At 68.0% G+C, this 57671-nt stretch carries 40 protein-coding genes and 1 riboswitch (1 of these 41 running past the window's edge); of the genes, 20 read left to right on the top strand and 20 right to left on the bottom strand.

What is annotated here, in order from left to right; all coding sequences use genetic code 11:
* Positions 1-199 precede the first annotated feature (199 nt).
* The 3 genes from HUA75_RS40430 to HUA75_RS40440 all read left to right on the top strand — a co-directional run bounded on the left by HUA75_RS40430 (position 200) and on the right by HUA75_RS40440 (position 3587).
* Positions 200-1579 (top strand): class I adenylate-forming enzyme family protein, encoded by a 1380-nt coding sequence (locus HUA75_RS40430; RefSeq protein WP_174489470.1) that lies wholly within the window; start codon positions 200-202, stop codon positions 1577-1579.
* A 145-nt stretch (positions 1580-1724) separates the two neighbouring features.
* Entirely contained in the window at positions 1725-2075 is a 351-nt protein-coding gene (locus HUA75_RS40435) for a hypothetical protein (protein WP_174479033.1), read from the top strand.
* A 171-nt stretch (positions 2076-2246) separates the two neighbouring features.
* Positions 2247-3587, top strand: coding sequence for a hypothetical protein (locus HUA75_RS40440; RefSeq protein ID WP_174489471.1), 1341 nt, complete (start codon positions 2247-2249; stop codon positions 3585-3587).
* Positions 3588-3649: 62 nt separating this feature from the next.
* Here the strand turns inward: HUA75_RS40440 and HUA75_RS40445 are convergent, their stop codons facing one another.
* A complete protein-coding gene (locus HUA75_RS40445) occupies positions 3650-4189 on the bottom strand; it encodes a hypothetical protein (protein ID WP_141641543.1) in 540 nt (179 codons plus the stop codon).
* Positions 4190-4417: 228 nt separating this feature from the next.
* Positions 4418-4487, top strand: a riboswitch (S-adenosyl-L-homocysteine riboswitch).
* An 87-nt stretch (positions 4488-4574) separates the two neighbouring features.
* Here HUA75_RS40445 and ahcY point away from each other — a divergent pair.
* The 4 genes from ahcY to HUA75_RS40465 all read left to right on the top strand — a co-directional run bounded on the left by ahcY (position 4575) and on the right by HUA75_RS40465 (position 10216).
* Positions 4575-6005 (top strand): adenosylhomocysteinase, encoded by a 1431-nt coding sequence (gene ahcY / locus HUA75_RS40450; protein WP_141641542.1) that lies wholly within the window; start codon positions 4575-4577, stop codon positions 6003-6005.
* Positions 6006-6221: 216 nt separating this feature from the next.
* Positions 6222-8579, top strand: a complete 2358-nt coding sequence (locus tag HUA75_RS40455) for a patatin-like phospholipase family protein (RefSeq protein ID WP_254628023.1) — start codon at positions 6222-6224, stop codon at positions 8577-8579.
* A gap of 34 nt (positions 8580-8613) precedes the next feature.
* Entirely contained in the window at positions 8614-9822 is a 1209-nt protein-coding gene (locus HUA75_RS40460; RefSeq protein ID WP_174489473.1) for an extracellular solute-binding protein, read from the top strand.
* 79 nt (positions 9823-9901) lie between these two features.
* On the top strand, positions 9902-10216 hold the full coding sequence (locus HUA75_RS40465; protein WP_141641539.1) for a hypothetical protein: 315 nt from the start codon (positions 9902-9904) through the stop codon (positions 10214-10216).
* 82 nt (positions 10217-10298) lie between these two features.
* On the opposite strand, the gene HUA75_RS40470 is transcribed toward HUA75_RS40465, so the two are convergent.
* Entirely contained in the window at positions 10299-11924 is a 1626-nt protein-coding gene (locus HUA75_RS40470) for a M57 family metalloprotease (protein ID WP_174489474.1), read from the bottom strand.
* A 133-nt stretch (positions 11925-12057) separates the two neighbouring features.
* Positions 12058-13620, bottom strand: a complete 1563-nt coding sequence (locus tag HUA75_RS40475; RefSeq protein ID WP_174489475.1) for a hypothetical protein — start codon at positions 13618-13620, stop codon at positions 12058-12060.
* A 333-nt stretch (positions 13621-13953) separates the two neighbouring features.
* Here HUA75_RS40475 and HUA75_RS40480 point away from each other — a divergent pair, with 333 nt between their 5' ends.
* The 6 genes from HUA75_RS40480 (at position 13954) to HUA75_RS40505 (ending at position 23640) form a co-directional block, all read left to right on the top strand.
* Positions 13954-15336, top strand: coding sequence for a hypothetical protein (locus tag HUA75_RS40480; protein WP_174463351.1), 1383 nt, complete (start codon positions 13954-13956; stop codon positions 15334-15336).
* A gap of 87 nt (positions 15337-15423) precedes the next feature.
* Positions 15424-16368, top strand: coding sequence for a type 1 glutamine amidotransferase domain-containing protein (locus HUA75_RS40485; RefSeq protein WP_254624244.1), 945 nt, complete (start codon positions 15424-15426; stop codon positions 16366-16368).
* A gap of 34 nt (positions 16369-16402) precedes the next feature.
* Positions 16403-17335, top strand: a complete 933-nt coding sequence (locus HUA75_RS40490) for an AraC family transcriptional regulator (protein WP_254628024.1) — start codon at positions 16403-16405, stop codon at positions 17333-17335.
* 68 nt (positions 17336-17403) lie between these two features.
* Positions 17404-18027 (top strand): hypothetical protein, encoded by a 624-nt coding sequence (locus HUA75_RS40495; protein ID WP_174489477.1) that lies wholly within the window; start codon positions 17404-17406, stop codon positions 18025-18027.
* Positions 18028-18129: 102 nt separating this feature from the next.
* Positions 18130-21417 (top strand): RCC1 domain-containing protein, encoded by a 3288-nt coding sequence (locus HUA75_RS40500; protein WP_254628025.1) that lies wholly within the window; start codon positions 18130-18132, stop codon positions 21415-21417.
* 69 nt (positions 21418-21486) lie between these two features.
* Positions 21487-23640, top strand: coding sequence for a DUF4114 domain-containing protein (locus HUA75_RS40505; protein WP_217446511.1), 2154 nt, complete (start codon positions 21487-21489; stop codon positions 23638-23640).
* Between the two features lie 32 nt (positions 23641-23672).
* Here the strand turns inward: HUA75_RS40505 and HUA75_RS40510 are convergent, their stop codons facing one another.
* On the bottom strand, positions 23673-24986 hold the full coding sequence (locus HUA75_RS40510; RefSeq protein WP_254628026.1) for a M91 family zinc metallopeptidase: 1314 nt from the start codon (positions 24984-24986) through the stop codon (positions 23673-23675).
* 70 nt (positions 24987-25056) lie between these two features.
* Entirely contained in the window at positions 25057-25326 is a 270-nt protein-coding gene (locus tag HUA75_RS46305) for a hypothetical protein (RefSeq protein ID WP_217446512.1), read from the bottom strand.
* A 33-nt stretch (positions 25327-25359) separates the two neighbouring features.
* Here HUA75_RS46305 and HUA75_RS46310 point away from each other — a divergent pair, with 33 nt between their 5' ends.
* Positions 25360-25500: a hypothetical protein gene (locus HUA75_RS46310; RefSeq protein WP_181790444.1), complete on the top strand. Its 141-nt coding sequence runs from the start codon at positions 25360-25362 to the stop codon at positions 25498-25500.
* On the opposite strand, the gene HUA75_RS40520 is transcribed toward HUA75_RS46310, so the two are convergent.
* The 5 genes from HUA75_RS40520 to HUA75_RS40540 all read right to left on the bottom strand — a co-directional run bounded on the left by HUA75_RS40520 (position 25485) and on the right by HUA75_RS40540 (position 29591).
* Positions 25485-25766 carry a hypothetical protein gene (locus tag HUA75_RS40520; RefSeq protein ID WP_141641531.1) on the bottom strand — a complete coding sequence of 94 codons (282 nt, stop codon included), beginning with the start codon at positions 25764-25766 and terminating at the stop codon, positions 25485-25487. The genes HUA75_RS46310 and HUA75_RS40520 overlap by 16 nt on opposite strands.
* A 159-nt stretch (positions 25767-25925) precedes the next feature.
* Positions 25926-26372: a lipocalin-like domain-containing protein gene (locus HUA75_RS40525; RefSeq protein ID WP_174463358.1), complete on the bottom strand. Its 447-nt coding sequence runs from the start codon at positions 26370-26372 to the stop codon at positions 25926-25928.
* Positions 26373-26428: 56 nt separating this feature from the next.
* Positions 26429-27271, bottom strand: coding sequence for a hypothetical protein (locus HUA75_RS40530; protein WP_174489482.1), 843 nt, complete (start codon positions 27269-27271; stop codon positions 26429-26431).
* 193 nt (positions 27272-27464) lie between these two features.
* Complete coding sequence (locus HUA75_RS40535) at positions 27465-28724, bottom strand: PKD domain-containing protein (RefSeq protein ID WP_217446513.1); 1260 nt, start codon at positions 28722-28724, stop codon at positions 27465-27467.
* Positions 28725-28742: 18 nt separating this feature from the next.
* Entirely contained in the window at positions 28743-29591 is an 849-nt protein-coding gene (locus HUA75_RS40540) for a hypothetical protein (RefSeq protein ID WP_254624077.1), read from the bottom strand.
* 106 nt (positions 29592-29697) lie between these two features.
* Between HUA75_RS40540 and HUA75_RS40545 the strand changes: the two genes are divergently transcribed.
* From HUA75_RS40545 to HUA75_RS40560, 4 genes are all read left to right on the top strand, one after another.
* Complete coding sequence (locus HUA75_RS40545; RefSeq protein ID WP_254628027.1) at positions 29698-30768, top strand: hypothetical protein; 1071 nt, start codon at positions 29698-29700, stop codon at positions 30766-30768.
* Positions 30769-30850: 82 nt separating this feature from the next.
* A complete protein-coding gene (locus HUA75_RS40550; RefSeq protein ID WP_141641527.1) occupies positions 30851-31210 on the top strand; it encodes a hypothetical protein in 360 nt (119 codons plus the stop codon).
* A 135-nt stretch (positions 31211-31345) separates the two neighbouring features.
* A complete protein-coding gene (locus HUA75_RS40555; RefSeq protein ID WP_174489485.1) occupies positions 31346-32359 on the top strand; it encodes a family 16 glycosylhydrolase in 1014 nt (337 codons plus the stop codon).
* A gap of 227 nt (positions 32360-32586) precedes the next feature.
* A complete protein-coding gene (locus HUA75_RS40560; protein WP_174489486.1) occupies positions 32587-34200 on the top strand; it encodes a cell division protein FtsK in 1614 nt (537 codons plus the stop codon).
* Between the two features lie 46 nt (positions 34201-34246).
* Here HUA75_RS40560 and HUA75_RS40565 read toward each other — a convergent pair whose 3' ends face one another.
* The 10 genes from HUA75_RS40565 to HUA75_RS40610 form a co-directional block, all read right to left on the bottom strand.
* Positions 34247-35488, bottom strand: a complete 1242-nt coding sequence (locus HUA75_RS40565; protein WP_174489487.1) for a hypothetical protein — start codon at positions 35486-35488, stop codon at positions 34247-34249.
* A gap of 96 nt (positions 35489-35584) precedes the next feature.
* On the bottom strand, positions 35585-39055 hold the full coding sequence (locus tag HUA75_RS40570) for a PD40 domain-containing protein (RefSeq protein WP_174489488.1): 3471 nt from the start codon (positions 39053-39055) through the stop codon (positions 35585-35587).
* A complete protein-coding gene (locus HUA75_RS40575; protein WP_141641522.1) occupies positions 39049-39588 on the bottom strand; it encodes a DUF1318 domain-containing protein in 540 nt (179 codons plus the stop codon). Before HUA75_RS40575 ends, HUA75_RS40570 begins: the two co-directional genes overlap by 7 nt.
* Positions 39585-43274 carry a hypothetical protein gene (locus HUA75_RS40580; protein ID WP_174489489.1) on the bottom strand — a complete coding sequence of 1230 codons (3690 nt, stop codon included), beginning with the start codon at positions 43272-43274 and terminating at the stop codon, positions 39585-39587. Before HUA75_RS40580 ends, HUA75_RS40575 begins: the two co-directional genes overlap by 4 nt.
* A gap of 188 nt (positions 43275-43462) precedes the next feature.
* Positions 43463-44092 carry a hypothetical protein gene (locus HUA75_RS40585; RefSeq protein WP_141641520.1) on the bottom strand — a complete coding sequence of 210 codons (630 nt, stop codon included), beginning with the start codon at positions 44090-44092 and terminating at the stop codon, positions 43463-43465.
* Positions 44085-51179 (bottom strand): polymorphic toxin-type HINT domain-containing protein, encoded by a 7095-nt coding sequence (locus HUA75_RS40590; RefSeq protein WP_174489490.1) that lies wholly within the window; start codon positions 51177-51179, stop codon positions 44085-44087. Before HUA75_RS40590 ends, HUA75_RS40585 begins: the two co-directional genes overlap by 8 nt.
* A 107-nt stretch (positions 51180-51286) precedes the next feature.
* Positions 51287-52360 (bottom strand): hypothetical protein, encoded by a 1074-nt coding sequence (locus tag HUA75_RS40595; protein WP_174458032.1) that lies wholly within the window; start codon positions 52358-52360, stop codon positions 51287-51289.
* A 140-nt stretch (positions 52361-52500) separates the two neighbouring features.
* Positions 52501-53151 carry a hypothetical protein gene (locus HUA75_RS40600; protein WP_174489491.1) on the bottom strand — a complete coding sequence of 217 codons (651 nt, stop codon included), beginning with the start codon at positions 53149-53151 and terminating at the stop codon, positions 52501-52503.
* Between the two features lie 123 nt (positions 53152-53274).
* On the bottom strand, positions 53275-53958 hold the full coding sequence (locus HUA75_RS40605) for a hypothetical protein (RefSeq protein ID WP_254628028.1): 684 nt from the start codon (positions 53956-53958) through the stop codon (positions 53275-53277).
* A gap of 2 nt (positions 53959-53960) precedes the next feature.
* A complete protein-coding gene (locus HUA75_RS40610; RefSeq protein WP_174489492.1) occupies positions 53961-54485 on the bottom strand; it encodes an RNA polymerase sigma factor in 525 nt (174 codons plus the stop codon).
* A gap of 208 nt (positions 54486-54693) precedes the next feature.
* On the opposite strand from HUA75_RS40610, the gene HUA75_RS40615 reads away from it, so the two are divergent.
* Positions 54694-55956, top strand: a complete 1263-nt coding sequence (locus HUA75_RS40615) for a DEAD/DEAH box helicase (protein ID WP_174489493.1) — start codon at positions 54694-54696, stop codon at positions 55954-55956.
* Positions 55957-56027: 71 nt separating this feature from the next.
* Positions 56028-57671 carry the 5' portion of a hypothetical protein gene (locus tag HUA75_RS40620; protein WP_174489494.1) on the top strand. It continues 951 nt past the right edge of the window, so 1644 of the gene's 2595 nt are visible here — the first part of the coding sequence; the start codon lies at positions 56028-56030; its stop codon lies beyond the right edge, outside the window.

Genomic DNA, 57671 nt, shown 5'->3' on the forward strand with positions numbered 1-57671 from the left:
GCAGCGCCTGGCGCTGCTTCCTCTTCAACCACTGCCTACCTTTGCCCTCGGGCAGGGCCTTCTCGCTCTCAGGTCTTCTGCGCACACAGAGCCGAACGAGAGGTGCCCCTGCTCCCTCTTCCCGCCTTCTCCGCGCCCGCCTGCTCCCCAGCCTGATCGCGAATCACGAACTCTGGTTTAGCCACGGAGCGGACGCCTCATGAGCACCGCACACGCCTTCTCCCGCGCGGACGACGCCCCTGCCCTCATCCTCGGCGAGGAGACCTGCTCCTTCGCCGCACTCCGCCGAGAGGTCGAGACCCTCAAGGCGGACCTCGTCGACAGGCCGCGCGGTCTCGCCATCCTGCGGGCCCATCGGAGCCTCGGGTTCATCACCCGGTTCCTGGCCTTCTACGAGGCCGGCGTTCCACTGGCCGTGTTCGCGCCGGAGTGGACGGACTCGGAAGTCGAGGCGCGGAGAAGCGGCCTGGGGGACTGCTTCGAACTGGACGAGTCCCTGTCCGTCTCCTGGCGAAGCGGCCGAAGCGAGCCGCCCCATCACCCGGAGACAGCCGTCGTCCTGTTCACCTCCGGAAGCACGGGGGCGCCTCGGGCGGTACAGCTCTCCCGGAGGAACATCGAGGCGAACGTGGCCGCGGTCCTCGCGTCCCTCGACTTCGCGTCGGTGTCCCAGCAGACGCTGTTCCTTCCGCTCTCCTATTCCTTCGGACTGCTCGGACAACTGCTCCCCGCGCTGGCGGCGGGTGTCCCCACGTCCCTGCTCGGCAACCTGGTCGAACTCAAGCGGCTGCTCGACGAAGGTCGACTGCATGGGATGATCAGCGGAGTCCCCTCCCACCATGAGACGTTGCTGCGACTGCTCGGCGACGCACCCGCGCTCACGAAGGACGTCACCCACGTCGTCTCCGCCGGCGCGGCGCTGAACCTGGAACTGCGTCAACGTCTGATGCGGGCCTTTCCCTCCAGCCGCGTCTACACCTGCTACGGCCAGACGGAGCTGGCGCCCCGGGTGCTCTGCCTGCGCAGCGACCACCCCGCGTTTCTCTCCACCGCCACCGGCTTCCCGGTCGGCTCGCTCACCGTGAAGCTCACCCCGGAGGGCGAGCTGTGCGTGCGCGGCGAACAGGTGATGTTGGGGTATCTGGGAGCACCCGAGGCCACCCGCGAGAAGGTCCGCGAGGAGGGCTGGCTGCACACCGGCGACGTGGCGGAACGGAGTCCCGAGGGGCTGGTGACGCTCCTGGGGCGCAACGATGACCTGCTCAAGGTCGGCGGGGAACGACTGAGCCCGCTCGAAATCGAGGCGGCCCTGCGCGCCCTGCCAGGGGTGACGGACGCCGCCGTGTCGGGCCGCGAGGATGCCTTGTATGGAATGACACTGACGGCCTTCCTGCAATTCGAACCCGGCGCGCCCAGCCCTCTCAAGCGCGAGCTGCGGCAGGCCCTGCGTGAGCACCTGTCCCCGCACAAGGTCCCCACCGAGTTCTACCGGGTGGAAGAGCTCCCCCGGACGTCGAATGGCAAACTGCAACGGGGCCGACTGGCGGCGTGCCTGCAGCCCGAACAGCGCCTCGGCTGAGCACGCTTCCTCTCGGCCTCTCACAAACGCGCATCAACAACAAACACATCCAAATCCATCGAATTGACAGGACATTCGCGGAAACCTAGACAACTCACCGCCTCCTGGGACTTCACTTTCACCAGACAGGCGCGAAGGAGTTGTCATGAAGAGACATGTGATGTTGCTGGCCGTCCTCGGCATCCTGGGTTTCGGTGGCGCGGGCTGCGGGCCTGGGGAGGAGCCGCGGGAAACCCCCTCGGAGGAGACGACCGAGCAGGTGCCTGGGGAGGAGACCTCGTCCGAGGAGAACAACGTCGAGCAGTTCGCGCGCAACTGCAAGACGACCTGCTCGGGCATCACCGCCAGCGGTGGCACCTGTGGTGTCGTTGGCTTTGGCTCCACCACCTTCCTCGGCGGTTGCAAGAAGGCGTGTCGGTTCGCGCGACAGGACGCCGATGCGAAGGCGGCGAGCTATGGCTGTCAGCTCACCCAGTGCAGTGACGCCTGCGGGTAGTTCACCGATGAGCACCTGAGCCGGACCTCGGTCTGGGGACAGCAGGCCCCTGGCTTGCCGTCCCCTGCCCCTCCAGAAGCCAATCACGCACCGCGAGGAAACGCGCCTCGTGGGCAGCGGCGCCAGGCCGGACAGTGGGCGAGAACCTCGCCGCACCGTACAGTCCGGCGCGTGACGCATTCACCGAACGACCTGGCGGCGCTCGCAGCCGATGCGACGGACACCTTTCGCCTGCGACTCGCCGAGGCGCTACGACACCAGGGCGACCCACGGGGCGAGTTCATCCAGGTGCAGTGCGCGCTCGCCAAGGCCGGGACGAAGGCCGCCGCGCCGACGCTTCGGGAGCGCGAGGCCTCGTTGCTCGCGGCACATGAGGCGACGTGGCTCGCGGAGCTCGGACTCCTGCCGGGGGACGCCGTGTTCGTGCGCGGGTTCGTGGACCGCGTCACCGTGGACGCAAGCCGCGCCCGTGGCGTCTACGCACGGCTCATCCGGATGGAGCCCGTTCGCGCCTTGAGTCTGCGCGTGGACCTTGGAGGCTCTGAAGCAGAGCTCTCCCTCGTCCTCGAGGAAATCCGTCGAGCCGGCCTCCCTCCGTCGCTGGAGCAGCTCACCATCGACCGGAAGAACTCCTGGGAGGACATCCATGACGATGCGCTCGAGCGTCGACGCCAGGACACGCGGACGCTCGGGCTCTCGTTGGACCTCCACGACTTCGCCCGCCCCGACGCGGGGCTCGCGCTGCTGAGCATCGCGCTCACCTCCCCTGACACAGCGTCGCTCGAGTCACTCGGCATCAAGCTCACGGGCCTCGGGGCGAATCCGCTGGAAGAGCTCCTCGATGCCTTGGAGCGCGCGGGCCCTCGACCGTCGCTGCGTGAGTGGTCCCTGGAGTTCTCCAGTCCCAACGGGAAGGAGCGCATTCGCTGGGTCCAGCTGCACTCGCTCGCGCGCCTGCTGGCCCTGTACCCGAGGCTCCAGGCCCTCGTGCTGCCCATGACGGAGCTTCACGCCGAGCACGTCGAGCATCCCGAGCTGCGTGAGCTCTCACTTCACTGGCTGGGGCACACACCCTGTGGCCCCTCGGACCTGTCGCAGTGGAAGCACGCGCCCGTTCCCAAGGGCACCGGGCTTCAGTTCCTGCGGGAGGCACGACTCCCGAAGCTCGAGCGACTGCACATCGATTTCCAGTACGAGTGGTACATCGCGTGGACCCCCGAGGACCTGGCGCCCCTCTTCGAGGCGAAGGGACTTGCCGCCCTCCGTCGGCTCGAGCTGCACAACTGCCACTTCGGCGATGTGTTGTGCCGCGAGCTGGTCCGCATCAAGCACGTCCAGTCGCTCGAGGTGCTCGACCTGACGGGAGCCATCCTGACCGACGAGGGCGCCGAAGCGCTCGCTCGCAACCGGGCCCACTTCCCGCACCTGACGCAGCTGGTCTGCGGTCCCTGGGGGCTCTCCGAGCCCGCCTGGAAGGACCTGGTGAAGCACTACCCCGTCGTCTCGCCCTGAAGCCCCGCGGGCGCCCAGGACCTCGTGTCGGTCCTGGAGCCCGTGAGGACGGCTGACGAGGGTCAGTCCCCCGTCGCCCGCACCGTGCCACCGCTCGCCCAGTGGTCCACGGCGGCGCGCGCGGCGGTCTTGTCGAGCAGCTCCTCGAGCAGCTTGGGGCGCGCGATTTCGTCCGGCTCGAAGACACCCAGCAGCGCCAGCTCCGGCTTGGCGTCGCCGTAGTGCTCCTCGCCCACGGTGAGGAAGCTCGGGGTGTAGCTGGCGCCAATCAGGCCGCTCACCAGCGGGGCGATCTTCAGCGACGCGCCGTGGGCATGCACCGGCCCGGCGGGAACGCCGTTGCCCTTGACGAGGCCGATGTCGTGCCCCAGGAACCGGACCTCGTACGCCCGCGAGTCATCCCAGTGGGGGACCTGCTCGATGACGAGCGTCAGGGTGCCCTCGGACTTGGGGCCGGCGTCCTGGTTCGCCTTCTGGATCTGCCCCTTCAGGGCCTCGAAGACCTCGGGAGCGAGGGCCGCCCAGCGGTCGCGCCGGGCATAGGCGGCCCGGATGTTCTCGTTGATGGCCTTCAGAGATGCTCCAGCGCTTTTCGACGGCATTGCGGCCCCTCGGGGTTGTTGGGAGGCGGCGATGGTGCCTCCCTGCTGGCGGCCCTGTCCAGAATCTCACGATTCCAGGAGGTCCACGCACCCACATGGAAGCGGGGCCCGCCCCTTCAAGCCCCCTGGAGCCCTCCAGTGAAGGCGGCCGCGAGGAGGTCGCCGGCCTGCCTACCGGGGCGGCAATCTCCCTTTGAAATTCGCGGCGGCTTCTCGTAGTTTCCCCGCGACTTCGAGGAGTGTTGCGAGGCCTCTGGCCCCAGGCTCGAAGCGGAATACCCAACGGCACTCACCTGGACGCGTTGCTTGCGAGGGTGGGTCCGCTTTCAGCGGCTCGGCAGGTCCTCGCCAGCACGATTCGCAACCATCAGCAGGAGCCATTCTCATGACCGCCATTCCCCAGACCCAGAAGCAGGACCACGCCGTCGCCGACCTGTCGCTCGCCGCGTGGGGCCGCAAGGAAATCCGGATCGCCGAGAGCGAGATGCCCGCCCTCATGGCCATCCGCGAGGAGTACGCCAGGCAGCAGCCGCTCAAGGGCGCTCGCGTCACGGGCTCGTTGCACATGACCATCCAGACGGCGGTGCTGGTGGAGACGCTGCAGGCGCTGGGCGCCGAGGTGCGCTGGGCGTCGTGCAACATCTTCTCCACGCAGGACCACGCCGCCGCCGCGCTCGTCGCCGCGGGCACGCCCGTGTTCGCCCACAAGGGCGAGACGCTGAAGGAGTACTGGGACTTCACCCACCGCATCTTCGAGTTCGGGCCCGCGGGCAGCGACCACGAGGGTCCGAACATGATTCTGGACGACGGTGGTGACGCGACGCTGCTGATGCACCTGGGCAAGCGCGCGGAGAAGGACGCGAGCGTCCTCGCCTCGCCCCAGAGCGAGGAGGAGCGCGAGCTGTACGCCTCCATCAAGGCGAAGCTGGCCCAGGACTCGACCTGGTACTCGCGCAAGGCGGCGAAGATCCTCGGCGTCACCGAGGAGACGACGACGGGCGTGCACCGCCTCCAGGAGATGTCCGTGAAGGGCACCCTCCTGTTCCGCGCCATCAACGTCAACGACAGCGTGACGAAGAGCAAGTTCGACAACCTGTACGGCTGCCGCGAGTCGCTGGTGGACGGCATCAAGCGCGCCACGGACGTGATGGTGGCCGGGAAGATCGCCGTCGTCGCCGGCTACGGAGACGTGGGCAAGGGCTCCGCGCAGGCGCTGCGCGCGCTGTCCGCCCAGGTGTGGGTCACCGAAATCGACCCCATCTGCGCGCTCCAGGCCGCCATGGAAGGCTACCGCGTCGTCACCATGGACTACGCTGCGGACAAGGCGGACATCTTCGTCACCGCGACGGGCAACAAGAGCGTCATCACCCACGACCACATGGCGAAGATGAAGGACCAGGCCATCGTCTGCAACATCGGCCACTTCGACAATGAAATCGAGGTCGCCTCCCTGGAGAAGTACCAGTGGGAGGAGATCAAGCCGCAGGTGGACCACGTCATCTTCCCGAACAACAAGCGCATCATCCTGCTCGCCAAGGGCCGGTTGGTGAACCTGGGCTGCGGCACCGGCCACCCCAGCTACGTGATGTCCAGCTCGTTCGCGAACCAGACCATCGCGCAGATCGAGCTGTACTCGCACAGCGACAAGTACCAGGTGGGCAAGGTCTACGTGCTGCCCAAGCACCTGGATGAGAAGGTCGCCCGGCTGCAGCTGAAGAAGCTCAACGCGCAGCTCACCGAGCTGACCCCGGAGCAGGCCTCGTACATCGGCGTGGAGAAGAGCGGTCCGTACAAGCAGGACACCTACCGCTACTAATCCTCCGACCGGAGGACTCCTGCTGGAGCACGAACCCGTCCGGGTTTGAGCTCCAGCAGGCCGGTGTCCCGTCGAACACGTGAGCGGTCATGAGCCGCCGCTGATGGAACGACCTCCGCTGGCGCAACATCCCTTCGCGCCAGTGGAGTCGACGATGTGGCACCCCGTCAGGAAGCCAGATGCGCTCGGGACAGGGCGGGTCTACGTTGCCGGGCCATGGGTTCCGTCGCCGCCAGCGAGGCACGCGCCGCACCGGCCGTCGCCAGGCCCTCCCCGCCCATCCGCCCTTCCATGCGCTTCCCGCTCTCTTCGTCTCCGCTCGCGCTCGCGTGCGCGCTGCTCCTCGCCACTGCGCCGGCGAAGTCCCAGCCGATGGACCCGGAGGCCGCGCCCCCTTCGGCCGTCTCCCTCACCGTGAGCGGAGGCGTGTCCCTGGGTGTGTATGAAGCGGGCTTCCTGTACTACGCGCTCGCCTCGTCCCGGGGCAGTCAGCGCGTGGACCTCAGGCTGCTCACGGGCGCGTCCGCTGGCAGCCTGAACTCACTGCTGGCGGTGCTGGCCGCCTGTGGCGTCGAGGCGCCCTCCCCCGAGAAGTCGCTGTTCTGGCGCACCTGGATTCCCATCGGGTTCGACCGCCTCTTCCTCCCGTCCTCGACGACGCCGCTCGGGATGTTCTCGCGGGAGTGGCTGGAGCGAGGAGCGGCCGGCATCGAAGAGGCCTGGAACCAGGGAGTGAGTCCCTCGTGCGACGTGGTGCTCGGCGTGTCCACCACGCGCGCGGAGCCTCGGGTCCTCTGGGCCGCGAATGGGCGCCTGTCGCTGCCGCGCATCGAGGAGAAGTTCGCCATCCGCATCCAGGGCCGAGGCCCCGGAAAGGCCCCCCGCGCCACCAACTACACGACGCCCGGCAGTCGCCGCCTGGAGCCGCTGCTCGTCACCGATGCCCAGGGCGAAATCCCCTTCGAGCACCTGCGAAACCTCATCCTCGCCTCCATGTCGTTCCCGGTGGCCTTCCCTCCGCACTCACTGCCCACCTGCGAGTCGAGCTCGTCCACCACCACGCCCGCGGTCTGCCCGCTGTCGGAGGCGAAGACCGCCCGGTTCATCGACGGAGGCATCTTCGACAATGCGCCGCTGCGGCTGGCCGTGGGGCTCGCGCGTGACGGGCTGCGGCCCGTCGACGGCAAGCTGAAGTGGCGCGACGTCCCCACGCCTGGAGTGCGCGACACCCCGAAGGGCATCGCCTTCGCGTTCGTCGACCCCGATGCCACCGAGTACCCGGTCCAGCTTCCCACCGAGGCCCAGGCCGAGGCGGAGTCCCTGCCGGCCGAGCTGGCCGGGCTCGTCGCCGCCCTCGTGGACACGGCGCGCTCGAAGGAACTCTCCATGCTGCTCGAAGAAGAGCCCGAAATCGCCAGGCACCTCGTCGTGCCACGTCGGCACTTCCCCGCCGCGAGCGCGCCTCTCTTCGCCTTCCTGGGCTTCTTCGAGACCGAGTTCCGCACGTTCGACTTCTACCTGGGCATGTACGACGCCCGCAGGATGCTGGAGGACGTGAGCGCCGGCACGGCGCGCTTCGCGGACCCTCTTGGCGAGCCGACGGAAGAGCCCGGCGGGTGGGCGCCGTTCACCTGCATGCGCGCCGTCTATGACGGAGCCTCGGACGCCACGCGGGCGTGCCAGGGTGACGCCATGGCGGACTTCCGCGCGCTGCTGCAGGTGTCCCTGGACCAGCTCTACTTCGCGTGTAGCACCGCCCGGAAGCAAGCCGAGGGCACCACCTGGCGCAACCCGCACTGCGACCGCGCCATGGCGGGGCAGCCTCCGCCCCACGTCCCCGGCATCGCGCCGAGCCGTTGGCCGGACTGGAAGAAGGGCGCCACGGAGCCGGAGCTGGACTACTCGATGCGGCTGCTGGGTGCCTATGGGTTCCAGTTTCGCGACCTCGGCGTGGAGCCGGGGCGTGGAGACCTCGCCATCGTGCGCATCCGGGAGTCCATCGGGCGGGCCCTCCACCGGCTCACGTCCGCGCAGCCCGGCGCCGACAAGCAGGTGGTTGGCTTCGCGGGCAAGCTCGCCGCGGACAGCGTGGCCTTCGCCCCGCCGGACACCGTGCTGCATTTCACCATGGGCCCCACGCAGAGCGAGGTCGGCCTGAGCCTGGGGGCCTTCGCGTCGAGACTCCCCACGGGCCTCCGGTTCGCGAGCGCCGTCGGCTTCCGGGGCCTCGAGGACGTCTTCTCGTCGGGAGGAGGCGAGTCCTTCTCGGTGGCCCTCGTGGGAGGACTTGAGTACCGGCCCCGCACGGACCAGTCCTTCCTCGCGCAGAGCCGCTTCGGGCTGCGTGGCGGGTGGATGTTCAGCGCCAATGACAACTATGGGACCACCGACTGCGAGGACCGCGGTGCCAGCCGGGTGACGGCCTGCTCGCGCCCCGTCGTCCAGGCCCTGGCGGGTATGGCCTTCCTGGAGCGGTTCCGCGTCCAGCTCGTCGGTGAGTGGTACCCGGGGTCCACCAACCGGAAGACGCTCTGGTCGATAGCCCCTGGCCTCGGTGTGGAAGTCGCGCTCTGATCTCTCCCTCACAGCGCCCAAAGGAAGCCACGCCATGCATTGGAGAGCCCTGCTCTGCCCTGTCGTCCTCGTCCTCGGTGCGTGCTCGGAATCACCCGACCCCACGCCCACCCCGCCTCGTCCGCTGAAGGCCGTCCTCTTCCCCTACATCCCAGACGCCGCCGGAGATGGCTTCGCGAGCCTCAAGCAGCGGCTCGAAGCCGACTTCGAGCGGGCGAACTCGGACATCGACCTGGACATCGTGTTCGACTCACAACTGGACCTCTATGACCTGGATGAAGGCGGCGCGCTGAACCAGCTCCTCGGCCAGGGCACGGGCGCCGCCCAGGTGGTGGAGGTGGACACGTTGATTCTCGGCTCGCTCGCGTCGAAGGGCTGGATTCAGCCAGTCCCCGTGCAGCCGGGCGTCTCACATCCCGCCGCCGAGGAGGCCGTGCGCATCTCCGGTGAGGACTATGGCGTCCCCACCTATCTGTGCACCTACGTCGTCTATTCGCGCAGCCCCCAACTCCAGACTGCCACGGATGGAGCGTCGCTCGTCCAGATTCTGGGCGAGGTGTCCCCTGGCAAGCGCCCGCTCGCCGTGAACTTCGACGGGAGCTGGACGCTGCCCTCCTCGTACCTGGACGCCTGGGCGGACACGCACCCTGGCGCAGCGCTCGCGAGCGCCATCACCCTGCCGCTGGACTCGCCCTCCGTGGCGTCCTTCAAGACAGTCGTCGACAGCTGCGCGCTCGAGCAGGGTGTCAATCCGTGTCTGGATGGCACCTACGACTCGAACACCGTGGCGGAAGAGGCCTTCGCGACGGAGCAGGCCAATGGCTTCATGGGCTACACGGAGCGGCTGTTCTTCATTCGCCAGGCCCGGCCCTCCCAGCCGCTCCCGCAGGTCATCTCCGTGCCGCTCGGCACCGGCTCGGCTCCGGCGGTCTTCGTGGACGCGCTGGTGCTCAACGCGAACTGCACCGGGACTTGCGCACAGGATGCCCACGCCTTCACCGAGTTCATGAGCGACCCCGAGGTTCGCCGGCTGATTGCCTTCAGCGAGGACGCTCCCGCGGGCACCTCTCCGCGCTACCTGCTCCAGGCCAACCGCGCCTTCTACCAGCAGGAGCCCGCGCGCTCCGACCCCATGTATCAGAAGTTCGAGCCGCTCCTCAGCGGGGCCCGGCCCTACCCCAACCAGGGCTTCCCTGAGAACAGGAAGGCGCTTCAGACAGCGTTGCTGGAAGACTTGCAGTAGCACGTGAAATGAGAGGAAAAGGTGCCCGTTTCACCTTCGCCTCTCGTATTCTCGTGGACCCCTTCTTCTCCGAGTCCCCATGCGACTGACTGTTCTGAGCTTGCTCTGCCTCATGTTCACCCCTGGCTGCGGGTCCGACGTCCCGAAGTCCTCGCTCGCGGCCTGCTCGTTCACCGACAAGTGCGCGAGCGCCGAGGAGGTTTGCTACGTCAGCCAGGTCTGTGGCCCGCCCGCCTCGAACGGGGAGTCGCTGTGCCAGCAGGAGACGGGCGACCGCAAGTGTCACCGCCGCTGCCAGGACGATGACGCCTGCGGGTCTGGCGAGTCCTGCGAGACGGTCCGCTGGGTCCAGCGGACGGACATACTGACCGACACCACCCTCTGCATCAAATAGCAGGAGGCGCGACGTCTTGCTTTTGTGAGCAGTCGAGGGGCTGAGGACTCAGGTCCCCAGCCCCTCGACTGCTCACGGCCGCTCAGGGCTGACCGAGGTTCGTCCAGGTGTTGGTGGCGGGGTTGTACCGCTCGATGGAGTCGTTGACGTTCGTGGCGAGGAGGTAGCCGTTCGAGCTGAAGATGCGCGTCGCCGAACCGTGGATGGAGTTCCACACCGTGCCCGCGTACTTCATGATGAACGAGCCATCCGGACGCAGCCCGTAGACGTCACCGCCGACGGCGACGTAGCTCCGGCCCGAACCACCGATGGTGGTCCACGTCGAGCCGCCGCCATATCGCTGGATGGCGTCCTTCACGTTGGTGACGCGGTACATGCTCGTACCGCCGCTCACCAGTTCACTGGCGCCCCCGCCAATCACGGACCACGACGTCCCCACTCCGCTCCAGAGCGCGGTGTAGGAGTCCTGCCAGGGGTCGATGCCGAACACCTGCGTGGTCGTCGACCCGAAGCGCGAGCCCGGCCCGCCGATGGTCGTCCACACACCCGTCCCCGCGTTGTAGCGGAGGATGTTGCCCGTGGCCGCATCGGTGGCGCAGAGCGCCCCCGCGCACGCGAAGATCTGCGCGACCGGATTGCCGATGGTCACCCACCCGGTGCCCAGGAGCTGCACCGGCTGGCCGCCGCCCGGAATCTGCCCGTAGAGCGTGTTGCCCACCGCGACGAAGGCCTGCCCCGGGTTGCCCACCAGCGTCCACCCGGCGGCATCCCGCCGGTACAGGTCGCCCGTGGAGCGCTTGCGCGCATACACCGTCCCGCTGCTCGTGCTGAGCACGTTGGTGGGCGCCTCATACAGCGACTGCGACCCCTCCACGTCCCGCTGCGAGATGAAGTTCAGCGTGCGCGCCGGGTCCAACCAGCCCGGCTGGGACGGGTAGTGCATCGCCCCGCGGCCGTCGTAGCAGGTCAACTGCCGGTAGCTGCCCGTGGTCACCATGCCGCAGCCCGCGGCGGTGTCGTGCTCGTGGACGAAGCCCAGCGAGTGGCCGAACTCATGCGTCAGCACCGCGATGAGCTGCGCATCCGTCCACGTCGACGTGGGGCCCAGCTCCAGGAAGCGGGTCGGCCGGGTGAAGGTGGGGAAGCCCATGCCGGCCTGGAGGCCGGTGAAGGTGAAGTTGCGCTCAACGTTGTACTTCACGTTGTTGTTGAGGCGGTTGCAGCTCGCCGAGTCCTCCGCCACGACGTGCACGAAGCGCACGTTGGCCGCGGCCTCCCAACCCGATGCGGCGCGGTGCATGAACTCGACGACGCGGTTGTAGTCCGTGCCGAAGTCACCCGGCCGGATGCAGTAGGTGATGTTCCAGCGGTCGGTCCGGTTCCAGGCGGCGTCAGCGCCTCCCACGCGGAACACGGAGAGCGCGTTGGGGTTCTGGGTGATGCTCTCCCAGTACTGACGAACCATCGCCAGGTCGAGCATGCGCATGTCGCCCTCGACCAGGAAGTGGCCGTCGGGCGTGGGGACGACCTGCTTCGCGCGCCAGGCCTCGAAGGCGGCCTCGGTCTGCTCCGCGGAGGAGACCAGGTCATCCTCCGCACCCATTCCTGTCGACTCCGGACCGCAGGCACCCAGCAACATGCCCAACGAGACCACGGCCAGCGTGCTCATCCTCCACCCGTGGCGTCGAGTGTGGGTCTTGCTCTTCATGTGAACTCCCCTCGGCGCCGAGGCGAGGCCCCGGCGCCGATGATGTGGTGTGGTTGCGCTTCAACGGGGCTGCGAGTCGAGAACGACAGGGGCGCGCGATATTCCCGCCCTCGCAGCTCCAGCGCCCCACCCCTCAGGGGCCGCAGGGAGATTGCATGTCCAATCCCATGTCCAGGTAGGCGCGGGCACCGCTGTTCCAGAACTTCTTCATGACGTGCTCCGCGTTGGGCATGGAGTGGCCCACTCCACACACATCCACCTTGATGGCCCCTGAGTTGGAATTGAAGTCAGCCTGGTCCAGGAAGTCCAGGTTGGGGTCCGTGGAGGACATGTGGCAGGTGCGGCAGTAGGGCTTCACGACGCCCCGATAGAGCCCCAGCCCCTTCTGCTTGGTGTTCTTCCAGTTGGGAGGCACGTAGGTGTCATTGGCCACGGCCGTCACATCCCAGACCGGCTTGGGCTCGTAGGTGCCCTCGATGAACTCGCGGATGCCGTCGGTGGGCCCCGTCAGGGTCACCAGATGGTTGAGGCGCCGCAGGGCATCCGCCTGGGCCGCGTGGGTGAAACCCGCGGCCGTGGAGTAGCGGAAGCTGAAGACATCGAACGGGAGGAACTGCGCCTGTCCCACGACGGAGTTGGTGGCCGCGTTGTAGTTCGCCTTGATGCCATGGCAGGACAAACAGTTGCCGGGCACGAAGGTGTTGAACCCGGTGTTGTCGAGCTGCGCCGCGGGCGTCAGGAAGCCCGAGGCGTCGTAGACCATGAACTTCACGCTGTTGGGGGAGCCAGCCGGAGGCGTGAAGGTCATGGCCACGGTGGCGAACGAGTTCGTCCGGGCCACGGCGTCCTGAAGGGCGGACGCGGAGCTGCCGCCGAAGACCGGCTGGCCATTGAGCACCCCGTAGTTCTTCACATAGCAGGCAAGGCCCACCATGGACGGGGGGACGCCGAACGACTTGCAGTGCATCTCACGACCCAGCCCCAGGTCACCATCGTTGTAGTAGGTGGCCGTGACGTCGCCGCTGGCGAAGCCAAACGTGGCGCGAAAGGCATCCAGCGTCTCCGGCGCTTGGATCTGGTCGTAGTACTCCTCCGTCTCGGCGGTGCCCAGCCCGGGCGACTTGCGGCCCAGGAATTGGGGCCGCTCCGCGACAGGCCTGTCGACGGGATTGAGCCGCGTGGACACCAGCGCGGAGCGGTTGATGCCCAGGCCCTGGCACTCGGTGCCAATGGTCGACCAGGGCTGGGTGGCGTTCTGGGCGAAGCAGTCCGGGTAGGTGATGTCGTCGAACGTGTAGAGGACCGTCTGCCCATCCGGGTCCATGGCGATGGCGCGCACCTTCACCAGTCCTCCCGAGGGCCAGCGTGGCGCGAAGAGGAAGTTGGGGACGGGCGCGGCCGTGACACTCCAGTGGAAGAGCGGCTCGGGCCGGTTGACGTGGGTGGGCGTGGTGGTGGTGATGGCCGTGGCGAACTGCTGCCAGTGGGACTCCACCGCCGGGTCCAGGTCCGGGGCCCTCAAGACCTGGAGGGAGATGGGCGTGCTCGGCTCGGGGTAGTAGCCCTCGAACAGGAACGTCTCTCCAATCACCGAGTCCCCGGTGGTGGTTCCATTGTGAGGGCCCGTCATACAGCCCGAGGTGGCCAGCAGCATCAGACAGGACAACACGAGGCGCCGGAACGAGAGCGGCGGCATGGTCGGAGCTCCTTCGCGGGAAGGCGCCCGAAATGGGGCACTTCCCCCCGAGGAGAACGGCCACCCTCCGAAAATCCCCTCACCCCGGCGGAGCGATTTCTCACGAAGGCGCCAGCGCGCCCCTCCACGTCCTGACTCGCGTACCTCCAGGACGCGTCCGCGTCCACGTCGAACGCGGCCTGCGGGGACACGGGGGTCTTGCCGACACCCCACGAGCGACACCGCTCGGAGCGTGGCCCTGGCGGACTCCCGGCACGGTGGCTGCAATCGAGGCTTCCGTGACGCACCCACCCGGGCACGGGGCTCCCCCACGCTCGACGATTGTGAGCCCGCATGATCATCAAGTGCAAAAGGTGTCATGAGAACACCTTCGTCTTCGAGTTCGAGAGCAAGAAGATGTGCAGGAGATGCATCCGCCTCGTCGCCCGGGGTCAACCCACGAAGGGCAAGTTCAAATACGGGGACAACAAGCTCGATCACCACAAGCAACGGGTCCAGAAGGTCGACATGCGGGTCAGCGGCATCTCGAAGACCCGGCACACGCTCCGGCGCACCCAGTCCGCCATGACGTTGTCAGAGGTCTCGGGGTCGGGCTCCGGGCAGGGGATGATTGAGGAGCCCACCACCGTCGACGACACGGCGCCGTATCTCCCGCCCAGCGTCATGCGACTGCAATGCATGACGCTCTTCATCCCCTTCGACGCGGGGAACAACTTCTACAAAACCAATGCGAAGAAAGGGACCTTCCAGGCGGACTTCATCCCCCAGCGAGACAACCACTTCGCATCGACGTCGGCTCCGACGACCTCCAGGGCCCTCTCCTCCCTCAACACCAGTGTCTATCCCGGTCAGCAGGTGTTCGAGGCCAGGTCGACTCCCATGACGCCCACGCAGATCGAGGGCAGCTACGACAACATCGTCCTCAAGCACATCATGGCCTGCACGAACTCGTCGGAATGGAAGCGGGTCCATGCCGCCAGTCCCATCGACCTGCATGTCCAGTTGAGCAGGCTCTGTCCCGAGGTCATCTTCCTCTCGGAGGAGCTCAAGGACGCCCCATTCCCCAAGGTCCTTCAGCCCTGCCCGGAGCTCAGGTACCGGAAGATCGGCAGCATCAAGGACATCCTCGGTCCCGACGCCGGCGTCGACGCGAAGAACGAGATTGCCGCCTACGCCCTGGTGGACGAGAAGTTCATGTCACATGTCCTGTACGACGCGAAGGTCCTCTTCCGACAAGGCGTCAAACACAAGGAGAAGTGGCTCTGCGTCCAGAAGATCAGTCCCGAGTTCCAGGTCCATATCGATATCGCGGGCGTCCACCTGGATGCCGGATACACGGGCTTCACCTCCGACACCAAGAAGCAGCAGGCCCTCGCGGCGGTAGGCGAGTTCGCGCGCCAGAACGATATCGACGCGCTGCTGGGTGACCTGAACATGGACTCATTCGAGCTGAACGGAGGGTTCTTCCCGAATCAGTTCAACTTCACGACGCTCGCGGACAACACCGTCAAGCCCACCTACACCCTGTCGCATTCCAATACCAATTCGCAGAACAACTACATGGGTGGGTTGATCGCCAACACCGACCAGGTTGAAACCGAAGCCATGAACCTGAGAGGCGAAGACACGGTGTCGCTGTCCCGAACGCTGGATGGGAAGTTCTATTCAGACCACCCGGCCATCATGGCGAACTACTTCAAGTCCTTCCACGGCTGAGGCAGGCCGCGGATTGGCGCATTCGTTCAAGCCCGCTCGCGCTCGCGCTCCTACCCTGGCGATGAAGTTGTCACCAGGAGGACCCGCATGGCAGCGCCCGGCCCAATCCAGACTCCCGCCTTCCGCGTTGGAAGGACCTCGACGTGGTGGCTCGCAATCCTCTCGCTCGCGGTCGTCGGCGGGGCGTGTGGCTGCGCGACGACGCCCACGCGCCACCTCGTCTTCCCCTCCACCCCCCTCTCGCCAGCAGAGGTCCGCGCACCTGGGACGGTGCTGATGGTCCTCTCCGCCGCGTCCGAGCAGCAGCTCGCGGACGGCTCCAGGCGTCAGACGGGGGTGTTCTTGAACGAGTTCTACGAGCCCTATCGGGCGCTCGTCGACGCGGGCTACACGGTGGTGCTCGCGACGCCGGGGGGACGGACGCCCGCGTTCGACCCGGAGGGACAGAAGCCGTCGTACTGGAAGGAACGTCCCGAGGCGCTCGCTGAAGCGCAGGCCCTGGTGGCGAAACTTCCAGAACTGCTCGCACCGCTCCCGCTGTCCGAGGTCCGCACTCGCGCGGAGGCGTTTCAGGCCATCCTCGTGCCGGGAGGACAGGGCGTCATGGTGGACCTGCTCCACGACACGGACCTGCACGGACTGCTCGTCGACTTCGGGGCCACCGCCCGTCCCGTGGGGCTCGTCTGCCATGCGCCCGCGCTCCTCTCGCGCCTGCCGGCCGGGCAGAGCCCCTTCGCGGGGCGGCGCGTCACCTCCGTGTCCGGCTTCGAAGAGTGGTACATCGAGACGTTCGTCATGGGCGCACGCGCACAGGTCCGAGGCATCGGAGAGCAACTCGACGACGCTGGCTACGACCATGAGACGGCGTTCCCGGGCCGCTCGCGCGCTGTGCGCGACTGCAACCTGGTGACCAGCCAGAACCCCTTCTCCGGCGCGGACTTCAACACGCTCTTCCTCGCCGCGCTCAGTGACTGGCGCAACGCGGGGCGGTGCGAGCTGGCGTCGAGCGTGACTCCGGACACTTCTCCATGACCCAGGGCCGCTGACGATGGAGGACCAAGGCGTCATGACGAGCCCGGCCCTGAGCGCCGTGCTGAAGGCGGCCGTCGCTCGTGACTACCCGGAGATCGCCACGCAAGGGCGGGACAAGGTCGACATCCTCCAGGCCGTCATGGATGCCCATGGGTGGCGCCCGGTGCTGGAGCTGGGCCGCGAGCTTCGGACGCTCTCATCGCACCCCGTCTTGCGAGCCCTGGGCGCGGGGCAGACGCCCCGACACACCGTGGAACGATGGAGCACGCTCGAGCGCTTCATGCACTCCCGGCACCGCACGCGGCTCGTCGAGCATGACCAGGCGCGTGCGCGAATGACGCTGCGACATGTGGCCATCGACGGCGGGAAGATTCGCGTCGTCAACGATTTGTTCATCTGGGGCGTCCTCGTCGCCATCCTGGAGACCGCGGGCTTCACGGGGCTGACCGTGTCCCTCGAGTCCGTCGTCATTTACGGAGGGGCCTCACGCCCCAGGATGCTGCCCGAGGTGACGGACCTGGCGACCTTCTCGTGGAAGCCCACCCGACAGGCCCCGCCACCCGCCAGCGAGGCGCCGGGGACGGCGGAGCCACAGGAGGTTCGCGGCCGGCTCCAGAAGCTCATGGGCGAAGACCTGCTGCATCCCTGGACACTCGAGGAGAGCGCGCAGCGACTCACCCTGTCCCGTCGCACACTTCAACGCGCCTTGCGGCAGGAAGGCACGACGTTCTCGGAGATGCTGCAACGCTCCCGGGTCGACGCCGCGCATGAGCTGCTGGGAGATTCGGGGCTGACGCTCACGGACGTCGCGTTCTGTACGGGCTTCTCCGACCAGGCGCACTTCTCGCGGACGTTTCGCAAGTACAACGACGTTCCTCCCTCGGCGCTGCGCGAGCTGGTGCGCTCCACGGGCTCCAAGGCACGAGGCAAGGCCCAGGTCCTCGCGCGCCAGCGCTCACCGCGCTGATGTCATGGGTGCGTCCAGGGATGCGTCCGGACGGGCGCATTCCCCACCGACACCCAAGGAGCCACGCCATGACCGACCACCTGCGACCTGAACCCGGGTCCTTCTCCCAGACTGCATCGTCGTCCTATGAATTGGAGCTCGCGCGCCTCCTGATTCCGAACACCTCCTGGACGCTGCTCCTGGTGAGGATGCCTTCGTTTACTCCCGAGGAGGCGGTCTACATCCACGAGAAGTGGCCCGGTCCTCGCGTCATCGCGACCCGGATGGAGTCGATGCTCTGGCCCATCGTGAGAGACGCTTCGCGAGACATGGGCGGAACGCGGGCCTTGCCTTCGGTCGAGGTGGTCAGCGCGCCCATCGAGCCTCCACTGCTCGAGGCCCTGAAGCGACTCTGGAACGCCGCGCTCCTCAGGACGCGCTTCCCGCCCAAGGCCCATGTCTATCTGGACGGAACCAGCTACCACCTCGGCGCTTTCTGCCGCGGGGTGGGGAGCTTGACCGGACGGACCTGGAGCCCACCGCCCGCCTCCCGCATGGCGGGACTGGTCGACATCGGAGAGAAGCTGACGCGCTACGCCCGGGAGCCCGAGGAGCAGCGCGCGAGCATCGCCGACGCGCTCATTGAAGAGAGCGCCGACCTGCTCCAACGGTTCGAATCCGAGGATGCCTTTGGGGGCCCGGCGCGGGGATAGGGAGGCGGTTGAATGGACAGGCCCCTGGGGCCAGTTGTCAGGGATGGCCCAATGATGATTCGTTGCGGCCCGGGTCGCCCGTGCGACCCACAGGGGGAGTCCATGATGCGTGGCAGCCAGGGTGCGTTGCGTCCTTGGAGTGGGCTGTTGTGTCTGGTGTTGCTGATGAGTTGCTCCGGGCAGGTCCCCGAGCCCGGCCCCGTGCTCCCCGCCACGCTCGACGTCACCCGCGCCGCCGAGGGCTTCTCGCGCCAGGGGACCGTGGCGGCCGGTCGCAATCACTCCCTGGTCCTTCGCGCGGATGGGACCGCGTGGGCCTGGGGCAACAACAACAATGGCCAGCTCGGCAATGGCTCCAGGCGGACGCGCCTTCGGCCGGTGCGGGTCTGGGCCCTCTCGAATGTCCAGCTCCTGGGTGCCGGAGACCAGCACTCGCTGGCCCTGCGCGCGGATGGCTCCGTGTGGGCCTGGGGCAGCAACAACAATGGCCAGCTCGGTGATGGGAGCCTGCTCCAACGCACGGTCCCCGCGCGCATCCCGGGCCTGAATGGCATCGTGAAGATCGCCGCGGGCTTTTCGCACTCGCTGGCCCTGACCGCGGATGGCACCGTGTGGGCCTGGGGCAACAACGCCACGGGACAACTGGGGGATGGAACGCTCACGCGACGCCTGACCCCCGTCCAGGTCCAGGGACTTGGGAAGGTGGTCGCAATCGCGGCGGGCAATGCGCACTCGCTCGCCCTGACGGCGGATGGGCGCGTGTGGACCTGGGGCGGCAACGCGGCCGGCCAGCTCGGGACGGGAACCACGACGGGCCGGGAAGTACCCGGCAGCCTGCCCGGACTCGGTGGAGTGATGGCCCTTTCGGGGGGCGGCTCCCATTCCCTGGTGGTGAAGTCGGATGGAACCGTGTGGGCCTGGGGACTGAACACCTCGGGGCAGTTGGGACTGGGCTCCATGGCCGAGACACTCCTCCCCACGCAGGTGCCCGGGCTGACCGGAGTCGAGGCGGTGGTGGGCGGCGGGCAGCACTCGGTGGCGCTCAAGGTGGATGGAACGCTCTGGGCCTGGGGCGACAACCAACGAGCGCAGCTCGGGGATGGCACGCTGCTCCAACGCCTGTCTCCCGTGCAGGTCCCCGGCATCACCGCCGCGCGGGGCGTGTCGGCGGGAGGTGGACAGCACTCCGTCGCGGTGCTGGCCAGCGGAGAGGTCTGGGCCTGGGGCGCGAACACGGACGGACAGATGGGGAACGGCTCGGACCTGATGGGCATGCTTCCCACCCGGACCACGGCGCTCGTGGAGCGGAGCACGACGGCGCTGGGCCAGAAGCACTCGGTCGCCGTGAAGGAGAACGGGACGGTGTGGTCCTGGGGCGGCAACACCAAGGGCCAGCTCGGAAGCGGTGACACCACCGGACGTTTCCTGCCGGGCCAGTTGCCCCAGCCCACGGGGGTGGTAGCCGTCTCCGCGGGATTCGACTTCAGTCTGGCCCTGACGTCGAACGGAACGGTCTGGGCCTGGGGAGACAACAGCGAGGGTCAGCTCGGCGACGGCACCACCACGGCGCGCCTGAGTCCCATCCAGGTTCCCGGGCTGACCTCGGTGGTGGCCATCTCGGCGGGCGCTCACCATGCCGTCGCGCTGATGGCGAATGGGACGGTCTGGGCCTGGGGATACAACGGCTACGGCCAGTTGGGGGATGGCACCTCCACCTCGCGGTGGGTTCCCGGTCAGGTCCCAGGGCTCACGGAGGTGACCCACATCGACGCGGGCTCTTCTCACACGATGGTGGTGAAGATGGACGGCACGGCCTGGGGCTGGGGCGACAACTATTCGGGCCAGCTCGGCGATGGCACGACCACGTGGCGCAAGGTCCCCACGCTGGTGCCGGCCCTGACAGGCGTCGTGTCCGTCGCGGCGGGAGCCAGCAGCACCCTCGCGCTGACAGCCAACGGAACCGTCCATGCCTGGGGTCAGAACTCGTCGGGCGAGCTCGGGGACGGGAGCTACAACCCCGCCAGCATTCCCATACAGGTGGCCACGGGCATGGTCTTCATCGCCTCGGCCAATAGCGTCTCGCTGGCGGTGAAGCTGGACGGAACGGCGTGGGGCTGGGGCCAGAACATCTTCGGCAGCGTGGGAGATGGCAGCCGCCTCACGCGCCTGATACCGACCCAGGTGCGAGACCTCGTGGGCGTCGAGTCCCTGGCAACGGGGCACTACCACTCCCTGGCGACGCTGGCGGACGGCTCGGTGTGGGGCTGGGGCAGCAACTCCGACGGGCAGATTGGCGACGGAATCCCCTACGCCTTCGCAACCCCCATCCGAACCACCTTCTCCAATCCCTGGCGAGTGGAGGCCGGCGGCTACTCCTCGCTGCTCCTCGAGGCGACGAGCACCGTGGTGTCCGTCGGCGACAATCCCTCGGGTGTCCTGGGAGATGGCACCAACGTCGACCGAGAGACGCTGGCGCAGGTGCCCGGCATCTCACATGTCGTGGCCCTCTCGCTGGGACTCGGTCACGCCCTGGCCGCGCGGACGGACGGAACCGTGTGGGCCTGGGGTCGCAACTCCAAGGGGCAGCTCGGAGATGGCACGACGAGCGAGCGGTGGGTACCGACCGCCGTGGTGGGCCTGACGGAGGTGGTGTCCGTCGCCGCGGGCCTCGAGTTCTCGTTGGCGCTCAAGTCAGACGGGACGGTGTGGGCCTGGGGCAACAACTCCAACGGTGAGCTCGGAGATGGAACCACCACGAGGCGGGTGACTCCCGTCCAGGTCGTGGGAATGACAGAGGTGCAAGCCATCGCCACGGGGCGAAGCCACGCCCTGGCCCTCAAGGCGAACGGGACGGTCTGGAGCTGGGGTGACAACACCGGTGGCCAGTTGGGGGACCCGTCGAACTGGCGCAGGACCCTGCCCGCCGCGATCGCGGTGCTCTCGGGTGTCACGCGCATCTCGACGGGCGGCAGCCACTCCCTGGCGGTGACGGTGGACGGCACCGTGTGGTCCTGGGGCGGCAACTCCCTGGGAGCCCTGGGCGATGGCACCACCCAGTCTCGCTGGCAGCCGCGCCCGATTCCGGGCCTCCCCAGCGTGGTGGCCATCGATGGGGGCGAAGAGCACACCCTGGCGCTGACCGCGGGAGGACGGGTGTGGGCCTGGGGCTTCAACGAGTCGGGACAGCTTGGCGATGGCACCTCAATCGCCTTGCGAAATCGGCCCGTTGAGGTCCAGGGACTCACGGGTGTCGTATCCATCTCCGCGGGGACCGCGCATTCAATGGCCGTGAAGTCCGACGCCTCCGTGTGGGGCTGGGGCAACAACGGATCCGGGGAGCTGGGCAATGGCTCATCCATGCTCCGCTTGCGACCCAGCCGCGTCTGGTGACCGTGGACACACGGGTGGCGAGGCTTCAGCGGTCACACACAGTCTGTCGTTCTGGAGGGGGGAATCGTCATGTCATTGAGTCCGAACCGAGTTCCACGAAGCCTGGCTTTTGTCTTCATGCTCGCCCTGGTGGCTACTCGCGCCCAGGGCGGGCCCACCCCGGGCAGCCCAACGCTGGCGGTGTTGCCGCCACGGATTGTCAGCACATCCCAATCGCTGGAGCAGGTGCCCTCTCAAGGCACCTCGCTCGTGGGGGTGACGGCGAGCGACCCTCAGGGCAGCGCCCTGAGCTTCACCTGGTCCGCCACCGCGGGAGTGCTCGGTCCCCCGGTCGACGGTGAGGGCACGAGTGAAGTCACCTGGACCGCTCCGGATTGCCTCGCGCCAGGAAGCCTTCCCGTGAAGGTCGCTGTCACCAATGCCTACGGGCTCACCTCCGAAGTGGCCTTCACCTTCACCGTCGGAGGCGACCTCGGCGCCGACCGACAGCCCCCTTTCGCGGCCCCTCAGTTCGAGTCCCTCGACAACGTACGCCTCACCCCGAGCGCGACGCTGCGGCACCAACCCGTCGACTCCGCCCTGAGCGCCGAGAAGATTGTCTTCCCCACCGACCGGAACCTGTCCCTGTTGTTCCTTCGCGAGAGGGCCCTGGCGAACCACACGCTGGGCTGGATGTACTACGACGACCTCGTCGCTCGCGGCTACGTCGACACCCAGGGGACGACTGACTCGTCCGACGACACCCTGGTCGATGCCAACGGCAACGGCATCACCGACCTTCACGAGGATCTCTACAACCTCTCCCCGCCCTCCGGTCCGCAGGCCCGCCCCTATGTCGGCGGGGATCGTCGCTGCTCGCGGACGTTCGTGTCCGGCGGGGCCACCTATAGCCAGCCTGAGCTCGCGTTGAACCCGACCTGCTCGGACACCTTCCTGGGGAAGGAGGCGTTGGAGGATGCCCGACCCGGCCGGACGCAGAACTTCATCTTGGTGGACGTCATCGGCTCCCTCTCCAGGGATCCTCCACGCGAAGGGTTCTCGGATCGCGGGCTCTACCCTCGCATCCCCAATCTGCTTGAGCCCGCCGTGACCGAGAATGGCTACAAGGGACTCGGGCATCTGCCCTTTCTGTTGACCGACGATGACGAGGACCGCGCCACGTTCAAGTCACTCGGGCCCGTCCTGGACGCGAGCTCCGCCTATGAGAATGGCATCCCCGACTACGATGTATCCGCCTATACGCCCTCGGGCGTGCTCAGAGACGTCAACCCCAACCCTGGCATCAGCAGCTTCGACCGCACCGTGGACCTGGGACTGGTGCAGGGCGGCAGGGAGCTCGTCTTCTTCCTCGTCGTCTACTTCGACACCACGCACTCTCCGAACGAGGGAGGCACGGTGTATCCGTGCCTGCGCAAGTCGGTGGAGGGCCAGTGCACCTTGCATCTCAACACCTCCACGTCCGTCTTCTTCTCGAAGTCGCGGTGGAACCTGGACCAGGACTCACGGGGCACCTCGCCAGTGGCCGAGCACAACATCGGCTGCGAATACGAGGAGGGGTGCGACCCCAGTGACGTGCAGGGTGCCTCCTGTCCCTTGAGTGACGCCCCCCACAGAAGGCTCTGTGGCTGGTTGGACCCTGTCTCCCACACCCTGCTCCGAACGCAGGCCTATGGAAAACTCGCCCTGCCGATGGAGCGCACCTGGGTTCCGACACCTGGGCACGGCAGCATGCCGCACCTCTCCCTCGCGTCACCCCTCACCTACCCGGGCCGATGGATCCTCGGGTTCGAGGACCTCAACGGCGGAGGGGATCGGAGCTTCGCGGATGTGGTGTTCCTCCTCCAGGCACAGCCCCTCCCAGGCGCGGTGCGCTCGACGGTCATCAGCGAGACCGCGGCGCCCCACTGCGCCATTTCACGCGTGCGCGTTCGCAAGGACGACCGCTTCCCCACGGAGTGCCAGTCCTCTCCATCGGGAGCGGAGACCTCCTACTCCGTCGCCTCGGACTGCAGGCTGTGCGGTGAAGGGGGCTGCCAATCGAATCCCGCGCCCACCTGGCTGGGCGTGCCGTTCGCGTTCGGGCAGAGCGAGGCGGTGGTGGACCTCTCGCCCTCCAGAGGAGCTCAGCTCTGCTGGAAGGCGACGGTTCGCAGTCCGAACTTCTCGTGCCAACCGGAGATCTTCAACGTGGACGTGGGCTACGAGGTCAGCCTCGTGCCCTGAGCCACGGCCTCCTCCGCGTGACGCCTCGCCCGTCAGTACTCCGGGCGGGGCGTCAGCCCGAGCTGCTCCCTGAGCTTGTTCTCGGTGGGGTGCGAGGGCCGGATGTCGGGAGTGCTGGCGTCGCCGTCGTGGTCATAGGGCAGCCCCACCGCGGCCAGCTCGCGGTTGTTCACGCCGTCCGTCTCTCCCGGTGCGCGCGTCCCCGTGGCGTAGTTGTAGCCATGCACCAGCTCGTGGAAGAGCGTGGTGACGGGGGGCTTCACCTGCCAGGACTCGTCCCCCTCGTAGTACTCCGTGTCAGTGGGATTGTATCTGATGGTCGCGTCCGAGCCCGGCCCCGGCGTCCCATCGGGCCTCAACCACGAGTCGTCGTCGTTGGTCGGAGAGGCCGAGTCTCCACCCGAGGTCTCCCGGATGGTGGTCGACCTGCCACTGGCATCCAGCCCCGAGAGCAGCTCCCGTCCCACCGGGAGGGATTCCAACGCCTCCAGATCCGACTGCACACGCGCCTGGAAGTTCGCATCCCCCTTCACCGTCACCGACGTGCCCACGGCCTCGCTCAGGTCCACCGTGGTGACGGTGTCCTGGCGCGAGCGCGCCACGGTGTCGTTCTTCTGCGAATAGACCTCATCGCGCCCGGAGCCGCCGTCAATGGCATCCTTGCCGGCCCCTCCCGCGAGCACATCGCTCCCCGAACCGCCGGCCAGCGTGTCATTGCCCCGCCCGCCAATCACCTGGTCCTTGCCAGAGTCGCCCTTGAGGCTGTCATCGCCACGGCCGCCATCCAGGTAGTCCCGCCCCGCCCCGCCGCTCACGGCATCATTGCCGCCCAGGCCATACACCACGTCCCGGCCATCTCCGCCCCGGATGGAGTCATCACCCGAGCCACCCTGGAGATAGTCATCTCCCTTTCCGCCATGGATGGCCACGCCCGTCGTCACGTTGACGTCCACGGTAATCTTGTCGTTTCCGTCGCCGCCCTTGATGACCACATTCTCGGCCTGCTCCGCCGTGAGCTGGATGGTCGAGCTCCCGCTGGTGATGGTCAGCCCGCCCTTGGGGCCCTGGGAGACGGTCGCCGTGCCGTCCCCCGCGCCAAGGTTCACCACCGTCCGTCCGGACCTGTCCTCGCTGACGGTCGGCGGGGTCGCGCTCGATTTCGCGCGAGGCGCGCCCGTCAGGTCCGGGCCAGACCTCCGCTGCGCCGCATCAAAGGAGTCTCGCGCGAAGGAACTCGCCGGCTTCGCGGCCTGAGGGAGGACCGGCTTCGGCTTCGCCAACTCGGCCTTCGGCGAGGACAAGAACGGCTTGGCGAGGACCTTCGCGGCGACCTTGGTACCGGACATGGAGGTGCTCCTCAGGGACGGAGAGACCTCTCCTACGGCGCGAGCATGAAAGCGGTTACACCCACGCACTTCAGGGGTGGCGGGTCCAGGGGTAGATGCGATAGCCCTGCCCGCGCGGAAGCTGCTCGAGGGTGACGACATGGTCCTCCGTGCCCGTGTGACGCACGCGGTAGATGACCGTCTCGTCGCGTCCCGCGTGGTGCTGGAAGACCCCTTGGAGTTCGTCGCCATGGACGACCCGGTAGCCGGCCCTGGAGCCGTCGATACCGTCGTCGAACTTGTATTCGGAAGACTGTCGTTCGAGGGCCTCAAACACCTCGGTGACCCAGGCGCGAGTCATCCCGCAAGCGTACCCGGCTGGAGAGCACGGGTCATGCGCGGCGAGACGCCGGACGTGCTCGTAGCAGGAGTCTCCCGCGAGGGGCGGCGTGAGGGGCTCCTGCTCGGCGTGACACGCGAGCAGGAGCAGGCACAGCGGAAGGAGCGCGGCGCGCCGGCTCAAGGAGCGCAGTAGGCGATGCGCTCCTGGGTGTAGCGGCCCCGCTGCTCGCCGAACTTGTTGAGGATATCGGGGCAGTCGCAGTACTCGCGGCCGACCTCGATGTTGTTCACATACCAGTAGCGGTTGAAGGCGCGCGTCCCGTCACACGCCCAGATGAGGGCCTGCTCGGTCGACTCGATGACCTCCGACCCGTCCACGGACAACTCCTCGGGTGCACCACCACAACCACTCAGGACCAGCGCGACGACACAAGCCAACTTCGCGGGCTGCTTGAACATTTTTCGGCTCCCATCCAGTGAAGGTATCGCCGAACGCATCTATCACAGGAGCAACTGGATTTCGAGCCAGTCCTGTTATCCCCGCGTGAAACATATCCAGGCTCACGCGACGACAAAGCCGCCAGGGCAGGAATCCCTGGGGCTCCGCCGCCACGGGGCTCAGGTGGACGAGGGCGTCAACCTGCGCCATTCCAGGACGACCACGGCCTGGCTGCCCCCAAACGCGAGAGGCTCGGTGCGCAGGAAGAGCCGATGGCCATCCAGGACGGCCTTGCGTCGCTGCACGGTCCCCATCCAGTTCGGAAAGAGGCTGCCCTGGATGTGGTGAGAGACCGTGTCCGTCTCCTCGTCGACCTCGTAGGTCCCGAAGTACACGGCGGCTCCGTCCAGCGCGGCCTTCGCTTCCTTCTCCTGGCTCCCCAGCAGGTCCGCGGACTGGAAGCGGGCGCGGTCGCCCCGCATCAACTGCACCGACATGTTTCCATGTTTGTCATACATCAACATCCCCAGGAGCTGATGCCCGAAGGGATGGGCCCTGCTGCCATCGGGGAGGAGGCTCGCCAGGGATACGAGCTGCCAGGTGCCGACAAGTCCATCCTTGAGCATCGGTTCATCTCCTGCGGGGAAGGTTGAACGGCCATGCGGGCTGATTCAGCGGCGCCTCATCCATGCGAGTCGGGTCGCGCCTCGAGCTGAAATGCAGCCAGGTGCTTGCCCTGGCCATTCTCCGCGGTGAGCTTGAACTGGCCGGCCGCTTCGGCGATGCAGTTGAACAGCATGGGCTCCCCCGGGAGCGGCACGTCCTTGCAGGTGGCCAGACACTTGCTGATTCGATAGGCATCGAAGCCAGGGAAGTGACGCAGCAATGAGAACGCATTCCCCGCCAGGAGGGACAAGGGACAGAGCGCCCGCACATCGAAGTGGCCAGCGAAGTCCTCGCGGGGAAACCCCTCCAGCCAGGCCCGCAGCACCTCACCGGGCTTCGTCCATTCCAACTTCATCGGCCTCACGGGGTCCCTGTAGGGACTGGGCTGACCAGGGGCCCGCGCGGCCACCGGTGCCGTATCAGCCCCCTTGATGGCCACGAACGCCGACTCGGGAAGGGCAATGCACTCCCCATCCATGACCGCGTAGCGCTCGCCATTCTCCGTGAAGCACGTCGTGGTCGCCTTGAAGTAGGGGAACTGCTTGCGCTGTTCAATCCGCTCCACGCGCCCCACGCAGTGAAAGGAGCCCGACGTGGTCGCCTGGATGGGGAGCACCTGGAGGTCCGCCCTGGCGGCGAGATAGTAGTGCCTGCCCTGACTGGGATTCGCCGCGGCACAGGTCAGCACTCCGTGGACCGCCAGGGTGCGAAGCGCCTCCGAACAGCTCATCAACGTCGTTTCGCCGTATCGCTGCTGCTCCGGCTTGAAGCGGCTGTGCAGCACGCCATTGTCCACGACCAGGTCGTGGACATGGACATACGGCGCGGATTCCCCAATGAGGTCGAGTAGATTCGCCATCGAGTCCAGCCTTTCGTGTTCACACCCTGTCATTGGCAACATGTCCAGGAGGTGCATCTCAAGCCAATTGGACCCAGGTCGAATGCGACATCATTCCCAGACAAGCCCACCACCCGCACCCTGCGGGCAAGCGAATGCCACGCATTGGCCCGCATCGACAAACACGCCTACGGGACAACGCGTATGCTGTCCGCTACTTGAGGGGAAGCCGCGCCTCGACGGAGGGCGCCATGGGCGCGGCCTCTCGTTTGAAGGAGGCCCACGACAAGGAGACCGCCTTACCGGCTTCGTCGCGTCCGTGGAGGACATCGACGACCCGTTTCACGGTCACAGCCAGCTCGGATGGGCGCACCGTGACGAAGCCCCGGAGGCCGCCACGGCCCGTCTCCGCCTCCACCGTGATGACCTCTCGCCACGGGAGCGTGTAGGCATCCACCTGGTCGTTCCAGTGAATCATCGAGCGCTCCACACGCTCCCAGGTGACGACGCCTGGCTCCGGGACTTCGACGGACACCTCGCTCCGCCACTCCTCCGCGTCCGCACGAGCGCGTGACAACGCGAGCGTCGCCGGCAGCGGCTCATCGGAAGGCGGCTGCCCGCGCACACTCACGAAGGCGGTGGCGCTCAGCGCGGCCCCTTCGCCCCGCCCGGCCAGGAGCCTCACCGTGAAGGTCCGGACATCCAGCGCACGGGTGTCATAGGCATGAGTGACTTCGGGCCCCGACGTGAACGCGGTGCTGCCGTCACCGAAGTCCCAGGCATGACCGGACAGCGACTCGGACTCCGCTGAGACGGCACGGAAGAGGAAGGCCCCATTGGCGCGCTGGATGATGTCGACCCGCAGCTGGCCCTCCTCTCGCGCGGCGCCGTCGTCGTCACAGTCACGGACCTCGATTCGGAGCAGCTCCTCGGCCAGGACGCCCACACGCCGTCCGCCCAGGTCCTTGCACACCTGGAAGCGTACGAAATAGGTGCCCGGCTCGGCGGGCGCGCGCCACTGGAGTCGAGCCCCTGGATGCAGCTCCGCCGCCGCCTCCCTTCCCGGCCACACCCAGCGGGAGAGGGCACCTGACTCCGGCGCGCCCCCCACCCTGCCCGCCAGGGAGACCTGCCCACCCGCACAAGCCCAGGGCCGGTTCATCTCCAGGCGCTCGATGAAGGTGCTGGAGGCGAGCACCACCCGCTCCTCGTTCAGCGCCGCCGACAGGGCCTCTCCGGAGACATTGGCGGGAATGGGCGCCGAAGCCGCACGCGCTTCGCGGACCTCGGGAGCCCGAGGTGCCACCACCGGCGCGCTCGGAACCTCCGGCACCGCCGACTCCGGGCGCCGGACCTCCTCCACCCCACCGTCACGCGCGGGGAGCACCACCGCCAGGGCAAGCAACAGCACGGCGAAGCCCGTGACGACGGCCACGCGCGTCCTAGAGCGGACTCGAGGAGGTTCGAGCGACATGCGTCGACTTCCCGGTGGCTAGAAGCCGAAGTCGTTGAGGTGCCGGAAGTACCCCTTCGAGTTCGGCCGGTACCACTGGTCATCCCAGCCCTTGAAGTCGACGTCGTCGAGCAACCGCTCCGTCTTTCCGTTCAACACCACGGAGTTGATGAGCGGAACCCCTGTCGACCCCACGTTGCGGGACACCAGCGGCGCGGACGCCGTGTCCAGGTACTGGGCCACGTGACGACTGCAGTAATCCTGGGCGAAGCAGCCGCTGTCACAAGTGGCGAGGTTGTTGTACGTCGCGTGTTTGTCCTCGGCGACGTACAGCACGGGCCAGCCACGGTAGGCATTGCGCGCGTCGCGCGTGTCGTATTCGAGCTGCTCGTACGAATACCAGGCGGACGACTCACACACGCTCTTGCGGTGCGCCGACAGATAGACCCAGTCGAGATACCAGCGGCCCCCGGAGTAATGGACCTCGAAGATCTGGAACTCGGGGTCGCCGTCGTGGCCGGTGGTGACACCCGTGTCCTCGAAGAAGGTGTCCAGATAGAAGATGCGCAGCGTCCGCGTCGCGAAGCCCTCGCTCTTCACCGCGAAGTAGGGACGGCGCTCGTAGCCGCTCTCGCCCGTGTCGAACCAGAACAGCGGCATGAACCAGCGCGCGACCTGCTGCTCACAGTCGTCATTCAGGCCATCCCGGTCCGCGTCCGTCCCCGTGCCCCAGCAGTTGTCGCCGTAGGGGATGACGGACAACCCATCCGCGCGCGCCCCCGTGGACGCGAAGGCGAGCAACAGGCCCAACGACACGGCGACGCAGCGCGCCGCACGAGCACCCGGGCGGCCTGCCCCACGTCGTTCTCTCGAAGGACTTCGAAGCATTCTCTGCCCACCTGGAAAGATATGAAAGACTCACTTCATACCCTTCCAGGAGGCGGTGCAACACATGGTTCTCACCCCAGGGACTTCTCGTCGTGTCTTCTCATGGATGAATCGGATCCTGCTGCTCGGAGGCGTCCTCGCGGGCTGTGGCGGCCCTCTGGAGTCCGACGGCGCGCTGGAGGCCCAGGCCCAGGCATTGGCCTATCCCAGCGGCGCCAGCAGGACGGTGGTGTCGCGGCGCGTCGTCTACAAGAACGCCTCGGGTGCCTATCAGGCGGCGGCCGGCTTCGAGCACTTCCGAGCGGCGGGCGCCTCCGACGGCACGCTCCACGACATCCGCATCGCGGAGGCGGATGCACCTGGCGTGCGAGAAGCGCTCGTCGTCATGTCGGCGGGCCAGAAGATTTCGAGCAGCGGCCACTCCAGTGGCGTCACGGGGCAGTCGTCAAACTGGGACGCGTCCTGCGACAGCGTCTCCTGCCCCAACGTGAGTCTGGACGGCCGCTCGCTGGCGATGAAGCTGGACACCCTGGGATGGTTTCCTCGAGGGAAGACCTGGCTGGCCCTGGTCAATGACAGCAACTTCAACCACCTGGACGACAGCGACACGAAGCAGCGCATCGTCAACGGCTTCGTGGGCTGGCTGCAGGCCCAGGTCCGTCCGGAGACGCGCTCCATCTACCTGGCGGGCAGTTCGCGCGGCGGATGTCTGGTGATGCGCCTGGCCCAGGCGCTTCGCGCGAATACGGCGCTCGACGGCATCAACATCTATGTGTCGTCGTTCGACGGAGTGTGTCGCAACAGCCAGGACGAGCTGGGGACCTTCGACAGCAAGATCAACAACCCCGTGCGGCCCTGGGGCACCTTCTATGGAGCGTGGGCCACGAACCTGACCGCCCAGTTCCCTCGTCGCGACCGGCTCCACATCTTCCATGTGGTGGGAGGCCAGGAGGTCGCCCCCGCCACGGGCATCCGCGCCTTCTCCGGGTATGCCGGCGCCACGCCGCCGTCAACGGGAACGAACCTCGATTGGGGTTGGTACAAGCAGACCTGGGTGAAGTGGAAGCACAAGGAGATTGGCAACCCATACACCGAGCCTGGTGCATCCGAGCAAGCACAAGTCGTATCGGAGACCATCGACGCGCACCTGACGTGGCTCGACGCACGCATCCCCTGAGTCGCCGCCCCGCACCACCATGGACACGAGCCTCTTCAAATGGCACCCTGCCGAAAGCACACTCACATCCAAGAGGCTCATCATGAAGGCAGCTTCTCTGTCATCACTCATCGCCACAGGCCTGCTCGCGACCTTGTTTACGGGCGAAGCGATGGCAACGCAGACCACGGCGACAGTCCATAGCATTCAAGTCGATGCCAATGGGAATTTCAGCCTGGTGCTCACGGGGCCACTCACCCTCTGCTCCAATGGAAACCAGGGCAATCAGCGCGGAGCCGTGGTGGTCGGCGTCCGTGGCGTGACGGCGGACGGCGCCAAGGCGATGTACTCGGCGGTCTTGGCGGCCTTCATGGCCGGCAAGCATGTGACTGTCCACACGGATGAGACCGTCACCACCACGGGCTGGGGTTGTACCGTGTATGCGCTGGACATCTCGCCGTAGCCCGGGATGACAGCAATGTCGACTCCCACTCGGGGGAACTCCCCCCATGTCGTTCTGGGCCTCGCGCTCTTCGTCGTCTTTCTTTCGCCGATGCGTGCCCACGCCTCCCCCCAATGGGTGCCCCTCCCGGGGGAGGTGCCCGTCTTCATCCAGGTGGATGCACCTGACCCGAACGGTACGTGTCAGGCCGGCTGCGCGGCGGGGAAGACCTGCGTCTCCGGTGCGTGCATGAGCTGCGGCGGGTACGGTGAGCCGTGCTGTGCTGGCTCATGCCTGGCGGGCGCCACCTGCCTTGGCGGCTGCTGCGGCCGGCATACCTTCTACGACGACTTCTCCCAGGGGCTCGACACTGGGAAGTGGATCGTCCTGAATTCCGAACCGAACACGGACTCCTATTGGCGTGGCGTAAATACCACCGTGGATTCCGGAATGTTGAAGCTCACCGCCAAGGTCGACCCCACGGGGTTCAATGGCTATTCGTCCGGGAGCATCGCGACCCATCAGTGGTTTGGCTATGGGCGTTACCGGATCACCGCGAAGGTGACGGCCCAGCCGGGCCTCGTGCCGGCATTCTGGTTCTCGGGCCACAACTGCAGCGAGATTGACGTGTTCGAAGGCGGTGGCCTCTGTGGATACAACCCCGCGAAGATGTTCTTCGGCCACTACCCGCAAACACAGCCCGAGCCCGGCGAGACGACTTGCAAGCCGGCTCGCCAGGTGGATTACGAGCACACGGCCGCGGTCCCCTATGCACTGAGCTTCCGCGTCTATGAACTCGACTGGAGCCCGAATCGCATCCTCATCAGCATTGATGGTGTGCCGATGTACTCGGCGACGGCCAACATCCCGCCGCCACCGATGCAGTTGCTCCTGAACCTCAATGTCGAGGCAGGCGGCTTGGGCTGGCCCGAGAATCAGGTGGGCACCGGGACCCAGTTCCCGTCGACCTTCCTCATCGACAAGGTGGAAGGATGGACGCCGGCGCTGACGTGTCCCGTCGTCAGCAATGCAGGAGCGTGGTCGGCGGAATCAGAGCCGTCGAGAACCTGGCCGCTTTGTTGTCATCCAGGGACAGACGGCTGCCCCGAGCTGCCAGGGGAACTTCAGAGCAAGGCGGCCTGTGTCACAAGGCCTCGTGACACTCGCTGAGCACGTGCACCGGTAGGGCCTGTCGCCCGAGCACCGGGTCCCCCCGCTCCAACAAGACCCCATGGATGGTCCCGTTGGAGCGGGGGTGGCAACAGGGCGGGCAGCGAGTCCCAGGAGTCCGCCCGGCACCAGATGCACGGGTAACCATCGAGGCGTAAGGTGCAGGGCCCGGAGCAAGGCCCAGGTGTTCCGAGTGGCGTCGGGCTCGAAGTCCTGAGGGAGGCGTCATGCGCCGTTCTCCAATCGAGGTGACTTTGCTGGGCCTGATGACCTGGAGCCTCCTCTCCATCAGCGTGGGATGCTCCGCCCTCGCGGCCACCGTGGAGGACGGCGCCCTGGACGACTCCAGCATCGCCATCGCGGGCGGCACCATCCTCTTCGTGGGCAACAGCTTCACCCACGGGCACGAGGAGCCGGCCTATTCGTACAACAAGGCCGCGGTCACCGACACGAACGGCTCCGGCGTGGGAGGAATCCCTGGCATCTTCAAGAAGCTGACCGTGCAGGCGGGCCTCTCGTTCAATGTCAGCGTTGAAACGGCCAGTGGCCAGACGCTCGGCTGGCATGCCTCCAACAGGGCCGCCATCATCGGCCAGCCGACCTGGACCACCGTCATCTTGCAGGAGCAGAGCACGACGCCACTGCCCACCGCGCGAGGCGGCGCCCCCACGGCCTTCACGGACGCCGCGCGCACTCTGCGCTCACTGGTGCTCTCCAAGAACCCGGCCGCGAACCTGTTCCTGTACGAGACCTGGGCCTCGCCCACGGGCGTGGGCACGCAGGGCTACCCGAGCGGCACCTCGGGGCTGCAGGCGATGCAGACGGACCTGCGAGATTCCTACTTCAAGGCCTCCCGGGACCTGGGCTTCACAGGGGTCGCCCGCGTGGGGGAAGGCTTCCTGCGCGCGGTGGACCAGGGGCTGGCCGACCCGAACCCCGCGGATGGCATCTCCCCGGGCATGTTCAATCTGTGGAGCGCGCAGGACAGTCGTCACTCGAGCAAGTACGGCAGCTACCTGTCCGCGGCGGTGCTGTTCGCCAGGGTGACGCAGGACGACCCCCGAAGTCTGGCCACGGGCGCGGGCAGCGCGGCGGACGAGCTGGGCATCAGCGCCACCGACGCGGGCAACCTCCACCGCATCGCCCATGAAATCACGACCCAGGCCGAGCCTCCCGTCGGAGGAGGCCCCACGCGCCTTCCCGCTGCCCGCGCCACCTTCACGGGCGCGGTGACGGCGGGCACTCCGGCCGTCCTCACCGGTGTGGCGCAGTTGGCGTCGCTCACCACGGCGGAGGGCACCTTCACCCAGCTCGTGGGTGCGACGGCCCAGGGAATCACCGGTGGCAACACGCCGAGCGCCGTGGGCACGGCGCCCGCCAACGCCAACGTGGCCGCCTCCGGCCTGGGCATCCACGACGGCGCGAACAACGTGGGCACGGGCCACTTCCAGTTCGGCACCGCGTTCACCGCGAAGACGCGCTTCTTCATCGTCGACAGCACGACGACTTCCACCACCCTGGGCGACAGCGTCACCGTCACGCTGGTCAACGCGTCCAACCAGCCCGTGGGCGGCTACTCACTGGCGCTGCTCGCGAGCGACTTCACCCCTTCCGCCGCGGGCACCACGTCCACCGCCCTGGCGACTGTCTCGTACACGAGCGGCGTGGGCAGCATCACCGGCACCCCGCCCGGCACGGTGCAGTCCAAGCTTGGCGCGGTGTCGTTCTCCCTGGCGGACCTGGGCGTGAGCGACGTCACGAGCGTCAGCGCCGCCACGGGCCTGCGGCTCTCCAGCGCCACGCTGGACCCGAACATCGTCGGGCGCTACTCCGTGCCTTGAGCAATGAAAGCTCCCGGCGTTCCTCCAACCCACCGTCACCTCCGCCTCAAGAGCCCCACACGAGGTGGAAGAGTGCCTGGCGAGGAGCCCGCGTGGAGTCGAGCGCGGCTTCCAGTGGAAGGAGCGCCTCCTCGGCGAAGGGGTCCTCCTGGTGGATGAACCCCAGGTCCAGGTCCTCGAGCTCCAACAGCGTCTCCACGGCCTCGGCGAGAGCATCAGGTGAGTCGAACGCGCGGACCTCGTGCTCATCGGCTGGAACCAGCGTGTCGATGAGGAAGCGGCGATAGCTCACCAGCGTGTCCTGGACGCGCTTGTCGAGAGGGACGCGCGAGAGACACTGTTCGAGCCAGGGGAGATGGCTGCGCAGGCTGCCGATAGGCACCTGGTCATGTTCCCCTGTCCGCCGACGCGCCTCGGCCCAGAGAAACCAACGGCCGAAGTCGAGCTGCGCGGCGGGGAGCCGAGGAGAACGGAGGGGCTCCAGGTTGCGCTGGACACGCCCCGCCGTCGTCAGCCGGACAAGAGGGCCATCCATCGTGACGAGTCCAGCGGAGCGCAGACGCGCGAGCAGCGCGGCCAGGGAACCCGCCTCTGTGAAGAACCCGTCGTAGGACTCCTGGAGCCGGCCGCAGTCAGGCTGCTCGTGGACCGCGTCGAGTGCGAGCTCCACCTCCGCGTCCTCCACCCAGGGGCCGCGACGACCTTCCGCGTGAGGACAGCCACGCACTTCGACTCCTTCCGGAACGGCGAGGGTGTTTCGTCGGGCGGGGAGGTGCTCCTGTCCCACGGACACGTGGCGCACGGAGGGATGGGGAAAGGCGTCGAACGGAGGACGTGCCCCCAGCAGGTGAAGCTCCTGGAGATGGGGCGTCGCGGCGATGAGTGCATCCCGCACCGTGTCGCTGACCTGCACACCGGGGCCGCTGGGGATGAAGGTGAGCTGAACCAGCCAGGGCCGTGGACGGCTCGCCAGTCGCGCCAGCGCCTGTTCATCACCGCGCACCGTGTAGCGCCGCACGAAGGTCCCCAGCGGACTCTCGAGCAGACCCGGAGGATGGAAGCGGTCATCGCGAAGCGCGTGGATGAAGCCATGCTGGACGAGGTGTCCCGCGCGGACCGCGAGCGGCTCGCCCAGCCATTCCGCGAGCAGCGCCTGTCGTCGGTGCCGCCAGCCCCGGTCCTCGGGCGTGGGGTTCAGGTCCAGGGCCATCAGCTCGCCGCGGGGGTCTCCGCGTTGCTGGAGGAGGTCGGCATGGACGGCCAGGGTCTCCAGGCGCCAGGACGTCACGAGTGACTGCTCGAGCTCGCTCCATTCACTGTCGGATGGCGGTGCCGGAGAGGTGCCATGACGAGTCATGCCTTCAGTCTCGCATGGGGACGTCGATTACGGCTGGGCAGGCACCACCTGTGCGTCGCGGACCTCCGCGGGCGGGTGGGCGTTGAGCGCCATGTAGATTTCGAACCACGCCAGATACGCGCGCCAGGACGGGTCGCGCTGGTCGATGAGGGAGCGCCGCGCCTTGCCCAGGCGCTCGGGCACATCGAAGGGCATCCGTGTGCTCCCATTCGCCTGCAACTGCGCCGCGAACCAGAGCACGTCCAGTTGTCCCGCATCGACGGGTGCATGGGTGCGCGCCACCAGCGCATCCGCGTGCTCCAGTGCCTTGCCCAACCACCGGGCCGCCAGCGCCGGGTCCTGGCGGTCCACGGCATTCTCGGCCAGCCGCATCTCCGCCAGCGTCACCGCGCGGACGTCCTCGTCCCGGTCCAACTGGTCGAACTGCTCCAGGAACAGCTCTCGCCGCTGTTCGAGCGAACGGGCGGCGGCATCCAGTCGCCCGAGCCGCGTCTCCGCGTTCGCACGCAGGCCCGCGACGATGATGCGATAGGTGCGCAGCACGTGCTCCGGCGTGGAGCGTGCCCACTTCAGCGAGGCCCTCACCTCCGGAGCTGACAGGTCGCGCTCCACCTGGTCCAGGTCCGCCAACGTCCGCTCGGGCTGTCCCATCCCCAGCGACGAGGCGCAGCGGGCCAGCCTCACCACCAGCCGGTTGCGCAGCCCTTCCTCGTCACGAGCGCTCGCTTCAACGATGGGCAGCTCGCGGTCATAGAGCGCCAACGCACGCTCGAACCTGCCAGCGGCGAGGTTGTAGAGCGCCGCGCGGTCCACCGCGAGCGGGGTGAACCGGGCCAGCCTCGGGGTGGCATCCACCATGGCCAGGGCCTGGTCCGCCGCCTTCGCGGCCTCTTCGTCACGCCCGACATGCAGGAGTACTCGAGCCCGCGCCAGGGAGACGGCCAGCCCCGCCCAGTTGTCCACGTAGGGCAGCTTGTCCCGCTGGTCGAGGTAGCCCAGGGCGATGTGGTAGTTGCCCACCTGGGTGTGCAGCATCCCCAACGCCCCGAGAATCATCGCCTTGTAGCGGACGTTGTTGCGCATCAGGTCCAGGGCGACCATGTAGTGCCGGTTGGCGCGCTCGGCGGCGGCGGGGGCGCGGCTGCGCAGGAAGTCCTCGTGGTGAATGGCGCCCAGGAGGGCCTGCACCGCGCGCTGGTTCTTGAGCTCCGGCCACGCCATGCGCAGCTCCTGCACGGCCGCCTTCACCGCCAGGGAGTGGGCCTTGTCATCCAGCTTGGGGAGCTGGCGCGCCATGACGTAGGCCTTCACGAAGTGCGTGAGCGGCCTGGCCATGCTTGGGGACGTGGTGGTGACCTCCTTCTCCACGACCTCGGGGCTGACGTCGGCGCGCAGGCGCAAGCTCACCGATTCGACAGCGCTCTCCAGAAAGCCCGTCCGCTTCGTCACGAGGTCGAAGTCAGCGCGGGCCTCGTCCTTTCGCTGCCTCGCCAACCGGCGATAGGCGCGGCCCATCAGCGCGCGGCGGAACAGCCGCTCGGCCCGGCGACGCTCCTCGGTGCCGGGAGGGGCGTCGTCGACGTACACCGTCGCCAGGGCCTCCAGCACGCCGTCCGCGCCGAGCCCCGACGCACGCTCGACCGCGTCCTGCACCACCGCGCGGCGGCGCAAGGGGTCCTGCTGCTGACGGTAGAACGCCATCAACGAATCCCTCACGGGACGCGGAGGCCGCTCGTCGTGCACCGCGTTGACGTGTCGCCCCAGCTCCAGGGCGAACGCGTAGGCGGAGCCAGCCGGGGCGGAGTCCAGGGCCTGGGCCATGGCGGCATCCGCCTCCGCATAGGGGCGCCCCCGGTACAGGGCGCTGACGGCGGCGCGCGCGAAGTCCAGCTGGTCATCCGCCGGGAAGACCTTGTGCATGGAGAGCCGGCGTCCCGCTTCGACCAGGGCCTCCCGGTCATCGAGCTTGCGGTACAGCGCGTCCGCCTGGGCGTACCAGGCCTCCAGCACCCCGCGGGGCGTGGTGTCGACAATCCGCGCCTGGGCCGACTCCAGCTCCTGACGGGCCAGCGAGAAGTCCCCCGCGGACTCCGCCAGCTCACTGCGCACGACGTGCTGGAGGACCTCGGTGGGCGGACTGGGCGCGACGGCGGGCGCCAGCGCGGCCATGCGTTTGCGTTCCGCGTCGCTCAGCTCCTCCACCATGCGACCGCGCTCGCGCTCCTTCAGCGCGCGCCGGTGGTCGATGAGGATTCGCAGCGGCTCCTCCAGGCCCGTGGTGGCGGGGTCACTCACCCGCCGCATCTGGTCGGCGTAGAACTCCGCCGCGCCAAAGTCCTCGGAGTCCAGATGGAGCCGGCTCAAGCGCATCATCAACAAACGGCGCACCTTGGGCCGGGCCTCGAGCAACAGGCGGTGGCGGTAGAGCAGGAGCTGGTCGGCGCGCCTGCCGACCATCTTCAGCTCCTCGTTGAGCTGCGGCACATCCCACGTGCTGGGGACCTGCCCGTCCAGTGGCAGTTGATACACATCCAGCGACTGCGCGCGTGAACAGGTCGCGATGAGGGACGCGGACGCGGGCGCGGGGTACTGGCAGTTCCAGGACGCGCTGGTGAGCTGGGTCGGACTGGCGGCGGCGGCCAGCGCGGGCGCGTCGTCGCGCTCCACCTCGAACGGCACCCGGAACAGCACCCCGGTGTCGCTGGCATCAATCATCCCGTCCCCGGTGGAGTCGGTGAAGAACTGCACCACGTACAGGAAGCGCCCATCGCGCGAGAACACCGGCTGCCCGGTCTGTCCCGGCAGGTCCAGGTCCATCGCGATGGGAGTCGCGCCTGGGACGTCCAACCGCAGCGCCTCCAGGTGGGTGGCGGCGCGCGCGGCGAAGCCAGGGCCCACCTGCGTCACGGAGCGCTCGACGGGGACGTACACCAACCAGCGCCCATCGGGCGTGAGCGTGGGGCTGGTCAGGTTGCGCTCGAGCAGCGTCTTCACGCTCCACTCACGCCCCAGCTCCACCCGCGACAACCGCAGGTCTCCCTGGATGGTGGCGCGGCTCACCAGCGCGATGTGTGACGAATCAATCCACTCCGCCTGCAGCGCGTTGGCCTCTTCGTCGAGGCAGCGGCGCTCCTCCGTGCCGGGCAAATCCCTCACACACAACTGGCCGCCGGCCTGATTCCGGAACGAGATGTAGAGCAGCTGTTTCCCGTCGGGGCTGACGCGCGGCCACGTCACCTCGGCGCCTTCGTCGAAGAGGCGGCGCTCGCGGCCCTTCTCCAGGTCTTGCGTGTAGAGCTCGGTCGCGATGTTGCGGTTGGACGCGAAAATCAACGTGTTCTCATCGGGCCCCAACTGCCCGAGGAACTGGTCACCCACGCCCACGGTGAGCCGTGTCGGCATGCGCACACCGCCGTCGTTCTCGTCATCCTGCGCGCTCGCGCCGCTCGCGACGAGCAGGGCCAGCACCAGCAAGCACCGCCCCTGGGGCGTCAGCACTTCTTCTCTCCCCAGGTACCGTCAGCGGCCTCCACCCAGCCACCACAGACCACGCCCTCCGCGTGCATCTGATGCCAGCTCTGGCGCAGCGCCTCTTCTGTCACCGCCGGGCGCACGGTCCGCATCCACTTCCAGAGCTGGAGCCGGGACCGGTTCACCCGCTCCATCAGCGCGACGTCGTCGGACGTCAGACGCCCCGCCTGACAGCGACGACGGGTGTCGACGAGGAGCCCGTCCTTCCCCTCCCCCACGCAGTGGCGCCGCAGCAACTCGTCGACGCGGTCCGCCTGCGTCCTGCCCAGGTTCTCCACCAGGGGCGTGGGCTGGATGCCCAGCTCCTCCAGTTGGTTGGGCGTGAGCGGCACCGGCGTCGGACTCATGCCCGCGCGCGCGAGCCGCTGCTCCACGTCCTTGAACGAGCCCGAGGCCTGCTCCTCGAGCGCCGTCGCGCGGTCCACCATGACGATTTCCGGGGCGCTGATGCACCCGGGAGCGGCCAGCGCGGCCACCAGCAGCAACCCGCGGTGTTTCATGGCGTGGCCTCCAGGGAGGGAACGGATTTGATGAGCTGATCGACGATGGGCCCCATGGGAATGCCCCGGATGTCGTTGATGCTGAGCAGCTTGGCCAGACCGCCCATGGTGATGCTCAGGCTGCCAAAGCCGTGGTTGAAGCTCACGCGCACGTGCTCCGGATATCCCAGGCTCAAGGCATAGCGGACCCGGTTGGTGGCGGGGTCCACGTGGCGAGGGTCCTCCAGGTCGAGCAGGTCGAGCAGGTGCCGGTTGCCGATGCGCAGGATTTCCGCGCGGCCGTTGATGCTGCGGTCCTTGGCGGAGATGACCATGGCGGCATTTCCGTCGAAGGGCTCGCCGTGCGAGGACTTCACGCCAGTGGCCCGCACGCGCGCCTCCAGCGTCGACTGCTTTCCCTGCCAGTCCAGGAGCCACTGTCCGGTGATGCGCCCGCCGCGCACGCCCATCTCCAATTGGGTCATGGAGACCACGTGCTGGTTGATGGCCAGGTTGCCCGCCAGCGGTGAGATGGAGACCTGCGGCGTGGTGATGCTGGCCACCGACACGAACCCGCTGCGCGACAGCAAGGGGTGCTGGTCGGCGAACCGCAGCATCGGGTACGGGTTCACGTCGATGTCGTCCAGGAGCCGCACCTGGCCCTCGGTGAACTGGAAGTTCTCCGTGAGCGGGACGTTGCCGTCGAGCGCCTCGACGGCGATTCCCTGCTCGGGCAATCGGACATTCACGTTCTGGAACAGCAGGCTGGAGAAGGTCCGGAAGGCCACGAGGTCGGGAGACGCCACCCGGAACTCGACCGCGACCTTGCCGCTGCTCTCCAGGCGACCGGGCTGAGCGAGCTTGGACAGGTCCTGCGACAGTTGTCCCCGCAGCGCCAGGCGTCGGCGCTCCTCGCTGAGGTCCAGCCTGCCTCTCACCTTGAGCTCGGTGCTCGTCCCACCATTGGACAGGAACAGGTCGGGGACATGGATGACGCCCGAGGCCTTGCGGCGCGCGGTGAACGACAACGTCAGGTCCTGCACCGGATAGGGCAGCGCCGGCTTCTGCTCGAGCGTGCGCGCCTTCAGGTTCTGCTTCACCTCGATTTCGTCCGCCTCCCACTGGTCGGAGAAGGTGAAGGTGGCGTCGTGGGACAGGTCCGCGAAGGTGAACCGACGGTCCCGCAGGCCGACCGTGAGCTTCTCCGCGGTCAGGTCGCCGTGGACGCTCCGGCGAGGTCCATCGATGCGCGACTCGACGACCCAGCGCGCCGCGGGAAGGTTGATGGAGAGGGCATCCTCTCGCCAGCGGATGCCGAGCGCGTCCACCACGGCCTTCCCCTCGAAGCCCACGCCCCGCAGCGGAGGAGGCATCAGCCGCACCTCTCCCTCGGAGGTGATGTCCTTGAAGACGCCGAACAGGGTGCCGTGCACGTCGAGCTTCAGCGCGAACTTCGAGGCATCCACCGCCGCGGGCACATGGAACCGGGCCAGGAGCTTTGACAGGGGACCCAGGGGCGGAAGGTCCGCCGTCACATCGCCGCGAAGCGCACGGGCCTTCCGGTCGAAGGACAGTGCGACATCCGCCCCGCCCTTGAGCCCTTCCTTGCTGGTGACGACCAACCGGAGCGCCGGCTTCCGGCGGTCCAGGTCCAGGGTCATGAACTGGTGCTGGGTCCCCACCTCGAGCTCACCGGCGCGCAGCCCTTCGACCCGCGCGTCCAGTTCGCCCTTGTGTCGCCACGCATCTCCCCGCGAGTTGAGCACGAGGGCGATGTTGCTGGCCGTCACGTCGTCCCAGACCGGCCGCTGCACGCGCAGCTCCGTCCGGTGGTCCAGGCGAGGCGAGGGAGAAAAGAGCGCCGTCACCGTGCCCTTGGACGTCAGGTCCACGCCCAGGTCCTTCCAGCCCAGACGCGCGGCGATGTCGTTGGGGATGAAGGGCCGCGCGATGACGAGGTCCGGCGTCTTGAGGGCCAGGGTGTACGCCACGTCGTCCGTTCCCTTGGTGGCATCCAGGGACGCATGCACCGCGCCGACATCGAGTGTCACGCGGGCACGGGCCCGGCTGCGCCCCGGCTCGTCGGGCAGCGGGAACACCTCCGACGCGTCCAGCTTCAGGTGCACGGGGCCGTTCAGCACCTCGCGGCCATCCGCCATGACGACCTGGAGCGCGCCCACGGGCAGGTCCGCGCTCAACGCGAAGGGCGGCTCTTTGGCCAACGGGGCTCGGAGCTGGAAGCCCATCCGTTCGGCCTTCGCGTGGACACCCGAGGCACGGACGTCCAGCGCATCCACCGTGGCGGACAGCGTCGCGTCCCCCGCGACCATGAGCGGAGACGAGGGCTCCGGCCGCAGTTGGTGTCCCTTCAGCTCACCGTGGGCCTTCGGGACTCGCACCGTGGTGGGCCCGTCGACCGCCAGCCCCCGCAGCGCGAAGGTGAGTTGAGCGGACAACCCCTGCTTCGAATCGGGCGTCGCGACCAGGGAGACGCGTCCATCTCCGAGCGCCACGTGAAGCGCGTCCTGGGCCATCCGGAGCGAGGTGACGTCGACGTCGAGCCCGAGCTTGCCCTGGGTGCCCAGGGTCGGCATCGCGCCCAGCGTGACGTCCCGCGCATCCAGGTGCGCCTTGCCTCGTTCGAGGGTGGCGGGTCGCCACTCGGCGGGAACCGCCTGCGACAACCGTCCGAGGTCCACATCCGCCAGGGCCCGCGTCACGACCACGGGCACGTCCGCCGCATCCGGCAGCACCGCCAGGACTTCCACCTGCGCGCTGTCGGTCAGTCGGGTGCGCTCCACCTCGATGATGCTGTGCCGCTTCTCGGCATCGAACCGCGCCGACACCGCGCCATGCAGCAGGGTGCGAACGGTGAACCGTGAATCGAAGGTCTGCCGCGTGACATCCAGGTCCACCTGGGCGCGAGCGGCCTCGGCCCCTGCCTCCACCGACAGGGCCAGCTCCAGCGCGGCCACACCCGTGGGAGCGGCGGGGCCTTCACGGCTCAACTCCAGGGGAAGCGGAGCACCGGTCTCGCCCAGCTTCGCGAAGACCTTCCATCTGCCGTCCTGCTCCTTCAGGTCGAGCACGGCCGCGAGCCCGCGCAAGGACCAGCGGTCCACGACCTCGCCGCTCCGGACGCGGACGTAGGTCACCGACACGCCCGATACCTCGACCTTCCCGACAGGAGGCGCCGAAGCCAGGAAGGAAGCGAGCTGTTGGGAGGTTCCGAGGGGTGCTTCAGTGGGCAGTGGCTCCGGGGTTGCTTCGGGCTGCGTCAGGAGCGTGAGGGACGTGGGTCCCGCGTCGTCAGCCACCAGGACGACGGCCACGTCCCGCAGGGCCACCCGCTCCACCAGGGTCTTCCCACCGAGGAGCGAGCCCGGCGACCACCGCGCCTCCAGCGTGCCGACGCGCAGCAGCTCGGGCGCCAGGCCTTGAAACGGCGCCGGCGTCCGCACCACCAACCCTTCGAGTCGCAGCCCCGACAGGATGGCGACGTGGGCCGTCTGGTAGTCCAGTTGCAACCCCGTGGCCGCTTCCACCCTGGGGAGGAGGCGCTGCTTCACCCAGGGGCGGTCGAGGTTGTGCAGCACCACCCACGCCGTGAGCAGCGCGAGCGCGGGGAGCACGATGAGCAGCAGGAGCGCGCCCGCGACGATTCGAGCCCACCGCCGACGAGGCCTTTCAGCTCTGGGGGATTCCATGGTGCTCGATGAGGGCGAGCGGCCATCATCTCGGGGAGCCTGGGCGAAGTCGAGCACCCGTTACGGGCAGGCGAGCGGGCACGGGGAGGCAGGGAGGGCCGCTGACGGGCCCCTCGGACAGAGCGCGGAGAGGGTGCACCGCCGTACGGTCCCGCACCTTCGTGGAGGAGCCCCCTGCCGCGAGGGCCTCAGGGCCCCGGAGGGAAGACTTCCTCCAGGACCTCTGGGTCCTTCACCGCGCCCCGGAAGGACTGCTCCAGCGCGTCCGTGAACCACTCCGGCTTCAGGGCGAGCACCAGGTAGCTGAAGCACGCCCGCGCCGGCGTCAGCCCCGTCCCGAGCGGCGTCAGCCACCGCAGGTCGACGGGCATCCCCCGGCGCTGCCGGATCAACAGGGCGCGGACGACATCACGGATGAACCGGACGCCCACCACGGTGAGCGGAAACGAGGGCACGTCACACATCCGCCACAGCGCCAGCAGGAAGTCATCGCAGGTGCCCCCGGGAACGGCGAGCACCGCGTCGAGAACCTTGTCGAGCAGCCCGCTGGACCAGCGCGGAGTGCCCGTGTCCACGTACATCGCCAGCAACGCCAACCTGCACGCGCCCTGGCGCTCCGACGCCCCGGGAAGGCCCCGCACCCCACCTTCCTCGGACAGGGGCGGGCTTCCCAGTGCGACCAGAACCGGGCCATAGGCCGCCCTGAGCGCGGGCGGCCAATCAGCGATCCGCGCGCGGAGGTCGTCCAGGTGGCCCGAATCACGGGCCCCCAGCAGCTCGGCCTCCGCGCCGTTCTTCAGTGAGGCGAGGTCAGTCATGAAGCAGGACTTTGACCATGGTTCCAGGGTCCATTTCACCACTCTGCACGCGCCGGATGATTTCCTCCGTCCGGTGGTGGCCACCCGACAGGCTCAATCCACCCTTCGCCCCGCTGGCGCTGATGGGGTCGTCGAGCCGGAACATGATCAGGTCGTCGTTGCTCATCTTCAGGATGCCCCCGCGCTGGATGTCATTCGTCGGGTGCAGTCGCGTGGCGATGCGCCCCGACAGCTCCCCGGCGGACAGCTCGTAGATTCGGGGATTGAACTCCGCGAGCGTGGGCGGGCGCGGATTCCTGGGGCTGCCGAAACCGCCCTTGGAGATGCGGTACAGGACGCTCTCGGGCAGCTCGTTGAGGGCCACCCGGCTGGCGGCAATCGACGAGATGTTGTGAACCCAGGTGGACAGCTCGCCCACGAAGTAGGTGTGCGCGTGCTCGACCTCGAAGTTGTAGACGGTCTCCGGCCCCGGCAGCGACTGGAGCGAGTGGACCCGGATGGGATTGCCCGCCACCGTCTGCAGCGCATCCCCCGGCGCCAGCATCTGCGCCTGGGTCCAGCCCCGGCCCTGGACCCAGAAGGGGTGCTCGGCGGTGACGCCCAGCGCCTCCAGCGACCCGGCGTCCTCGGAGATGAGCTCCAGCAGCAGCACGGCCCGGTCCGGCTTGACGAAGGTGCGTGACACCTGGTGCCAGCCGGGCTCCTGCGTCTCCTCGTCCCATGCCCAGACCCAGTCTCCCTCTCGGACCTCCTCGATGGGCACCGGCCCCGCGAGCGCGAGCACCGGTGTGCCCGCGACGAAGCAGCCTCCGCCCAACATGATGGCCCGGGCATAGGAGGTCGTGCTGGAGCCAGCCATCCGCAGCGCCATGGCTCCGTCGACGATGGCGGCCCGGAAGGCGAACTTCGCCACCCGACCCACGCCGCGCGTCAGCAGGTCCACGGCCACGAACTCCAGGCCGACCTTCACCACCTCGCCTGTCATGCGCCGGTAGTGCTCGAACCGCGCCATCTGCCATTCGTGCTCGGTGCCGTAGTACGTCCCCAGCGTGGGCTGGGACAGACCGTGCTGGGCCATGTAGCGCGGCAGGTTGCCGGGCTGCTGCCGGACCAGGGCCTTGTGCTGTGCCTCCAGGCTGCTGGTGCCGTTCTGGTCCGCGGAGCGAGACAGCTCCGCCGGAGGCCCCCCCCACTCCGCCGCGCCCGCGCCCGCCTCCAGGTTCGGCGGCTGGTATCGCGGCGCCCGGACAATCGTCTCGCCTCCATCCGGCAGGTCATCCCCCTGCGCCTGGAAGCCCGTCGGGTCCGTCCACCGGAGCGGGTTGTTCAACGTGTAGGCGTAGCGGTTGTAGGACTGGCCGTCATGCGGGAACTGGACGAAGGGGTCCGGCGTGAGGAAGCGCGCCGTCTCCGGGTCGTAGATACGCCCGCCCATGTTCACCAGGCCGAACTCGTCATCGGCCTCGTGTCCCGTGAAGCCCTTCTTCACCGAGCTGGTTCCCACCGACGCCGCCACGGGCAGCGCGTGCGGCATCCGTCCGGCGCCAAAGGGCTCGAACTTCATCCGCTCCCCGTCGAGCACGTTGCCCAGGGCATCCACCACGCGCTCGGTGGAGCCCAGGTGGTCGCCCAGCAGGTACAGCGTCTGGTCCGCGCCGCCGTCCGTCCAGACGACCTGCGCGACGGTGCGCGGGCCGCCCGACACATGGAAGACATGCTGCGTCTGGCCGCCCTGCTGACGCTTCTCGTAGAGGCCCCCCACGTACGTCGTGACACCGCCCAGGCTGCTGCGCTTGAGCACGCGCCCCTGGCCACCGTCGTACTTGAAGCTCACCTCGCGGCCCGCGCCAGTGATGCGCCGGGGCAGGTCGAACGCGGTGTAGGTCACCGCCCGGCTCGGCGCGCTCACCTGGTTGCCGTTCGCGTCGTAACCGTAGGCTCCCGCCTGCGTCTGCTTCACCGCGTGGGGCCCCGCTCCCGGGCCGGTATACGTGCTGGTGGTCGCCGTCCCGGTGCCTTCCAGCACGCGGCGCTCCAGCAGGTTGCCCAGGTCGTCGTAGTGGTACTCCAGGGCGGACCGGCGGCAGTTCTGGAACACGGTCCACTTCTTGAGCCGGTCCAGGGTGTCGTACTCGAAGTCCTCCGTCGTCCGGGAGAGCACGTCGTTGCGGTTGAGGAGGTTGCCCTCCAGGTCCCACTCGTAGGCCAGGCCCTGGAGCGCGGTGGCGCCGCGCTTCGAGTCGATGAAGCGCAGCCGGCCCCTGGGGTCGTGACGGCGGTGCGTCACCACGTCGTTGCCCAACTGCTCCTGCGTGAGCTGCCCCAGGTCGTCGTACCCCTGCGCCGTCCAGTACGCCTTGGGCTCGGTGGGGGAACGGACCTCCTTCAGGAAGCCGTAGTCCGAATAGGAATGGACCACGGAGAGGCGCCGGGCGCCCGCCTGCGGGTACTGCACCGTGGCCAGCCGCCCGTTCGCGTCATAGGTGCGGTTGACGGCGTAGGCGGAGCCCTCGATGTTCCAGGTGCTCTGCTCCAGCTGGCCCTTGACGTTGTAGAGGTGCGCGACGGTGACACCGTCCGGGCTGGTGGAGCTGGTAATCGCCCCCTTGAGCGAGGTGTCCCACTCCAGGGCGTACTGGCCATCCGGCGTCGTCACCCGCTTCTGGCGTCCCAGCGCGTCGTACTCGTCATAGACCGTCTGTCCGCCCTTCCCATCCGTCTCCAGACGCGGGTCGCCGAAGGCGTTGTAGAGGGTGGTGCTCACGCCCGAGTCGGGGTCCGTCACCTGCGTCCTGCGGCCCAGCACGTCGTGCTCGAGCACGACCGAGTTGCCCGCGGAGTCGGTCACCTGGCGAAGCACGCCGAAGGGGCCGAAGGCATACGTCGTCCGCAGCTCCCGTCCGGTGGCTTCATAGGCACTGCTGGCCACGAGCTGACCGATGGCGTTGGACTCCGTGGTCGTCTTGTTGTTTCGCTCGTCCAGGCGCGTCGTCTTGCGGCCGTCGTACGTATAGGTGACGGCGCCCCCTTCCGGCGCGGTGAGGCTCAGCGGACGGTCCATCAGGTCATACGTGGCCACCGAGTAGCGCACCGGGGCCACCCCGGAGTACGGCCTCGACACGTTCACCTTGCGGCCCAGCGCGTCGTAGGTGCTCAGCACGGTGACGATGCGGTTGTCGAAGCCCCGCGTGTCACGGCGAATCTCGCGGCCGAGGTTGTCGGCGGTGACGGCCGTCTGCTGACCGCCCACCACCTGCGTGGTGACCTTCAGCCAGCCCAGGGAGTCCGCGCCGTAGTTGACGAGCTCCGTCTCACCCGACGGCGCGACGGTGCTGCGAAGCCGTCCGAAGCCGTCGTAGCGGTGATGGGTGAGCAACCCGTTGGAGTCCTCGATGACCAGCGGAATCCCAAGCCCGGGGTGATAGGCCATGCGATTGCGGTGCCCCTGGGCGTTGAAGGTGGTGGCCGGAAGCAGGTGCTCCACCGCGTCGTATTGCGTGCGCTCCACACGCGTCGTGCCCGAACCGGTGCGCGACACCTGCTCCACCAGTCCGAAGGCATCCCGTCCGTACAGGGTGGCCAACGTCACGTCCGCGCCGCCCGTCGGCTCCATCACGGTCTGCAGCAGCAGGCCCCGGCTGTCGTACTCGTGCGTCAGCACCCGCGTCTGGGTGCGCAGGTCGGCGGTGGTGCTCGTCACCACCACCCGGCGAGGCAGGCCCATGAGCCAGTTCGCCACGAGGTTGTCGATGATGGGCACCTCCGTCTTGGTGTGCCAGGAGCGCCCGGTGAGCGCCCCCGCCAGCACCTCGTCATCGAACTGGTCGGTCGTGGTGGCGTTGCCGTGCGCGTCCTGCGCTTGCAGCTGCCGGCTGCGGCGCGTCAGGGGCAGCGTCGTCCCCGTGCCTTCCCGATACTCGTCCGTCACCTGGTTCGCGTAGAGGAAGGGCCGGCCTCCCGCGCTGGTCGCCACCGTGTAGAGGTGGCCGCGCTGGTGCTCGTGCCGGACGCCCGTGGCGAGCGTCAGCGCCGTCGCCTCCGTCGCGGGAATGAACGAGCGCAGGTACAGGCCGCTGGTCCGCGACTGGTTGTCATAGGTGGTCACCGTCGTGGCGTTCGTCTGCCGGTTGATGAGCGTGCGCTTGCCGAAGCCCTGCCAGCCATGGCCCTGGACGTCCGTGCGAGCGGCCTCATAGGCGTAGAAGAACTTGTTGAAGTTGCTGGTGCGCGTCCCGTCGTCGACGCCCGACTCGACGACGACCCACATGTTGCGCGGACACTGCTGCGGGTAGACGCAGGTGCCGGGGGTGTGGATGCGCGGCTGTCCCGACGCGGCCGGCTGCTGCAGGAAGTGCTGGTAGCGCGCCGTCACGGCCTTGCCATGCTTGCCCACCCGGACGGCCGTCAGCGCGTCCGGCAGCTCGCCCTGGCGCAGGTACACGCGGAGCACGCCGTAGGCCTTCTGCTGCGCCACGGGGACCGAGAGGTCGTCCTCCACCTGGATGATGTCGGCGAGGCCGTCTCCGTTCGCGTCGAAGACCTGGGAGAAGCGCTGCCCGTAGCCGAAGGGCTTCGCGACGGAGGTGCCTCCCGTCGAGTGGCCCACGGGGATGTCCAGCTCCCGCGGCTCGAAGTGGTCATCCCGGCCCAGCAGCACCCACACCTTCGCGCGGGTCTCCGTTCGGCCGCTGTAGTCCCCCGCGTCCGTCACCAGCAGGTCCTGCCGACCGTCGCGGTCGAAGTCCATCACCCGCACGCCGGGGTCCAGGCCGCGAGGATTGGGGCGAATCCACGAGGGGCTCAGCTCGTGCCTCGCGTCCAGGTTCTGCGCCACGGGCGGCATGAAGCCGTTGCCCGTGTTGATGGAGATGAGCAGGTCGCCGTAGAGCGTCCCGTGCGAGTCGGTGTCGCGGTCCCTCCGGCTGCTCACCGCATCCGCGAGGCCGTCGCCGTTGATGTCCACGAACCAGGTCCTGTTGTAGTGCCAGCGCCAGTTGAGCGTAGGCGAGGACGCCACCGGCACCGCGGACAGCCCGGCGTCGGCGTACCGGTATGCAGCCGCCGCCCCCACGCCCACCGCGAGGTACTGCGCGGAGAAGTCGTCGTCCGTACGGGTGTCGGCGGTGCGCACCAGCACCTCGGTGCTGCCATCGCCGTCCACGTCGACGGTGTAACCCGCGTGGTCCACGCCCGAGCGCAGCGGCACCTGCGTGTACGCCGACAGCACGAACCCGCCCTGGTTCATCCGGTAGCCCCAGTCATAGGGCTGCGGGGACTTGGTGGAGCGGAACAGCTCCGGCAGGCCGTCACCGTTCATGTCCGCGACCTGCATCACCGGGACGCGGACGGGGGTCGTGGACGTCGCGGCCTCCCACCAGAACTGGAACGTCTCCGCCGCCTGGATGTTGGCCGCCTCGAACGCCGAGCCGTTGAAGCGATACAACTGGTAGTAGCCGTTCTGTCCGCTGGCGTCCGCGCGCTGGAGCGCGACGACCTCCGACACGCCGTCGCCGTTCATGTCGACGATGCGCAGGTCGTCGTCGCCATTGCCCGTCTTGGACAGGGGGAGCTGGGCGTTGATGGGGGGGCCGAAGACGCCCGCGCTGGCGGCCAGACGGTAGTACCAGACAGAGTCACCCAGGCTGACCGTGTTGCCATAGACGGGGTCCGAGATGATGCGGGCCTGGTCGTTGCGGCGGTAGAGCAGGTCATCCCGTCCGTCGCCGTTGATATCCAGCGTGTGGAGCGTCCAGAAGTCCTGGACGCCCGGAATGATCTGCCCACCCAGGGTGGCGTCCGGAGCCCCCAGCGTCTTGACGTCGCGGATGGGGACGTAGTTGCCACCCACGAGCTCCGTGGCCGTCACGGCCTGGAAGTCACGCAACTGGACGACGGGGTCATCACAGTCGTTGTCCGGGCTGGCGCTGCAGTCCACGCCCTCCGTGTAGCTGAGCTCCACCGGGTCCCGGCAGATGCCCTGGCCGTCACATTCGAACACGCGATCAAGCAAGCTCCTGCGGGTGACGCGGGCGACGCGGTAGCTCAGCTCGTAGGCGCGAAGCAGCACGTCATTGCGCGTCGTGGGCGTCGAGGCCAGGCCAGGTCCATACATCTCGATGCGCGACAGTCGCTTGGACGCGCGCAGCTTCAAGCCCGACACGAAGCGCACCTCCGAGTCCGGACGGGCCGCCACCGGATAGACGAAGCGCACGCTGCGACGGCGGAGGTTGTCCGTGGTGTCGCTCGCGTGGCCCGTGTAGTCGATGCGGTCGGGCACGTGCTCGTAGCCACTGCTCGCGTTGCCATCCAGCACGTAGCGGATGCGCAAATCATTGCCGGCGCGGTCACGGACCTCGGACAACGCCCAGCTCAACCGGACGGTGGTGTCGGGGCCCTGAGACACCACCCCGGTCGCCGGGTCCGTCGTGAAGCTCATCCGCTGCCCCTCCAGACGGGAGAAGGTGGTGGCGTGCTTGCCGTAGGACAGGATGCGACCGTCCTTCGAGTACACCTCGAAGTAGTCGGGAGCCCCCGTGCCATCGATGTGGGCGAGCACCTTGGAGAACGACTCCACCTCCGTCCGGTACTCGATGAGCGAGCCGCTGCTGGCGACAACCACCAGTCGCTTGCCATCCAGACAGAAGGCGTCCTCCGGGAGGAAGCGCACCGGGGCCGTCAGCCCGTCCTGGGCAAAGGTCTTCCGGCAGCGCATGACCTGCGAGAAGCCGTTGACCGCCCAGCCCACGCCCACCAGCCCATTGCCCGCGCGGCTGTGGTAACCGAGCGACAACTTCGGCTCCAGGCCCGCGCGGCCCTGAGGCACCCAGAGCGGGAAGCCATAGGACGCCGCGCCGTCCGAGGTGACGTTGAAGTTCGCGTCCACCTGCCCTGGCGTGGTGCCGGTGGACTTCGTCTCCGTGTGCATCATGGAGAAGGGCGGAATGACGAGCGGGTCATCATTGAGCACCCGCTCTCGCGACTGTCCCAGCTCGGCTTCCGAGGCAGGGCTCTGCTGGGATGACCCACAACCTCCCGCGCCGTGGAGCAGGGAGACGCTCAACACAAGCATCGACGTGAAGCGCTTCATTGCCACTTCCTTGCGAGTCCTTTGGACCCGGATTGGACCTACGGCCTGAATGGTCTGGAACACGTTGAAGGCAGCCTGAATCCGCGCGTCTTCCGACGCGGGTTCCGCTACCCGCCCTGGCTCATCCCGCAGGGGCCGCAATCCAGCGTCCCACCGCAAGTGTCCGTGATGACGCCGCAGTCCACGGCCTGCTGAGCACACGTCCTGGGCGCGCACGCCCCCACGCACACGTTGTTGTTGCAGATCTGCCCGGCGCCGCAGGCACCGCAGCTCAGCGTCCCGCCGCAGCCATCCGGGATGGAGCCGCAGTTCCTGCCCTGGGCCGCGCAGCTCGTCGGCGTGCAGGAGCAGGAGCCCAGGTCACTGCGGCAGATGTTGCTCTCGTCGATGGTCCCATCACAGTCATCGTCCAGGCCGTTGCACGCCTCGGGAGGGGCATTGCAGACGCCGGACCAGGAGCCCGTCGCACAGGCCTCCGTGGAACCAGGGCACGCGCCTCCGGGGCCCACACATTCACGCGTGAGGGTGTTCGTACCCTGGCCGGGGGCATTGTTGACGACGCCGTCCTGGTCATCGTCACATCCGTTGCAGAGCTCCGCGGTGGGCGTGTCACGAGTACAGGGCCCCACGGTGCCATTCTCCCGGCACCACCGCTTCGCCGAGTAGCCGCTGCAGTCATCCGCGCAGGAGAGATACTGGGTCCCCACCTGGACCTTGCAGACGAGCTGTCCGCTCACGCAGTGGAGCTTGCCGAAGCACCCGTTCTGCTGGGCGTCACAGAGGATGGTGGGGACATAGTCCTCGTCAATCTGTCCGTCGCCGTCGTCGTCACACCCGTTGCAGATGTCGTCCTGGGCCCGATAGGCCGTGCAGGAGGTCCCGATGACATTGCCGGTTTCGGAGCAGAAACGAGTGCCCGAGCGTCCACACACGGAGCAGGCGGTGGTGGACGAACCGTCGTATTCGCACGGCCCCCAGTAGTCGTCACAGGTACGGGTGCCCTGGCAGGTCCCCTTGCTGCACTCCTGGGTCGCTCCAGACGGATAACACGTGGCCCACGCCTCGGCGGGGACCAGTCCCAGGAGGAGCGCGAAGCCGCTCAGGAGGAGAGGGAGATACCGCCGGAGGATGCCCTCGGCCCCGGGAGACTGGCGTGGGCCGGGAACCGCTTCACGGGACAACGGAGGCAGCACTCCGCTCACAGCAGGAGATGGGAAGGTACGCATGGTGTACCTGTCATACGAAGGGCTCCCGGTTTTCTGGTCGTCCCTCCCGCGCGGCACACCTCCAGCGCCACTCGAAGACCTTCCAGCCCGTCCCGCTATTCCGCTTCGTCTTTGACGAGAAACGCATCCGGGTCCGTGAACAACTCATCCGCCCGTTCAGACAGCGCCAGGCGCTGCAATCCCTCGTTGGCGCCCTCACCCGCGAAGGCACAGGGCGTGTCGCGCAGCAGGAAGGCCTTCTCGGAGGACCTGACCGTTTCGGGCAGCTCGCCGTGGGTGTAGTACGTGTGGCTGGGGATGCTGATGGGTTCGTTGGTGTTCTGATACCGGTCCGTCACCCGCGGCAACACCTGCTCGGAATCAGCGCTCCTCCGACCGTAGGCGGCCTCCGTCATGTCGAAGCGGAGGAAGCACTGGTCCTCGCGTGTCGGCAGGAGGAGCTCCGCGAAGCCGTAGGGGACGTCGACGGAGTAGTGGATGACGGTGCCGGACGTGGGGTCCGTCAGCTTCACCTTGTGAGGGCCGCGACTGACCTCGAAGACGAGGTGGTCATCGTCCTTGCTCAGCTCCGGCGTCGGCTTCCCGTCCACGGCGAGCTCCACGGCGCTGCCTGCCACCGTCAAGACGTGCAGCCTGCCGACGCCGAGCGCCTGGTTGAGCACGGACGCGAGGCCCGCGCCGACGAACCCGACGACCACGACCACCACGGCGATGATCTGCACCTTGCGCACCACGAGGACCCCCATTCCGGGTCGACCGACGACCCGTGCGCGCGGGACGATAATCCACTCCCCGGGCGCCCGTGGAAAAGGAGGAGCGCTCCCCGTGCGACCTGGCGCCCCTGTGGTCAGCGCGCACAGGAGACCCGGCTACTTCTCGATGCTTCGCGGCGACGCCTCGAAGGCCGCGATGCGGGCGAGCTGCTCGCGCGCCACGTTCAGGTTCGTCCCCGCGACGGCATGGGCCAGTCGCTGGAGCCACGCGGCCCCCGTGTGCCGCTTCGTGAGCCATCGACTGCCCACCACCATGATGGCCAGGAACACCATTCCGAAGAGCACATTCGCCGCCAGGTAGCCTGTCCCCAGCACCCGATAGGCGTCCACCCCGGCAAGCCCTCGCAGCCCGACGATGAGCAGCGGCGTCCACAGGAGCGGCGACAGCCACAGCACCCACTGTGTCGTGCGGACCGTGGAAGCCCTCAACGACTCCACGCCGGCCTGGAGCTGGGTGATGGGCGCGGCGTAGTCGAGCGCACCCACGCGCAGCCACTGGCGGGCCGAGACGGTCGTGAGGACGAGCGCCACGCCATGAAGGATGAGCGCGGGGACGACGAACCGGGGCTCGCGCACGTTCGCCGCGATGAAGGCCCCCAGCGCGACCAGGCTGACCAGCCCCAGCACCAGCTCGAACCCGAGCGACCATCGCAGCCGCCCCATCATGGTCCGCGTCCCCTCCAGCTCCGTCGCGCGCAGCAGCCGCCGGTTGAGGCGAATCACCTCGTCCAACCGCGCGTCATTCGCCTGCCAGCACTTCTGGAAGTCATCGAGTTCCATCGTCAGGTCTCCTTCGTCGTGTCGGTTGAGAGGCTGCGCATGTCCGCGCGCAGCCGGTCCTTCAGGCGGCCGATGCGCGTTGAGACATTGGCGGTGCTGATGCCGAGCACCTCGGCGATGTCCGCGTGGTCGTGGCCGTCCAGGTACAGCATCGCCAGGGCCTTGCTCAGGTCATCGAGCCGGGCGATGCACTGGTACAGGAGCGCGAGGTCCTCCGACGGAGGTCCCTCCACGTCCCGAGCCACCTCCAGCATCTCCTGGCTCTCGGGCGCGAGATGCCGCTTCCGGGTGCCCTCCCTCCGCTGGAAGGAGATGGCCACGTTGAGCGCCACCCGGTACATCCAGGTCGAGAACCGGAGCCGGTCGTCGTAGCGGGGAAACGACTGCCAGAGCTGGGCGATGGTCTCCTGGACCAGGTCGTCTGGCTCCACCCCGGGGCCGCCGTAGACGCGGGCGACCTTGTAGAGGATCCGCCGGTGCGCCTCCAGGAGGGCGAGGAAGCGGGAATGTCGGTCAGGTTCGTCCATCGAGGGTCCAGAGGTTGCGAGGGCGCGAGTGACGCGTCCATCGCCTTCACCCCATGGTTCGCGCCAGGAAGCGGAATCTCACACCGGCCCCTCTCTTTTCCGCTCGGGCCGGGCACGCCAGCCAGGGCGGCTGCCGCTGTGCCACCTCGCCTCCTTTGACGCCCTTTCGGACGGGTGCGTTCCCAACGGTGGGATAGGGTGCGCCGCCATGACCTTCTCCACCCTCGGTCTCCCGGACGCGCTCGTCCGCGCGATGAGCGACCTCGACTGCCTCGACCCGACCCCTGTGCAACGCGCGGCCATCCCGGCGGTGCTGCGCGGCGGTGACGTGTGGGCATCGGCACCGACGGGCTCGGGGAAGACCGCCGCCTTCGTACTGCCGCTCCTGGAGGCCCTGGCCCAGAGCCCTGGCGGCAATCCCCGGCGGACCCGCGCCCTCATCGTCGTGCCCACCCGCGAGCTCGCCGCGCAAATCGCCGATGCCGTCGAGCAACTCGGCCGCCATCTGCCCCGGCGCCTGAAGACGTGCCTCGCGGTCGGCGGCGTCTCCATCAACCCCCAGATGCTGGCGCTGCGCGGAGGCGCGGACCTCATCGTGGCCACGCCGGGCCGCGCGCTGGACCTGGTGGACCAGAACGCGCTCCGGCTCTCCACCGTGGAGACCCTGGTCCTCGACGAGGCCGACCAGCTCCTGTCGCTGGGCTTCGCCGACGAGCTCACGCGCCTGCTCGCCCTGCTCCCCAAGCGCCGCCAGAATCTACTGTTCTCCGCCACCTTTCCGCCCGCGGTGGGGAAGCTCGCCGAGCAGCTGCTGCACGAGCCCACCCGCATCGACATCCAGCCAGAAGCCCTGCCCGGCGCGGACCTCGTCGTCCAGCGCGCCATCGAGGTCGACGCGGGCCGGCGGACGATGCTGCTGCGTCACCTGCTGGAAACGCACGCCTGGTCCCACGTCCTGACCTTCGTGGCCAGCCGCTATGGGTCGGAGCACGTGGCGATGAAGCTCAACCGCGCCGGCATCACCGCGGCGCCGCTTCACGGAGAGCTCAGCCAGGGAGCACGCACGCGCGCGCTCGCGGACTTCAAGGCGAAGCGCGTGCAGGTCCTCGTCGCCACGGATGTCGCCGCGCGCGGCATCGACATCGTGCAGCTCCCCGCGGTCGTGAACTACGACCTGCCGCGCTCGCCCGTGGACTACGTGCACCGGATTGGCCGCACGGGCCGCGCCGGCGAGCCGGGCATGGCCATCAGCTTCATCAGCGCGGACACGCAGGCTCACTTCCGGCTCATCGAGCGGCGCCACCAGCTGCGCCTCGCGCGCGAGCAGCTCCCCGGCTTCGAGCCCGTCGACGTCCCCACCCCGCCCCTGGACGTGAATGGCGGCGTGAAAGGAAAGCGCAAGAGCAAGAAGGACAAGCTGCGAGAGGCCGCCGCCGAGGCCGCGAGCCGCCCGCCGTCGCGCCGCAAATAACGGGGCCATGAATCGAAGGCGGGAAGATCCGCGAACGCCTTCGTTCCTCTGGGGCACAACCCGGAGGTTTCATGCAACGCGGTGCATTCCTGTTGGCTCTCGCCAGTCTCATCCCCACATGGGCCCTGGCGGCGCCCCACGTCACGAGGCTTCCTCCCCAGAACGCCGCGGTCCACTGCGCTCCCGGCGCGACGTGTACCCAGCCCACGGTGGACGGCTGGGTTCCGCCGATGGAGTACGCCGACGGCAAGAAGTTCCCGTTGCAGGACTACGTGAACGGTGGCCCCAACGGCGAGCTCTACCTGTTCGTCAGCGACAACGCTGAATACACCTCGGACGAGTGCAACTTCGGAGTCCCCAATGCCGGGGGAATTCCCTCGGTCCAGACCAACCCCTGCCACTCGCAGACGCTGTTCATCGGCATGCGCCTGCCCCGGCCCAAGGACGCCAACGGGAACTTCCTGGACGCCTCCGGCATCATCGACGTCTGGCTCGACGCCCAGCGCGACGCCACCATCAACCAGGTCGCCGGGGCGAATATGCCCCGCTCCGAGGACCGTCACCTCCAGCTTCGCTACTCCACCGGCCCGAACGGAAACACCACGCTCTCGCAGCGGATGGGCAACAACGCGAATGGCTGGATGGCGCTGACGGCCCCCAACCAGGCCTGGGCCACCAGCGTCACGGTGGCGACCCCGGGCGCGCAGCCGTCCCGCGTACACATCGAGTTCGCGGTGAAGCTGCGCTCGAGCGTGCCACCCATCGTCGGCAGCGAGCCGCTGTCGGCGCTGGTCCGCAAGCTGGGCCTCGGCCTCCAGAGCACCGTCTTCTCGGTGGCTGGCGCCACGCAGAAGGTGGGAGGCGGCACCTTCCCCAACGTGAAGAACCAGCCGCCCGTCAACTTCATGCCCTCCACCTGGGAGACGCTCGAGCTCAAGGAGCCCGTCTCCATCCCCCTGAGCTTCACGATGTGGAACGTGGGGCAGATGCCCGATGCGACCTTCTGGGTCAGCGACGGGGGCTCGGGAGAAATCGACACCGTCGCCGCGAAGATTTTCAGGAAGGAGGTCGCCTGCATCTCCGAAATCTGGATGTCCCATGAGCGCGGCGAGCTCATCGAGAAGGTCAACGCGCTGCGCGCCATCGAGTCACTGCCACCCATGCAGGCCGTCACGGAGCTGAACGACGACGTCCTCAAGCTGGCCACGGAGAGCACGGGCCTGGTGCTGTTGTCCTCGCGGCAGATTCTCGAGGGAGGCGTGCACCACTTCCCCTCGCACATGTGCACCGGCAGTGACTGCCTCCAGGACAAGGGCGTCATCTGGGCTCGCATCGCCACCCCCGCCGCGACCGAGCCGGTCATCGTCATGGAAGAGACCGGCGCATCCAGGGTCTCCACCGCGACGGACTACGGCGAGTTCGTCGACGTGTTCTGCACCCACGTCAACGCGGGAGAGAACGTCCCCGGCCCCGACACCGATGCCCGCGAGGACCAGCTCTTCGACATCAAGGCCTACGTTCAGCAGGTGCGGAAGGGCGGGCCCCTGCACGCCAACACCTTCCCGTACCTGCTCGGCGACGACGACATCTTCCCCCAGGGCACCTGGCCGAGCGGCCTGGACCGCCCCGCCTTCTTGCTCGGGGACATGAACACCCTGGGGCCCAAGGCCACCCAGGCCGACTCCAACTTCCCGGCCTATCAAGACATGGTGGGC

The sequence above is a fragment of the Myxococcus sp. CA040A genome, assembly GCF_013336725.1.
GTDB lineage: Bacteria > Myxococcota > Myxococcia > Myxococcales > Myxococcaceae > Myxococcus > Myxococcus llanfairpwllgwyngyllgogerychwyrndrobwllllantysiliogogogochensis.

What these genes read in the sequence shown, in the direction of transcription:
- HUA75_RS40475 (WP_174489475.1), bottom strand. Translation starts at nt 13,620, where the DNA reads ATGCCGCCGCTCTCGTTCCGGCGCCTCGTGTTGTCCTGTCTGATGCTG.
- HUA75_RS40535 (WP_217446513.1), bottom strand. Translation starts at nt 28,724, where the DNA reads ATGTCGCTCGAACCTCCTCGAGTCCGCTCTAGGACGCGCGTGGCCGTC.
- HUA75_RS40455 (WP_254628023.1), top strand. Translation starts at nt 6,222, where the DNA reads ATGGGTTCCGTCGCCGCCAGCGAGGCACGCGCCGCACCGGCCGTCGCC.
- HUA75_RS40445 (WP_141641543.1), bottom strand. Translation starts at nt 4,189, where the DNA reads ATGCCGTCGAAAAGCGCTGGAGCATCTCTGAAGGCCATCAACGAGAAC.
- ahcY (WP_141641542.1), top strand. Translation starts at nt 4,575, where the DNA reads ATGACCGCCATTCCCCAGACCCAGAAGCAGGACCACGCCGTCGCCGAC.
- HUA75_RS40540 (WP_254624077.1), bottom strand. Translation starts at nt 29,591, where the DNA reads ATGCTTCGAAGTCCTTCGAGAGAACGACGTGGGGCAGGCCGCCCGGGT.
- HUA75_RS40500 (WP_254628025.1), top strand. Translation starts at nt 18,130, where the DNA reads ATGATGCGTGGCAGCCAGGGTGCGTTGCGTCCTTGGAGTGGGCTGTTG.
- HUA75_RS40430 (WP_174489470.1), top strand. Translation starts at nt 200, where the DNA reads ATGAGCACCGCACACGCCTTCTCCCGCGCGGACGACGCCCCTGCCCTC.
- HUA75_RS40605 (WP_254628028.1), bottom strand. Translation starts at nt 53,958, where the DNA reads ATGGAACTCGATGACTTCCAGAAGTGCTGGCAGGCGAATGACGCGCGG.
- HUA75_RS40525 (WP_174463358.1), bottom strand. Translation starts at nt 26,372, where the DNA reads ATGCTCAAGGATGGACTTGTCGGCACCTGGCAGCTCGTATCCCTGGCG.
- HUA75_RS40480 (WP_174463351.1), top strand. Translation starts at nt 13,954, where the DNA reads ATGATCATCAAGTGCAAAAGGTGTCATGAGAACACCTTCGTCTTCGAG.
- HUA75_RS46305 (WP_217446512.1), bottom strand. Translation starts at nt 25,326, where the DNA reads ATGACTCGCGCCTGGGTCACCGAGGTGTTTGAGGCCCTCGAACGACAG.
- HUA75_RS40610 (WP_174489492.1), bottom strand. Translation starts at nt 54,485, where the DNA reads ATGGACGAACCTGACCGACATTCCCGCTTCCTCGCCCTCCTGGAGGCG.
- HUA75_RS40510 (WP_254628026.1), bottom strand. Translation starts at nt 24,986, where the DNA reads ATGTCCGGTACCAAGGTCGCCGCGAAGGTCCTCGCCAAGCCGTTCTTG.
- HUA75_RS40435 (WP_174479033.1), top strand. Translation starts at nt 1,725, where the DNA reads ATGAAGAGACATGTGATGTTGCTGGCCGTCCTCGGCATCCTGGGTTTC.
- HUA75_RS40550 (WP_141641527.1), top strand. Translation starts at nt 30,851, where the DNA reads ATGAAGGCAGCTTCTCTGTCATCACTCATCGCCACAGGCCTGCTCGCG.
- HUA75_RS40615 (WP_174489493.1), top strand. Translation starts at nt 54,694, where the DNA reads ATGACCTTCTCCACCCTCGGTCTCCCGGACGCGCTCGTCCGCGCGATG.
- HUA75_RS40465 (WP_141641539.1), top strand. Translation starts at nt 9,902, where the DNA reads ATGCGACTGACTGTTCTGAGCTTGCTCTGCCTCATGTTCACCCCTGGC.
- HUA75_RS40520 (WP_141641531.1), bottom strand. Translation starts at nt 25,766, where the DNA reads ATGTTCAAGCAGCCCGCGAAGTTGGCTTGTGTCGTCGCGCTGGTCCTG.
- HUA75_RS40495 (WP_174489477.1), top strand. Translation starts at nt 17,404, where the DNA reads ATGACCGACCACCTGCGACCTGAACCCGGGTCCTTCTCCCAGACTGCA.
- HUA75_RS40545 (WP_254628027.1), top strand. Translation starts at nt 29,698, where the DNA reads ATGAATCGGATCCTGCTGCTCGGAGGCGTCCTCGCGGGCTGTGGCGGC.
- HUA75_RS40580 (WP_174489489.1), bottom strand. Translation starts at nt 43,274, where the DNA reads ATGGAATCCCCCAGAGCTGAAAGGCCTCGTCGGCGGTGGGCTCGAATC.
- HUA75_RS40530 (WP_174489482.1), bottom strand. Translation starts at nt 27,271, where the DNA reads ATGGCGAATCTACTCGACCTCATTGGGGAATCCGCGCCGTATGTCCAT.
- HUA75_RS40485 (WP_254624244.1), top strand. Translation starts at nt 15,424, where the DNA reads ATGGCAGCGCCCGGCCCAATCCAGACTCCCGCCTTCCGCGTTGGAAGG.
- HUA75_RS40585 (WP_141641520.1), bottom strand. Translation starts at nt 44,092, where the DNA reads ATGACTGACCTCGCCTCACTGAAGAACGGCGCGGAGGCCGAGCTGCTG.
- HUA75_RS46310 (WP_181790444.1), top strand. Translation starts at nt 25,360, where the DNA reads ATGCGCGGCGAGACGCCGGACGTGCTCGTAGCAGGAGTCTCCCGCGAG.
- HUA75_RS40470 (WP_174489474.1), bottom strand. Translation starts at nt 11,924, where the DNA reads ATGAAGAGCAAGACCCACACTCGACGCCACGGGTGGAGGATGAGCACG.
- HUA75_RS40490 (WP_254628024.1), top strand. Translation starts at nt 16,403, where the DNA reads ATGACGAGCCCGGCCCTGAGCGCCGTGCTGAAGGCGGCCGTCGCTCGT.
- HUA75_RS40575 (WP_141641522.1), bottom strand. Translation starts at nt 39,588, where the DNA reads ATGAAACACCGCGGGTTGCTGCTGGTGGCCGCGCTGGCCGCTCCCGGG.
- HUA75_RS40460 (WP_174489473.1), top strand. Translation starts at nt 8,614, where the DNA reads ATGCATTGGAGAGCCCTGCTCTGCCCTGTCGTCCTCGTCCTCGGTGCG.
- HUA75_RS40560 (WP_174489486.1), top strand. Translation starts at nt 32,587, where the DNA reads ATGCGCCGTTCTCCAATCGAGGTGACTTTGCTGGGCCTGATGACCTGG.
- HUA75_RS40600 (WP_174489491.1), bottom strand. Translation starts at nt 53,151, where the DNA reads ATGGGGGTCCTCGTGGTGCGCAAGGTGCAGATCATCGCCGTGGTGGTC.
- HUA75_RS40505 (WP_217446511.1), top strand. Translation starts at nt 21,487, where the DNA reads ATGTCATTGAGTCCGAACCGAGTTCCACGAAGCCTGGCTTTTGTCTTC.
- HUA75_RS40590 (WP_174489490.1), bottom strand. Translation starts at nt 51,179, where the DNA reads ATGAAGCGCTTCACGTCGATGCTTGTGTTGAGCGTCTCCCTGCTCCAC.